The sequence below is a fragment of the Halorarius halobius genome (genome assembly GCF_024298865.1).
Taxonomy (GTDB): Archaea; Halobacteriota; Halobacteria; order Halobacteriales; family Haloarculaceae; genus Halorarius; species Halorarius halobius.
In genome coordinates, this window is sequence record NZ_CP101164.1 from 115,343 (window position 1) to 167,501 (window position 52,159).

A 52,159-nucleotide genomic window follows, 5' to 3' on the forward strand; every position below is an offset into this window, starting at 1 on the left:
ACCGACGTCGTCACTGGCCCGCCGCGGCAGTTCCAGGCTGCCATCCCGGGCGGTGACATCAAGGAGTTCGTCGGTACGCTTCGCGCCATCGTCGACGAGGCGAAGTTCAACATCAGACCTGACGGCATCCGGGTCCGAGCGGTCGATCCCGCCAACGTCGCGATGGACGACGGTGTGCTGTCCGCAGGGGCTTTCGAGTCATACGACGCCTCCGAGGGTGTCCTGGGCCTCAACCTCGAACGTCTCGAGGAAGTCCTGAAACTCGCCAAAAAGGATGATCTCGTCGAATTCTTATTCGACACGAATACGTTCAAACTCGTCATCCACATCGACGGCGTCGAGTTTACGATGGCGTGTATCGACCCCGACAGCATCAGAATGGAACCTGAGATCCCCGACATGGATCTCCCCGCGTCCTTCACTGTCGATGAATCACAGATCAGCCGGGGTGTCAAGGCCGCCGATATGGTTTCTGACCACATCCAACTCCGTTGCGACGAGACCGAGCAGGCCGTCTTCATCGAAGCCGAGGGCGACACCGACGACGTGTGCTTGGAACTCACGGAGGATGAGTATACCGAGCTGACCGCCGTTGACGCGGAGGCGCTGTTCTCGCTCGACTACGTGAAGGACATCTCCCGGAAATTTCCGAAGAAAACTGAAATCAGCATCACCTTCGGCACGGACTTCCCCATGATGATCGAGTACGAGTTCGCTGACGGAGAATGCGAGATTCTCTCGATGGTTGCCCCGCGAATCCGGTCTGACTAACCAACACTCATGACTACGCTAACCACCCTCAGCGACGGTGAGACCTACGCGGATGTCCGGCTTGGCGGGACGTTCATCGTTTCTGTCGATCGTTCCGCCCACGAAGACGCACTCACCGTCCGTGTATTCCACCCGGACGAACCAGAGACCGCCATCGGCGAACACTGCCTCGACCTCAATCTCGACGAGGAGAACAGCGAAACCACCGTCGAGACGCACGTCGAGGCTGACCCCACCACCAGCGGCGAAGGAGTTCTCGGATAGGCACTCGGCCGATGTCTCCTGAACGCTACGCTGCCCCACTTTCGATTATCGAGACGCGAACTGATGCCCAGCAGAAGTGTCCATACTGTCGCTGGGGAACGCACTCGCTCTATCGACTCGACAGTTGGCCCGACGACTACGCTGGTTGCGCGTCCTGCGTCCTTGAGTTGCTCGCCGATGACGACGAGTACCTTATCTACCACACACGTGACTCAGCGTCGGCCCCGACCAACCCAGATGAATACGTACCGACGAGTGAACAGTCACAACCGAGTCCCACACCACCAACCGAGGCACAACCCGCTTCGGAGACGACGCAGACCCGCCAATCCGCTGGCGGGTAACCATCCATCGGACCCACTCTCATGCCAGCCAAAACTGACTATTCAAGAAAAACGAAATGGAAGCACAAACCGTACCGAGGCGAACGAGGCGTTGGCGGAAACTTCGTCTACGCCGGTGACAACCTGCTCGACAAGCATTTGTTCGTCCATCGAGTTGCCCCCGGCGGATTCGACTGGGGGCCTGACGCCTCCGACGAGAGAGCCAGTCAACTCGCCCTCGCACTCCTCGCCCCGCTCAAGGGCGTAGACTACGCTGTCGAACACTACCACCTTTTCGCGGAGAACTTCGTCCGGCGCGAACTGACCGACGATACCTGGGAAATCAAAAGTCAGGACTACCGCTCAAAGGAGTACGTCGAGGCTATCGACGGTCGCGACTACCCCGAAAACACGGCCCCCGGCCCCGAGGACGTCCCCGATCTCGAGGATGCCGACCTCGAATCCATCACGTACGCCGAGGAGATCGCCCTCGCCGAGAAGTACGAGGAAGTCCTGTGGCAGTCGGGGAACCGCCGCGAGAACCTCCAACGGCTCAAAGCCATCTGGAGCGGTGAGAAAGGTCCTGCCAGCGACGCCGTCGCTTCGGGGACACTCTACCGGATTCAAGGTCTCGCCATGCCCTCGAACGCCCGCGGAACGCTCGTCAAACAGTTTGGCTCGATGGGCGAACTCGCAGCCTGGGTCTGCTACGGACGTGACCACTCCCAACTCACGGGCATCAGCGAAGCATCCGCGAAGAAACTTCGTGACGCTCGGCCTGGCTTCGTCCAGTACTTCGGCGGTGAAGAGTACATTCCCGAGCACGACAGCCGTGAAATGTCTCTCTCAGAGATGCCCACCTCCTGGGGTGACACCGCCCAGCAGACGTTCAAAACCGCCCTCGGTGGCGGGGATGAGTAATCCACAGTGGCCTTCGAGACCGCCAATCTAACTTTCGTGCTTTGCCGAGGCTGGCTCACTCGTTGTCTGACCGGCCCGGCTTTACTCTCGCCTGTTTGTTCCCCCCTGTTCGGTGGGGGGTCGGATGTCCGAACAGAACACTCCAACCGTTCCGTGTGTCGATCTGCGACAACCGGGACGGGTTCTGTCCGGGCTCTCCACCACTCCCCATCTCTCACCTCATCCCTCTAGCATCTCCTCTCTCGTCAGGGGTTCTCCACTCCTCACTCCCTCTTCGCAACCGTAGCATCGTGCGTCAAACTCCACCTCATATGGCATCGTTCGTCTCGTCTCATCTCTGCGTGTTCTCCGTTCTCTCCCCAGCCGTGCGCGTTCTCCCGCTCACGGCACTTTCAATACCGAGGACTTACCCATGTCAGCACAATCAAACTCCAGCTCCAATCAGCCTCGCTCCCCCGACTCCGACTCGAACGAGAACGAGACCGAGAACACCAGCGGGGACGAGAAGGACACGAACGCCAGTCGCACCGACACCGACCGCCCAGCCCTTCCGCTTGCTGATCTCTTAACCCGAGAGACAGACCGCAAATTCGTCGGCCTCACTGAGAACGACCCCCAAGAGTATCCCGACGAAGTTCCACCGGAAACCCGGTGTTCGCCAGAGAACTCCCGCTCGTTCAAAGACGCCATCCGGGTACTCCCGAAGGCGAGCTCCGGTGAACTCTGGGCGACCAACGACTTCGTCGAGACATCCGGGAGCGTCGACACCGCCGCCATCCGCCGTGTGCATGGCCTCGACGTTGACGCACTCGAATCTCAGACCGGGCACTCACTCGAAGACCTCGCCGCCGCGAGTGAAGCCGACGCCGTCGTGCGTGTCCATGACCACCAGGATATCGTCGACGACCGCCGAAAGGCGTTGAACGCGCTCGGCTACGATGTTAAGTTCCGGTGGCAGATCGCCTCGGATTCGTACTCCATCATCAACCCACAGGAGGCATATCTCCCCATCATCAGTGCGCTCCAGCAGCGTGGCGAAAACAATCCCTTCGGGTGGGTATCTTACCGTGATTGGGGTGGCTTGCTCAAGATGGTCGTCATCTGCCCGAGTCTCCGTCACGCCGTCTCCGGCGACAAGGAGGACATCGAAGACGACGTCGACGAAGACGGCATCTCCATCGCCGTCAGCAACGACAGCGACTCCGATGATGATGCTGACGAGGAAGGTTCGGAGACCATCATCTACGGCGGCTTCCAGACCGGGTACGACTTCCGGGGCACACAAACACTCTGGGCGCGACCAATCCTCTTCTTCCCCGACAGCGGGACCGTCCTTCCCGATATGGGCGAGCGGTACACACGACGGCACTACGGGAAAGCCACGAATGCCGACCACGAACGCAGTCAGGGCCGCGTCCCGATCAGCGAGTGGTGGCGCTCCATCTACGACGACATCGACACCCGGATGGTCGAGGTCGATACCGCTATCCGTCGAACGCGGGCCATCGCGTACGACTTCGAGGACCTCCCTTTCTCCGTCGAAGACTGCTACACCTACTGGGGGATTGCGTTCAAATACGCAGAGCGGGCCGCCGACCGAGCGACCTCGATCGCCAAGCCCTCATCGCGACCAACTGTGTTCAACCTTCAGCTCTCCTTGCTCATCGCGGTACTGCAGCAATACGAGGGGTCGATGGCCTCGGATACCTATCAGGAGTACCTCGAGGCCGCTGGCGAGTTGTTCAGAAAGCCAGCGATGATGATCCAACTCGCCATGCAAGAGCACGACCGGCGGACGGACGACGACTCTCAGCATGTCCGTCCCGAGAATCAGCAGACGCTCAGTGACTCTCTCGAAGACATCGTCGATATCCCGGGCATCAGCGTCGATACAGAGGCCGACCTCTCGGATCAGCAAGCACACCGAATGCAGGATCAGCTTCAGCGACGACTTGGCGACATCTCATGACCCACTAAGAACGAAGTGGTCTGTCAACTGTGGACTCCTGAGTTCAGAGTCCTACACTCAGACATCAGATAGTAGACAGTGTTCTCACCGCATACAAGATGGAGGGCGCGTATCTTGCACAAGGTACTGTCTGGCCCCTGTACGCCTGCGTATGGCTGCGTTAATTATCCTTCGCTCTTATGAAGTATATTGTTGGTGGAGAGCTATCTTGCGATTTGTCGGCTACTGAGAATCAGATGTGACCGAGTCAAATCGGGGTTGCCACCAGCTGAACGCGGGGTTCTACTACCCCGGAACGAGTTTCGCCAGTGCTACCAACAGTCTGCTTCCCAAGAGCGATTATCCTTTTAGCAGCGATACTGAGTTTCACTTTCACCCCGGCCACGAAAGGTTATTCATCCTCGCCTGAATTGACAGTCATATGTCTAACCGATTGATGAGTGAGCTAGCTCTCAACGATCAGGACATTAAACCAATCATTGAGGGTTCCCAGCTCATCGGGGGGGTCTACTACATGCAGTACGACACGTGTACCATCGTGAGTAACGACCGTTGGAAAGACGAAGCCGACGGCGTTCCTCGACATTGCTACCTTCTCGCAACAGCCGCAGACTGGGAAGACCCAGACAATTTCAACGAGGAAGACGCGTATGCGATGCTTCTTCGCGCCGAAGGCCCAGCGAAACTCCCCGCAGAGGACGACCTAATGAAAGTCCGGGAAGAAGCGATGCGAAAGAAAATCACAGGCGACTCCAGCATCGAATCAGACCGAGTCGTCCCCGGTTCCAGCGAAGATATCATGGACGTTCTCACCCGAGACCGAATCCAATTCTCCGGGATCGAAGCCAAAATCCTCGGCACAATCTATCAAGAAAACAATGAACTGCAATTCGGAAGCGACGTGGAAACATTCTATTCCAGTGCTCGCTACAAAGTCTACAAACCCGGGCCAGAAGCACTCGCGCGAATCTTTTCGGAAGTCCAGATTGGTCAAGACGACGAAGACGAGGACGAAGTAGACCGGGAGGGGATTCGATTGGGGCGCGTTCGATATACCTCGACCGAGCGACGATCTGACCTCGAAGATGCGACCGTTCCTATCGATATTAACGATATCATTGGCAACAAAACCGCGCTGTTCGGGATGACTCGAACCGGGAAATCGAACTCCATGAAAGTGTTTGCGACTGCGTCCTTCATGGAAGCAGTTGAAACCGGGGAAACACTCGGGCAGTTACTTTTCGACCCTACTGGTGAGTACGCTAACGTAAATACTCAAGACGACGAAACCGCACTCGCAGACATTCACGACGACGCCGTCACAGTCTACAGCTGGGCAAGCGACGACGACAACGTCGAATCGCTCGAAATGAATTTCTTCGACTACGAACAAATCGAAGAAGTCTGGCAAACCACCCGAACCCTTCTCACCCAAGATGCGACATACATTGACAGCTTCAAATCCGCAAACGTAGTCGGGCCAGGTGAAGATGGGGATTGGGGAGACCGTAACACAGCAGTTCGCTGTCGCTCTGCCTTCTACGCAACGCTAATTCAGGCCGGATTCAGACCCCCCCAGGGCTGGACAACACCCATCCCTACAAACCAGGCCGTGCGTGACGAAGTCAACAATATCCTCGGGGAGGACGACTACTTCGAAGAGTCTGACGGAGGCGCACCCGGGTGGATGTTCGTTGATGCAGATGATCTTGTGACGTTCTGGGAAATTGTCGCCAACAACCGAGGAGACATAAATGCCGCCAATAACGGCGGTGACTGGATCGATAACGATCTGGATGCCATCCTTGTTGTATTCAATCAGGAACGAGGCGCTGGATATCGACACCTCCAGCCGTTACAGAGGTTCCACGGAACTGGGGCCGCAGGGTATTACCCTCGACGCATCTACGAGAGCCTTGTCGAAGGCGACATCGTGATTGTCGATCTTACTACCGGAACAGACGAGATCAATCAGCGAATCTCGAAAAACATCATCGACTATATCGTTAACCGACAAGTCGGAATCTTCACCGATGGGGATAATCCACACAACATCCAGATTTACGTGGAGGAAGCACACCGGCTATTCGGAAGCGACTACCTAGATGAAGCCGAAGACAGCGACCCTTACGTTCGGCTCGCAAAAGAGGCTGCAAAGTATAACATTGGGTTAGTGTACGCAACGCAGGAAGTGAGCGGTGTAGACGACCGCGTACTCGCGAACACCGCGAACTGGATCGTGACGCACCTCAACAGCAAAAACGAAACCAAAGAGCTGTCGAATTACTATAACTTCGAAGCGTTCGAACGGCAGACTCGCGAAGCAGAGGACAAAGGATTCGCACGAGTGAAAACACGCAGTGGAGAGTTTATCATCCCTACCCAGATCGACCTCTTCGATACCGATCTCATCGACCAAGCGGGCCAACTGTACGAGAACTACCACGGAGACGACGGAGGAGAATAAAATGCCGTATGAGAGTGGGAATACGTATGAGACAGCACAACGGCTAGGGCACGTTCCAATCATCGAAAACAAATTAGTTCAGGAGGAACTCGACGGGTTCAGCACAAAGGAGGTAGACCCGGACGAAGCCCCGATCGAAGACAATAGCTATGCATTGGAGGATCTTCCGAACGAGGGTATTGACCCGAGTTACTTCCTCTCGATAGATGGGTCACTCCAGGAGGTTCCAACGAATGATGACTACCCGAGCAATCGTATTGGATTCGTTCAAATCGCAGCCGTTCTCACCAAGCTCGACCTGCTCGACGAACAGGAAGCTGAGCGATTCGTTGATCCGGCGCGCGTCGAAGAGATCGATGACAGTTCGCTCCAGGATATCGTTCTCCCGAGCAGTAACTACATTCGAGACGATGCGGAAACAACCGTTGAGAGTTGGCGGAAACACATTTACGACACGTTCAAAACACGCGAAATCGAGGGAAGATCCCTCCTAGATATCTACCTTGACGTGATTCAGGCCGATCCACGCCTGATCGATGAGAATACGGTGGACGTGTATCGATGCCCCAATCCAGACTGTCCGGCTAACACCGGTGAGCGTCGTTCTGAACTTCATATTCACACCAGCGTTGACGACTTCGGGCATTGCCCCAAATGCGACACTGAAGTTTACCCGACTGATGCCCTTCGAACCCATGAACGAGTGAGCGAGAGTCAGTCGAATAGAACCGCGATATCAGATATTATGCAGGTATTTGAGCACCTAACGCTGTGCGCATACCTGTTGTATCTTTCCGAGGAGAACCCGGAGCGTCTCTCTCGTGTAGGGTTTATTATCGATGGGCCACTGGCCATTTACGGGACAGGATCGTTCTTACATAAACCCATTCTGCAAACGATTGCACGAGTGTCGAACAGACAGAAGGAACTGGGGTACGCACCCCCGATAATCGTCGGGATCGAGAAAAGCGGTCAGCTCAAAGATCATGCAGATCAGATCAGGGATAAGATGGAACCGGGAACGGTACTCAAAATGGATAATGAGTACATCTACAAGTACGTGAAAACAGGGACAACCGATGATGAATATGGTGTGAGGGAACACTACGGGTGGCCGTTCATTTACCGGACGAGATCGGGGCGAGTGTTCATGTTGAAGGTTCCCAAGCTCCCAAACGGCGAGGAGAAGTATGATCCGATGAACTACCCATTGATGCGGAAGACGCTAGAGTCCATATCAAAGGTTGAAACGGCACTATACGATGATGCGACAATCCCAGTGACGCTCGCTCATCAACGTGCTTCGATCCCCCTGAAAACTGGATCGAAAGTACTTGAATTGTTCTCCAAAGGGGTACTTAATAACGGATCATCGTAGCGGCGCAGTCTTGCGGTTCTTGCAATCCCGTCGCGATGCGCAAGATTAACACGACTCGCGAATATTTGTCCTGATAAGAATACCTTTTTCATGTCAAAAACAACTGAGGGCGCTTCGATAAGTACGGATGATCTAATTGCAGAAAATACAATAGGACTCCAATCAACGTGGAAAGAGGCCCCTCGAGGCTGGGGTCACAGTCTCCACCGACTCTCACCCTATATTGGAGGATTCCCGCCCGCTCTCGCCCACTACTTTATTCGCCGGTTTAGTGACGTTGGAGATACCGTTCTTGACCCATTCTCTGGAGGTGGAACGACTCCGCTGGAAGCAGCTCTTCATAATCGAAAAGGATACGGGAACGACATATTTAGCTACGCTTATACACTGTCAAAAGCCAAATGTAACCCGGTCAACCCTGAGAATTTTGAGGAGTATCTCGACGAGAAACTAGACGAAGCAGCATCGGTTGATAACACCGGGATGCGACTACTGGACAACGACGATCTACAGGTGTTCTATTCGGACTATACGCTGGATCAAATTCTTCGGTTGCGAGAAGTGCTGTATGACGATGATAGCCCGAAAGCGATGTATCTCAAAGCAGTGATGTGCGGCATCCTTCACGGCCCGAGTCAAATGTTCCTCTCGCTTCAAACAAAGGATACGTACTCGGGAACCGCGAACTATGTTCGCGAGTATGCCGAGGAACACGATCTTGAACTTCCAGAGCGTGATATTCGCCCCAAGGCCATACAAAAACATGAATTAGCACAAGAAGACTTCATTCCACCGTGGGTCAATTCACAAACAAAGATTACGCAATCAAACGCCACCGATCTCCCTTTTGAATCAGAGACAGCGGATCTCATCGTTACGTCACCACCATATATGCAGACGCTGAACTACGATTGGAATAATTGGATTCGACTTTGGTGGCTGAATACCCCACGTGAGGATGAACGGGATAACCTTGTCAGTACCCAAGATACGGATAAGTATCGGGAGTTCATGCGTGAGTGTCTCTGGGAGATGTATAATGTACTCGCGCCAGACAGCGTCGCGGTATTAATTGTCGGTGACGTTCGAAAGCACTTGTCCAATCGAAAACAGATACTCAACACGGCAGCGATTATCGCGGAAGAAGCCCAACAGTACACGGATTTTGACGTTCATGGGATTATTGATGATGCCTACGACGTGGATAACCGCAGCTATGTTGTTTTCAACCGATTGAAATACGATCATGATGAGGATGACGAAGAGCGAGAAACAATTGACCGGTGTCTGATCTTGAAGAAGGGCTCACCGGAGATGTCTACCGAGCCCGAGATTGATTGGGAAAAAGAATTGTACAAAAGTGCCTAAGTCTTCTCTGGTCATCGCAGCTTGTTGTTCAATGTGTAATGACTCGCTACGGGCGGCGTACACTCGGTATGCTGGATGAATTACTTGAGGAGTACCGATTCGATATCCTGTTAGGAAAGAAATTCCGCGAGCATAGCGAGCGGTAGTGCTTTGTCGGCTTTCAGCGGCATCAATTTAATAAAACAAATTCCGATCTGCTGTATGTAACCTCTACGTCTCGCACTGCGGCTCTATCAGATAACGAGTCTCTCCTCCAGTTTGAGGCATAACAAACGCATCAATCACCGATTGAAGCATCACAAAACTCACCGACACAACTTTATGTATTCCGCGGAAATTAAAATATATGGCCGAATCAGCTATCTCGGATTCGCACCCGTTGGATACGATGCTGGCAGTTTCTGACGTGATCCAGAACGAACGGTTGGCACGTCTGTACGCTCGGGTACTCGAACTCGACACCCCAACTGTAGAGGAACTCGCAAGCCGTTCTGCGAGTTCTCAAACCACGGTCTACGAGGATGTCAAGCATCTCGTGGAAATCGGTGTCCTTGAGCGCGTGACGGACTCTCAGCCGCACCGATATAGCGCTCGACGGGTCGATATGACCATTCAGACCGGGGAAGAGACGTTTCAAATCACCCCGACACTCCTCGTCGCCTTGGCTCAACGCGACTCGAACGACAATATCGAACTCTACATCGAACGCCACGGAGTCAGTGGTCTGGCGACGGTAATCGAATACGCTCGGGCCTACACGAAATCGGAGATGACTGCCCGGATCATGGCTCGAGAGCAGGAGATTCCCGTCCTCGAAGCCGAAACAATCCTCCAGGAGCTCCAGGAAATCCTCCTTGATGTAGAGGACGAGATTTCGACTGAAATCGATATCGAGGCGTTGGATGCAGACGTCGACGAGCAAATTGGCGAGTAGTACCCGTGCCGGAACAACTCTTTCCCGATGTCGAGAGTCACCTCATCGACACGAATCTCTTCATTCGCTTCGAGCGCCACGAGACGATTGACCTGCTCGAGCGAGCAGTGACCGAACACGATCTCGTTCTCTTGGTCCCGCAGCGAGTATACGATGAACTCACGCCAGAGTCCTATCCCTACGACCAACCTCCAATTGACGATGCGATAGAATCCGGCTGGGTGCAGGTCTTGGAGGAAGTTGATTACTCGAATCCCGTCGTTTCAGCCACGATGGATATGGTTCGACAGTATATCTCCGTCGCCACCGATCGTCCCGAGCACACGATAGAGCAAGCCGATGCAGAAGTGGGTGGGGCAGCAGCGACGCTCTTGGAAGATGGACGCACAAACTCGATCGCGATCTACACGAACGACAGGGCCGCATTCCGGGGGATCGAGCGAGCGCTCTCTCAACACAACTACGAGAACCACGTTCAATTGATCAAGGCGTTCGATTTCGCGGATACCGTCGAGAACAGATATCAATTCTCTGGATAACCACTCTTTCAACAATTAGACGAATGGAGTAATAATCGAGAGCCGTGCCTCGTCTCTCTATTCGGAATTCGATTCTAGAAACCGACCGTTGCACGCTCTCTGACGGTGGAACGCCATTTTTGTCGCCCCCCGACAGGTGAAGGGGCTGGAAAGACCCAGACAGAACGCCTCGACCACCAGAACTCATGTCCTCAGCATCCACCGCGAGTGGCGACACCACTCCCGAAGGCCAGGTTGTCCTCTCACACCTCGTGAACCGACTCCTCCAGCGTGAAGGAGGCAACGTCCCTGTCGAGCGAGTGGCGCTACGAGTGTCCGACTACGTCGACCTCTCCGACCAGGACGCCGCCGACCTCATCGACGAGGGGGAAGACGCCGGTATTTACACGCTAGATCGCTCTTCGGGCGGGAACGCCACCATCACCGGCGTTTCACCACAGGGGACGGAACCCGAGGTCATCACCGATGCCTTCGGCGAACTCCAACAAGACACCGACGTTGACTTCCGCGTGATCGAAGTCGTGACCGACACGATTAATGACGCCCTCCAAGACGCCGGGTACGACGCCTTCGAGTCGCTCGCGGACGCCAACGTTGACGACATCGCCGGCCTCACCAGCACGCTCACCGAGAGCCGCGCCGAGAACCTCCTCAAAGAGGCTGCCACGCACGTCCCCGTTGGACTCCGCCTCGCGAAGAACGCCGCCACCTACTACGACCAGCGGATCGACCCCGACACCGAACGGGCCGCCGCTCGCGTCACCGACCTCTCGCTCGTCACCGATTCTGTCGGTGAACCCCAGTACCGCTCGGAGGGGTGGGAGCCCGACGACGAGCGCGGGATGTACGTTTCCGACATCGGCCGCAACGCCGGGAGTCCTGTCCCCACTGGCCTGCACATCCTTGACGATCCCGACTACCCGAGCGTCCCGAAGGCTGCGACTCACCCCGACGCAGCCTATGACGCGCTCCCGGTCGACGACAACGGCGAGGTCGTCCCACCTGCCGTCCCCATCGACCCACGCTTCCAGCTCCCCCTCGATGAGCTCATCGCGAAGAAACTCGCCCGTGGCCTCATCCCGATTCGGGTGGTCGGGCCGCGCGGGTCGGGAAAGAACTATCTCATCAAGTATCTGTGCCACAAGACGAACCGGGGCTACCAGTCTATCGACGTCGATCGTGCGACCGAACCCGAGGACCTCTTCGGCCCGCTCGTCCCGGATGGCGACGTCATCGTTCCTCGCAACGGCGCCGTGAAACAGGGTCTCCTGAACGGCGATACGATTGTGATCAACGAGTTCCCCGTCATGCAGGCCGGCGCTGCCATCGCGTTACATCGACTCTTGAACGAAGGGACGCTCCTGGTCAAAAGCCACGGTGAACTCGTAGAGCCGCACCCGTCGGCCCGCCTCGTCATCACCATGAACCCGCCGACCCGCGAGTACCGGGATTCGGAGCCGATGAACTCGGCAACGAGAGGTCGCTTCCGCTCGTTCGAGCAGCCCTATATCCAGGATGTCGAGGAAGAAGTGGATACGCTCGACAGGCAGGTGAACAGCGGTGAACCCGTCGTGGACCGACCGACGCTCAAGAAGATCGTCCAGTTCGCCCATCAAACCCGGGAAAACGAGTCCTGGCCCACGCTCTCGACGCGGAATCTCACCATCCTCTGTGAACACATCGAAGACGGAGTCTATCCAAAGGCCGCCGTCAAGGGAGTGCTCTGGGGGGTTGCCGAACCAAACCAGTATCCCGAGGACGCCTACGAAACGCTGAACGACTACCTGTAGAGGAACCAGCAGCGCCTGTTTGTGCGCCCCCGTGACGGTGAGGGGCAGCACGCTCTGTCCAGTACTCGTCCGTCCCGCATCGGTCCTGTTCCAACCATGTCAGTTCAACGCCACCAGGTCGCAGACGACCTCAAACCAGACGCTGCTGTGAGATCGCGGATTTCTACACAGCGGGCCGACCGTCTCCGAGAGTTCATCTTCGGTCACTTACCCAGGGATGTGACCGTCGACGTCGTTATTTCCTCCAGCGTCCAAACTGCTGCCGTTCTCCCCGTCGATGTCGATGCTATCGTTTCTTCAGATGCGACGGAACTCGAACGCGCTCAGGCCGAACAGTTGCTCGCCGGTGTCGACGCCGACTACTTGGTACTGGTGACCGGGAATGAAGCCGACCTCACGCGAATCCCACTCAACGACCAGCTCACCGCTGACCATGCCCACCAGTTCGGATTGGCTTTTCACGAACTTCTCCATATACTTAAGACCGCCATCACAGCCATCTCGGAACTCCTCGAGGTCGAGATCGATCCCGAGTACCACACTCAGGTTCACGACCTTATCAACATCGTCGAGGATGGCGCAATCGAGTCCGAAGCTATCCACGGCAAGAATTTCAGCGATAACGCCGGTATCCGACTCGAACTCACCCGGCGACTCCACTCGCAGACCCCCGGGGACATCCCTGATGGAGAGGAAATCCGCTACTCTTTCTGGGATGCCGTAACGAGTTGTCTATACGACGAGGCCATCTATCCGACGGGGACGACCGACGTTCTCCTCGACGGAGATGACCTTCGCATACAGTTCAAGAGTGACGCGGATCGGGACGCATTCGAGGCGATTCATTCGGAACTGTGTACGCTGTCTGACGACGCGCACGCGATTCGGAGCGCTGACCGATCAGACATTACTCACAACCACGACAAGACCGCCTCGATCCGTCGAGCACGACGGGTTATCCAGACATGGACCGCCCACATTCAGCCCGTCCTCGAGGCCGACGAAGAGGACGAAGAAGAGCAGGAACAGGACGCCCAGACCAATAAACAGGGGGCTGGTGACAGAAACGAAAGCGGGCAGCAAGATCAATCCAGTGGGGATGGGAGTGACGAGGCCGTAGGACAGCCCGAGACGCCATCTGGCGACGACATCTCCAGTGGAAACGAAGGCCCACAGGACGACGAGGGGGACGCTGGTACAGATGGGGATTCACAGGGACCGTCACAACCCCAGTCACCGATACAACTCCCCGAAGACTTTGATCCGACTGACGTCTCACTGTCGCGGGAAGCAACGAGTGACCCCCGCCAAAACGTCTTCGAGCAACCGCAGGTCACGGACGATCCCAACCCCACCGATGTCGACGAGATCGACAATCAGAGAGAAGAGGGTCAAGGGGAAGAGGACGAACAGAACGACGAGCAGGCCCCCAGCAGCGGCGAGGGCGTACAGGACCACCACGGGGATGGTGAAGACACAGGTGACGCAGAAGCCGACGAGGAGAGAACTGAGGACGCTCAGGACACGGGAAACGATACCGACGGTGAGGGTGATGTCAGAGACGAGGCTGGGAGCGGGGGTAATGAGGGACAGTCCGAGTTAGAATCCGAACCGTCGAGTCGGGCCCAAGCCATCGCGCAGGCCACCGATCGCGCCCGACAACGTGAGCAGGAACAACAGGGTGGTAACCCAGGTCAAGAGACCAGCTTTCCCGAGACAGAAGCGCCGTCGAAGTCACCATCGCCCGAGGAGGACACGGATAACGTCCCGAAATCCGCCGCGTCGAGTTCCATCAACACTCAGCAACAGAACCAAGACCAGCTCACTCTCGGGGAATTTGGCGGCGATACCCAGGACGATCGCGAGAGCGAAAGTCCCGATACGAGCGAAGACGAGATCGACGATACTCCGGGTACAGGCGAGGGCGACGACGAGCGTTCTTCGGACGGGTTAGATGAGGCAGGGCAGTCGGATCAAGCGGAGACCCCGACGCCCGAGCTGGCAAACAATAGCGCGGCGGCGGGGGACATGGACACCGACGCACGTTCGGAATCGGAGTCCGGTTCAGAGCCCGAAGCCGAATCAGACGCTGACTCGGGGCAAGACATCCCGGAGGGACCTGCCCATGCCGAGAGTTCGACGAGGTCGCCCGACGAAGACAAAGCCACCTACGAGAAAGCCCTCGCGGGAGACGAATGCGCCGCCCACGGCGAATCCGAGCGCGAAGGCATCGACGAACAGGCCCTCGAGGAAGAACTCTCCGCGCTCGCTGACCACCTCGAACGCTCCGCTCGCCAGCAAGCACAGAACGGGGAAGAACAGGACAGTGAAGGAGGTGGGAAACAGGGTGGGCCTGGAAGCCTGGACGACCTCGATATCCTCCCCATCAGCGACGATCTCGCCCCTCCTCGTGAGTGGGGCGCTATCGAAGAAGGGGCGGATCAAGTCGCAGACACCCTCGAGATGTACCTCCGGCTCGACCGCCGCAAAAGCGTGCGGCGTGGCCTCTCTGCCGGGGCTTACGATTCGCGAGCCGGTCATCGCCTCGCCATCGGCGACCCCCGCGTGTGCAAATCCCGAACCCTTGGGAACGAAAAGCAGTACGCGCTCGTTCTCGTCCTCGACCGTTCTACGTCGATGCGCCGGGGGTCACCACCGAAGATCGAGGTCGCGACGCAAGCCCTCGCCCGATTCGCACTCGCTGCCGAGAACCTCGGAATTCGCGTCGCCATCACCGACTTCTACGACGGCGATGCCCGCCTCGTGAAACCATTTAGTATAGACACTCGCCATGTCCAGGCAAACCTCCTCGATACGACGTGTAGTGGCGGGACGCCCCTCGCTGATGCGATTGGTCTCGCCCGTGACCTCGTCGAAGCACAGCACGACGAGCCATTAATAATTACCGTGACAGACGACAATCCCTCCTCGGCGGACGACGTCATCGACCAGATCCGGCGGTCACACGCACCCGTGTGTTCGCTCACGATCGCGACCGATTGCCAGCACGGGTCGCTCTCTGACAGTGCCTCCGAACTCTCGCAGTACTACGAACGCCAGGAGGCCGTTTACACGCCCGAGCGTCTCGACGACAGACTTGACCAGTTCGCGAGCCTACTAGCCGGGCTGTGATAATTAGCAGAAGTTTCCATACATTCTATCGACATACACCTCTGTGGCTGATAGATCCAACTTGCTGAATACCTCGCGCGGGCCTTGTTTAGACGCTCCTGAATTGGTAGGTTAGTGGCTCTATTGGGTGAACAGCATCTGTCGATGAGTCCCTCTCACCCCGATTTCGCTGTTCGGACAAAGGCCGGAGATGGCGGTATCCACCGCGTCTACACAAGGCCTATCGCGCGTATCGGTCATGAACTCGATTTTGGTTTTGCAAATCGATTAGAAATGAAAGTCACTACGAAATCTGGAGTTGCGTATTCTCCTCCAAGTCTCTGAGCCTTGAATTCAGATCACGGCAGAGATCATGTAGCTTGACCTGTGTCACGCGATTCAACTCTCCATAGCCGTCATAGGAGACGCGGCTGATGTTTCGGCAACCTTCGTCGAACGTACGTTTCGTTGAGCTGATCTCATCCAAAACCCCCATTACTTCGACGGCGATATCTTGGACATCCTCATTGCTGAATAGGTGTGTATTCCGTCGGAATGCCTCTCGCAACGATTGTTCGTCAACAGCCTCTAGAGGCGGGAGTTCGCCCGAAGTCGGGACCTCATCGACTTCCTTATCAAATGAATTGATAAAACGCGAGATTTCCAGCTCCAGTTGCCGGACTGCCTGCTGTCGCCGGTCTTCTTCAACGAACATGGATTGCAGCTGTTCCCGCGTCATCGGATCCTTGTGATCCGCGACACGGACATAGTACGACGAATCAGAGGTTTTCACGGGCTTCCGCTCTGCTTTAAAGATACGGACAGCGACCAGAATCCGGTCAGTATCCTCACTGGGGATTTCGATCGGGTCCGAGGTCTGTATATTGAGAGCCGGCGTCGTATCCTTGATGAATTGGAATACCGTGAGTGATATTTCATGATCGGGCGGTTCGACGCCTCTCGGCTGTGCACTGTCGCCCATGCCGAAGACTATGATTCCACCGGCGCTATTAGCAAAGGCAACAAATTCCCGTTCGATATCGTGCCGCCACTCCCGCTCCGACGGTTCTATACCCGCGTCGTCGGGGTATGAGATGTGCCGCTTGTATTCGAGGTATGCGCTTTCTAAGACACCGTTGTCTTTCAGGCGTTGGATCGTTTCCCAAGACCATTCATTGACATCAGTTGGGAACGGCTGTTCCTCCATGTGTAGATATTGGTACGCCATTCAATAAGTTCCGATGGAAAATCCTCTAAGGTGAATCGGCAGCAGAAGCCGTAGCTCGCTGAATTATGATTCATAATTCAACCTTTTGAGCAACTAACTGTAGCTTCAAGCGCCAAGTTGTCATCAAATAGATAGCATAGAACGACTCAACACTCCGAGAGTGAGACTTGAAGCTGGACTAACCCTCTATATGGGTCAACGTGATTTCATTCAGTTGAGAATCTGCTATGTTGGAAGCTACGAGGACTTCTGCGAATCACGATGATATCGTCCTACGCTACGACGACACTCAGTTCGTTGCGTAGGACGTCTTCCGAGCCAATTTGTCGCCCCCCGCGTCGGTAGCGGGGCGTCCAGCAGACGACCGGCGTCCGCACTCCGTCCTTCGTCAATCATGTCCTGTCGAACCATCCACTCAGCCGACGGCAGTGTGCCCCATCTGGCGTTGCCACCAGGCGCACTCGCCCACATGGACCGTGACTACGATTACGATGTCGACCGCGATCCACCGAACGTCGAGCCCATCGAGCACCAGATTCGCCTCGATTTCATGCGTGGCGGGCCTGTTCGTCGCGACCAACTCCTTGGGGACTACAATCCGTGGGAATACAAGGCCGAGACCCCCGCGACACACCCCTGGCGAGGAGCGAACCAGAAACCGGTGGGCCTCAACTACGCCGAGGCATCGTGCGAAGCACGAATCCACGAAGAGGAGAAATTCTACGAATACGCAGACGACGATACTGTTCTGGTCGACGCACCTGCCTACCTCGCGGCACGTATCCGCGAAGCCCACGAGCAATCTGACGCCAGTGACGCCGTCCGTGAGGTGCGTACGGATCGAGAAAAGTGGTATCAGGAACTCATCCCCGGCGCGAATCTCCGACAGATCCTCAAGGAGTCGTCCTATGGGTCGCTGATCGAGAAGTGTATCGGACCCATCCCCGACGCCAACAGCCTCCTCGAGCACAACGCCTTCGTCGGAATGGTCCTCGTCGACGACGACACCGACCCCGACGCAGTCGCCCGAGAACACGACCTCGACTCGACGTACGTCCTCCGCGAATCCGCTCTCTCACACGCGAACGCCGACGAACCCGTGGCCCTCGCTGACTACGGCATCGAACTCCCCGCGCCCATCCTTGTCGGGGAATACGACAGCGGAAGCCAATACCCGTTCATCCCGTGGGGGGACGCCCTCACCTGTTCGTGCCCGTACAAGCAATCCGCACCCTTCCGCGTCATGTGCAAACACGAACTCCTCACGAGCATCATCTGTGGCGACCACGACTCGATTTTCATCCCGCTCACCCGGGGGATCGACGTCCCTCATCGCGCTCGTCGATTCGTCAGTCCCGAGATCGCCGTTTCCTACCAGCCGGGACCAGCGGGAGGTCGCCAATAGCCATGACGACACTCCTAGAACCCGAACACTGCGAACACGTCACCGACCCGCTCGACGACATCAGTCAGCAGACGGGCGACTCTCCCTACCAGGTCTTCTCGGATTGGATCAACATGGCAGTCGCCAGCTTCTCCGGCGACGAAGACGCCTACCAGAAGCCCCTCGACCGGTATCGGGCGGATGGTCGCGACGAGGAGACGGTTCGAAAGTTCGCGACGCTGCACGCCAACGCCCTCGGGGGTCTCGTCCTCGCGATGGAGGAGACACAAGAAGACGTCCTCGGCGGCGTCTACGAACACTATGGCCTCACCAGCGAGCACTTCGCTCAGTACTTCACGCCCGGTGCGTTGAGCCGAACGATGGCCCACATGGAACTCCCTGACGCCGACAGTCTCCGTGAGGCCACGCCCGAAGACCCGCTTGTGATCGGTGATATCTCCGGGTGTGGAAGCGGCCGACTCATCGTCGACAGTGCCCGCCGACTCCGGGACATCGCACCAGAGACTCCAGCCGTCTATCTCGGATACGACAAAGATCCTCTCTGCGCGAAGATGGCCGTACTCAACTTCGTGCTCAACGATATGACCGGATATGTCCTCCTCGGTGACGCCCTGAAACTCGACGCCCGCCGGGTTTGGTTCATCAGCACCAGCCAGCTCGTCCGAGGCGACCACCCCGTACGAGAACTCGACTCCCGCGAGCGTGACCGTGTTCTCTCCCGGTTCTTCGGTGTGCCCCTCGCCGATGACCTGGACGACGACACCGACGCCGGCGCCGCACAAGAAGAGACGGATACCAAGCCCGAGCCGGAGGTCGACCCGGAGCCGACACCCGAAGAACCAACACCCGCCCCGAACCTTGACGTCGCGCTCGATCCGAATGAGACCTCCCAGGCTGGTTTTGACGAGTTTGCATGACTATTTCCTGCAATCGCGACGGTTGTGACCGAACGTGGCCCCGCGACCCCGTCCTCGAAGTGGAGTGCCCGTCGTGTGGCGCTTCCATCGGTACGAAGTGTAAGCGCCCGTCGGGCCACGGTGGTAATTTCGTCCATCCGCACGGAAAGCGCGACCGCTTCGCTGTCGACGAAGGCCACTACGGAACGTGTCCACTCGACATCTGCGCCGAAACGCTCGTGGACATGGACGGCCCGGATGCGCTCACTGAGGGGCGCGAGGATACCACCGAACAGGTCTCGATCGGAGCGTTTTGAATCGCTATTCCGGCGCTCGGCGTCCTACGTTACAGCACGGACGCGAGTGTAGCGTAGGGCCAGTTTGTCGTCCCCCGTGCCGATGAGGGACATACAAACATGACCTTTGAAATCGCAGAAAATGCGCCTGAACGCACCCGTAGTGAAGTCGAGCAGCTGCACGAACTCGCGGTCAACGAGTTTGGCTACGCCACCGAACACGTACTCTTCACCGCCCACGGCGACGGGACGATCTCCGGCCGAATCGCCTTCCATACCGGTCGCTCATCCGATGACCCGGACGACGAGCGAGAGCGCACCACACTCCACGGTCGAATCGCTCGTCGCTTTCAGGACAACGACGACACCGATCCGGACCCGCCCGCTGTCAGCGCACCCATTACCCCGGATACACCGAGCGCGAACACCCCGGACGAAGCGCGAGCCAGTGCATGACCGGCGACTCCACCACCAACGGCGTCTGCGAGGAGTACCCCGATGCCACGCATGTCCGAGTAACGTTTTATCCACAAGTCTGGGTGGACGACCGCGCGGTGACAAGCACGGATACCGAGACGTATCTCGTCTCTCTCGAGAAGGCTCTGACCGACGATGGTGAACTCCTCGTCGACGACACCGACGCCTCAGACCGGCTCGCGTGGGTCGAGGAAGCCCCTGACCGTGCCCGCAACTGGGACGGTCCCTTCTACGTCACCCTCGACGAGATCGTGACCAGCCCGGACAGCGAGCGTGAAGATGAGAGGGGAAACAGGGACGAGAAAACACAGCAGGACTCTACCTGAGCCGCTATGTATCGCCACAACGACGTGCCTCGCTGGGAGGACATCGACCTCGATGCCATCGACTACGAGGCGCGTGACGGCCTCCCATCCGGTCACGAGCGCACGCTTCGAGCACTCCGGTCGAAAATCGACTCTACGGAGGCGCTGCTCCGACGCCATCTCCGGGAACTCGGTGTCTCATCCGGGGGTGACCTCGCCAAAGTGAGCATCCCGACGCACCTGCAGTATCGCAACCCATTCGCGTTCGACCGGGCTCGCCGAGCACGGAGCGCCCAGACGACTCTTGAGAGCCAGCGCAAACGCTTCTGTCAGGTTTACGCCGACCACTGTGCCGAGAAAACCCGTCTCCGTGAGGAAGCCGAGGTCGAAGACGACGATGACATCGACGACGGGGAGGAAGTCTCTGAATGACTCGATGGGTCGACGCCCACTCCGTCACGTGTGCAATCTGTGGCGGCCTCGCCGACGAACGCGAGACGATCGGGTGGTCAGAGTTCGACCTCGACGACCTCGAACTGGATACGTCCACGACGATGCTCGAAACCGCACAGGCACTCCTCGAAGAAGTCGGGAGCGGCGAAGCCCACGACTCCTGCTTCCAGTACGCCGAACGAAACGGCGTCCCCGTCGCCCTCGAAGAACTCTCCAACCAGATTACCCACGTCCAATCCCATGACTGACCAGCTCACACCTGCTCGGACGTTTATTCCAACTCCGGTCCCCGAACCGTTACCGCTCGTCGAATCTCTCGTCGACGACGTCCTCGATGAACTCGATGAGATGGGAACCTCACTTGGAACCGCGAGTTCCGACGAACTGTTTGAGGCCCGCTACTCGGCGCTCGCCGATCTCCTCCATACCGACCGCGATCCCTTTGGAAGCGATCTCGTCGCCATCGCCTACACGCTCCAGACCCTCGCTCGGGTGTACGAACTCCACGACGTCCAAGAGCCCGCCCAATTCCCTGATTGCGCGACGACCCTTACTGAGACATTCCGTTCTGGCCTATTGTGGCATCATCTCGAGGCGGCCGTCACCGCCGAGCTCTCGGGCGAAGCACACGGGTAAGACTTCGACCCTGGTTCAGTCCCGCGAAGAACCGTGCATCTCGTTTAACCCCGTATTGGTCGGTCGCTAAGGCAACCGCCTGCTCCTGTTTGTCGCTCGCTGAGAAGTGCGCGCGATCACAGACGATGTTCTCAGAAGCCCCCATCAATCCCGGTCAGCAATCGCCTTCTCGCGGCGAATCGCTACCGACCGGGGCACAGCGGAGTGAGGGGTTCAGGTTCCACTACACGGTCGGGTCCGGATCTTCGCGAAAAGCCATCGGGACAGCTGCACTCGCAGCCACGAATCCCGACGCACTCGATCCCGACGACTTGGAGACGCTGCTCGCTGCTGACGTCGACCCCGACACCATCCCACACCCCGGATGCGCGATGATTTCCTACGCTCGCCGGGACAACCACCTATTCGAGGGGCCGAACTGGTTCATTGACTCTGGCGGGTACAGCGTCCAGAAGAAATTTCACCACTACCCGACAAGCATCGACGACTATATCGCCTATCTGAGCGAGTACGACGACCAAATCGAAAAGTACACGCTCCGAGATTGGGTGTGCGATCTTGCTCTCCTTCGCGAGGCCGATCGGGATGTCCGCACCCACCAAGAGTGGTCGATACGCGACCACGTCTACTGCCTGGAAGCCGCGGAGGACGCCGACCTCACCGCAGAACCCGTCGCCGTCCTGCAGGGGCACGACCTCGAAGAGTATCTGTGGTCGTTCGACTACCTCGAAGAGCACGGCCTCGCCTCACCGACGCTCGGTATCGGGTCGATCCTTCGCCCGAACAAAACGAGCGAAGTCCGTGCGATCATCCAGGAGTTGCGCGACGCCATCCCCTCAAAGTACGCGCTCCACGGCTTCGGGATCTCGAAAACCGTCCTTGAGGACGCCGAGACCCTCCGGGCACTCGATTCGGCCGATACGACGTCGTGGCACTCGAAGGCCGCTCACGCTCGGGTGACTGATCCCGAGTGGGCCGAGCGCGTCCCCGCGTGGATTCGCACCCTCCAGGCGTACATGGACTACGGCGATGCCGTCGACGCACTCATCGCAGCTGCCTACGCCGACGAGTCGGCAGGCGCAGCGACCGAACCAGGGCGCTCTCGAGTCGTCCCCCTCAGCGCGTTCGCCGCCGGGCAGTCGAGCCGTCCCGACGTTGCCGATCCGTTGGTCGAGTGTATCTGTGGAAACCTAGTCGATCCGAATCGGCATCCTTACAAGGAAAACACCGCCTGGTGTCGATTCTGCGAGCAACTTCAGTTCGACTTGTGGAACCGGCAGTTCTGTGTGGACGACACCGATGGCGTCGATACAGACAGGTAATGCCCCTCGCAAGAACTGTAGCCGCCACATTAGATGTGATTCGGTCTCACTTATTAGCCGACCACTCCTACTGTACCTGTGGATATCACCGCCAAATATCCGACCCTCAGCCTCGAATCGGAGTTCGAGGCGGACTCCTTCACCATGATTACGATCATGGATGGTCCGGGGGTGAACGGCCTTGAGCGATACTTTCTCGGGTACTATGATGAGGACCTTCGCGACGACGATGGCTCCTTCCTCGCCCGTCCCGTCGGGCATCACGAACTTCCTCATCCGATGACACTGCCTGAGATCGAAGAGTGGGCGCTCGACTATCTCAGTGTCCCAGAAGAGGCCCTCACCGAATGTGAGGCTCGACAGCTCCGAGCGAAACGAGCACGGGAAGCAGAACAGTCCGACGACGAACGCGAACAGGAGTAGAAGCGGGACCGCCCTCCACGATGAATTCTCAAGATCCGCCCTCCCAATCGAAAGCAGCCACTCCCAGCAGCACTCGACGACTAACCCGTCGGGCTGCTCTCGGTGGTATTGGGACACTCGGCCTCGCCAGCCTCGCCGGATGTCTCGGCGTCTTCGGTGCAGAACCCGTCAACAGTGAGCAGAACGCGACCGACGGAGACGGGACCAGGAGTGGTGGTGGGCAGATCCCTGCTAGAACTCCCACAGCGACGGACCCCGACACCAGCGACGAAACTTCCGAATCTACGCTCGAGCCTGACCCTGACGACGGTGGACCTAGTGGACCGCCGAAAGGTCCCGGCGTGATGCCTGGCGACATCCCCCCTTCGTACACCAAATATCCCGAACGCTTCAACCCACTTGACCGTGTCTACGTCGGGCCGATAACCTCGCCCGCCACGAACGACTGGAATCCGCATTACGACGACCCCGAGCCTGGGACGAAACTTGCTGATGTTACCGTCCACAATTCGACCATCGAGGACTGGGTCGTGAGCCCGCCCCACACGATGCACCGGGTGGACGGCCTCGAGCTCGCCGTCGCCAGCGACGGTAGGTTCACGGCGGAGGGCGGCTTCCACTACAGAAACAAGTGCGGATACTTTGGCGTCAATCATCTCTATGTTAGGGGCCCCACCGCGACGATCTACCTCGCGTACAGCCACGACCCTGCCTGCTCCGAGAGTGAGGTTCGCGACGGAGAGGGGTATTGGTACGGGCCTGTTTCGGTGACGGGAAGCCTCGAGGGAAACTTCGACACGCTTCGTATCATCCTCCTCAACGGGAACGAGAACCTCGGCGAGTTCGATTCTACTGACACGATGGAATTCGAGGTCTAGTGGTCCGTCAACCGAGACTGATCAGTACGAAATCTTACGCTCGGACGTCCAATATCAAATAGTTCTATCATAAAGATACAACGCGCATATCTCGCATCCAAGCAACAACTCAGCTTTTCACATTGGGAATATGCCATATTAGCATCACAAACAGACACGAGAGACGGTCTGCTGGCGGATTCTCGAAGCTAACGGAACGTAGATCGGTCCTCACCGGGGTAGCGTAACCGGCGGTCTGGTGTCAGTTGTGACTCCAACCTGAGAGTCATCGGTGACTCGACTGCCTGAATACCGGTTCAAAATCGCTTCTACTGTCCATTTCGACCAACTATATGTGAGATATCCAACGTGCAAAGCCGAGCAACAAATGGCATCATAGATGAGTTTTCAAACATTGTCGAATCTAGAATAGACCTTTGATGGGTTCGTTTAGATTTTCCAATCATCGATAACAATATGACGATGAAGAATGTACGTCATTTTTAATGCCAACAGGTGACTCCATCGCTCTTGAAGAGTTAGAGAGCGACTTCGCCCTGCCTCCCATCTACGTTGATCATCTTAAAGAGGATCGTGATCCAGAACATCTGTGGAAAACACAGATTGATGCCCTGGACGCCGGATTGCTTGGATCAGATCACTTTCTGATGGTTGCTGAACCGGGAACCGGGAAGACTCTCGCAGCTGAGTTTGCCATCGTTGATAACGCCACCGCCATCTCCCGTGAGACCAGTGTCTACTTGGTTCCCTATCGCCCACTCGCTGAAGAAAAAGCAAGGTCATTTGGAAGTACAATTGGCGATGAACTTGATCTAAAAATCGAAAGTTCCCTTGGGGGAGATCGACATGATCCGGATGAGCTGTTCAAAGCTGACGTCATCGTGATGACGTATGAGAAGTTCGACTATCATCTACGTAACCATCCAACCTATCTCAATGAAGTCGGGCTCGTTGTCATTGACGAATTCCACACTCTGGGAAATGAAACGCGAGGACCGAACCTAGAGATCGCAACGACGAAACTACTAACCGACTTTCCCGATACCAGAATTGTCGGTCTCAGTGCAACTACACCGAACGCTAACGAAGTCGCAGACTGGCTCGATGCCAGTTGGAGCGACTCCGGTGATTGGAGACAAACGGAACTCTGGGAAGGGACACATGTTCTGGAAAGCGATGATATCACCTTCCATATACCTACTAGTGCGGATTCAGAATCGCTTGAAGTACCAGCAGTTCCCCAAGAAATCGCGCCAATTTTAGATCATCTCAAGCGCTCAGATACAAATCAAGCGCTCGTCTTCGCACCTACTCGCAATGATACCCAGAAGATCGCCAAACTTCTCAAACGATATCTGGAAAAACATCCTCGAAGTTCAGAGATCAGTACGAATGATGTCCGCTCTGAGCAAACAGCTGAAACGATTGACCAGTATGCTGGGCAGGAGGGAGAGACCGTTGCCAAGTTAAAGAAATACGTCAACTTTGGAATCGGGTTCCACCATGCAGGACTTCCTGATCAAATCAAACATGCTGTGGTAGATGGACTAGAGAACGAGGCACTCCGGTGTGTCATCGCAACGACGAGCCTTGGAGCTGGGATTAACCTTCCAGTCGATAGAGTATTCATTACGAAACCATGGATTGGGGGGCGTGGAGAGTATGGGAGAAGTATGACTGTGGGGGAATACAAGAATCTCGCCGGACGAGCGGGTAGACCTCAATACGGAGACGATAAGGGTGCGGTTGTAACATATGCTAGCAATCCCATACAAGCGTCATCAATTCAATCCGAATTTATTGATGGGACAATCGAAGCAGTTTCCTCGGAAATCGACCCAAGCGACCCCGAGCTTGTATTAAATCTACTTCGTGACCACGATACAACCAGAGAGGTATGGGAGTTTTTGGAAGACTCGTTCGGAGGCTACCGGTCGGATTTCCCACAAAAAGACTCACTTGACGCGATTGAGGATGCCGTCACGGAGTTGATTGAATATCAGATGGTCGAAAAAGGGAACGGGGGAGTGCTTTCTCTCACTGACCTAGGGGAAGCGACGTCGAAACAGTTGATTTCACCACGCACTGTGCACGCGGCCTTTGAACACCTTCAGGGCACAGTCATCGATGAATTCGATGAACTCGAATTCCTCAAAGTTCTTTGTGCTTCCCCCTTGATGGAGATGAATCGACTGTATCGCCGAGGTGGTGAACGTGGACTCGATATTGAATCACAACGGTCTTCACTCCCCTCAACGGTCAGTTCGAGAATTGACGACGAGACCCTCGCGAATGCCCTCGTCACTGCTCGCGTAATTAACCAATGGATCGGCGGTGATTCGGTTAATGATTGTTACGAAGACAACCGGATTTCCGCAAGTCGAACTCCTAGTGACCTCCGTGATAGAGCAGCTCCCATGTGTGCTCGCGGTATCAAGACCATCACCGAGATCTTGGAGGAAAGCCGACCTGAGGCCGATGAAGGGCTCAGAAATCGTTTAGGACTCCTCGAAGTCCAGGTAAAGCAAGGTCTCTCTGAAGAGGAGGCACCATTCGCTGAGCATGGAATTGCTACCAGCAGACGCTGGATTCAGCATATGCAGACTCAGATTGGAGTCTCACATCCCCGTGAGATCATTGACGAAATCACCGTACTCTTCGGTGACATGGACGGCAGTCGTGCTTATCGTTATACGCGGAAAGCAATCAACGAGTTCTCGGATCCGCCGGAGAAAGAGAAACTCCACACCCAACTTGATGCAAAAAGTGAGGGGTACGGAATATCAGAAGTGAAGACCTTGTTCGAAACGATCGAAACAGAGTTTGAGCGAGCGGTTGAAGATGCACTTGGCTCCTGTAACGGTCTCCAATATTACTCTCGTGACGAGTCCGGACAAGATCGAGTTCCCGAGGGAATACTTACTGTTCTGGATTCTACCGGCAGAGACGCCTACCAGTCCGGGGGTGAAGAATATCGAATTGCTTTAGAATGCAAATCGAAACAAGATCTGACCGATGGGGAAGTCTCGGCCGACAAAGCGACAGACATTGTCCGCAAAGCGAGTGAGTGTGAACTTTACCTAACAATCGGCACGCCGTCATTCGAAGCCTCAGCAGATGATGATGCCCGACGACAGGGGGTGCTCCTAATGCCAGTGGCAACCTTCGCAACCCTGGCCGTGTATGCTTCAACCAAATCCTACGATCTAGGCACGCTTGCGAAGGTCTTCAATCGAACGGGTGAGTTGCACCGCCAGACACTACTTGAGATTCTTGGAGAGAAGTAAAATATACTCGAAGGGCCTGGGGTCCGAATCACATAAGCATTCAAATCAAACTCAACCTCTTGCAGATCGCGGAGGAGGTAACCCACCTCACCACTAGCAGAGCACCAGTTCAGGACGGGCCCGTCACCCCTCACTCGTTTTATTTCCCCCCGGCGCGGTGCGGGGATCGCCTGCCCCATCAACCCTACCAGTCCGCACGACGTGAGATATCCCACCAGGCGAATCCGCCCGTTCCTGCAGGAACTAGGATCATGACTACCGATACCGACACCAGCGCCAGCTCGGCGAACCGCCCCCGCGCTCTCAGTGTGCATCACCAATCTGTTTTCGTAACGACTGAACACGAAGACGAAGACCAGGACGAACCCGAAGACACCGAGACGGAAACCGTCGACGAGGCCGGCTTGCTTACCCTCGACGACGAACCCTTCGAGACCACGCTCTCTCACCACGGGGTCGACGTTGATACCCGGGACCGAGCCTCACGAATCGAGACCGGCGGCTCTGACGAGTTCGTTGACGACCGTCCCCTCTCTGCAATCCGCGCTCAAAACGGTGAGAAGACGGTTCCCGAGGACGCGCCCGGTCTCCAAGGGACGCTGTTTGCGGATACCGCCGTTGATCAGCGAACCCTCGGTGGGGACAAAGCCAACGCCCGCTTCATGTTCGAGGCCGACCAACGCCGCCAACAGGCCGACTCTCGCGAACAGGACGCGTCTCGCGAAGCCTCTCGGTGAACTCCCCTTTTGCTACAATATCGTCGCTGGTGCTCGCGCTCGTTTATATGGGTGGACAGTCTATAGAGGAGTAAGGAACCCCTCCATGACTGCCGAAAGCCCTTGGGACAACAACCGCAAATTCTACGGCGAAAACGACTTCGGAGACGCGTCTTTTGAAGACGAGCACTACGGCCCCAACGACGTCGGTGAATCCTCCGTCGACGAAGCCCCGCGATGTACCCAGTGTGACCGCCCCGTCGACCCCGATCAGGACCTCTGCGAGGCGTGTGAGCGCGACAAGGAACTCGAATCGGAGAATCCCTATGAACTCATCCACGACGACGTCTCCGTGACCTACGAGAAACGCATCGACGATCTCGCGTTCGCTGTCGTACCCGCGAAATCGCGCTTCGAGGCGATCGTCAAGGCCACCCTCGCGTTCGACGCTCGAGAGAACGCCCCCAAGACGCCCGCCGGCTACGACGGTGTAACTTTCGAGCTCCTCCACGAAGCCGACGAATCAGATATCCGTCCCTTCAACATCGGCTGGGGCGCACTCCCTGAAGCCGTCCCCGTCGCGAGTGAGCGCGGCCTCGAACTCTTCAACAAAGCCCACAACCGCACCGACTGGTGCGATCGCCTCCCCGAAGGCGCTGAAGTTGACCTCGAACCCGAACCTGACATCTACCTCTACGACGAGGACGGAATCGCGATCTGCCGTGCTGGGCAGTTCATGGGTCTCATCGACGGATACAACGTCCCTGATGACTCCCGCGACTATACCCGGCCCGAGTACGGCAGCACCGACGAGGAACTGTGGATCGTCCCGGCGTTCTCCCTTGATGTGCATCCCACTATCTCCAACTGATTACGAGAACGGATTTTTTCGCCTGTTTGTGGCCTCCCGAGACGGCGGAGGAATCCAAACAGCATGACAACCACCAGCCGCAGTACCCGCCGTAGTACCAACCAGCGAATCTACGAGGTCGTTAAATGAATTCTCAGAAGGGTAGCTCTGGATCGGAGTTACTGGCCTGTCCTGAATGTGGTAACGGGCGGTTCTCATGGATCATCCATCAGGTTCAGTTCGGAGAGGTGCATCGTTTCGCGAACGGACATATCGACGTCGAAGCAACGAAGAATGGCCCCATCACCGACTCCGATATCGGTGAGAACGGAGTCTTTTGCGTCGATTGTCAGGAATCTCGAACCTACGACGAACTCGTGCCTGCCGACGCCGGCAACGACGTCGAGACGGAGGGTCGTTGATGCCGGCGTGTCTTTCCTGTGGGAATCAAGTCGCGTTCGTCCACCAAGTCAGGGGGACTGAAACCAGGCTCTATAACGCGAACGGTGAGTACGACGGCTCCGAATACCGGCAATTCGAGACCACCACCTGCTGGTGTGATGAGTGCGGGAGCCACAACGTGGAGTTCGACAGATGATGGGCCGCGAGAGCCATGTCTTCGACGACGACGAGCCACTCTGCGAGCAGGTTCACGCCGGGATGGTCTTCGTCACCAGGAACGGCGGCCACATCGTCCGCGTCACCCGGGTTAACGAGGAGGCTGACGAAATCACCCTGACCTACGACTCAAACGGGGAGACAGAGGTCCGTTCTGCCGATGGGATGTGGAGGTTCTGGGATCAAGAAGCATTCGCCGTTCCCAGCAAGGTCCTCCGTGACCCCGAGGCCGTCGTCACCGAATATGCCTTGTTCCACCTCGGTCGCGACCTCGAAACCATCGGTCGCAGTCACCAACACCACATCGCCGGGAGTGAGCGTGTCTCAGATATCGAGTTCGCGGTCTGGGCCGTCAGCGAAGCCCGTCGCGACAACTGGCCGCCCGATGACGCCGCTGGCGTTTACCTCGGAGGCGACCGGTAATGGGGGCACGTACGTTTTTCACGCGAGCGAGGGGGACGGACGCCGAGAGCGCGTTCCACAGCGCCGTCGAGGAGGCTCAGTACCACCACGGATACGCTGGGCGCACGGGAACAATCGCCGAGAAGAACTCGTTCACGCAAATTCCCGATGACGAAGTAGGCGACGCCGAGCCCCGGGAGTATGCCAACCAACTCATCGACGAGCAGGATTCTCGAATCAGCCGTAAATGGGGGCCTGCTGGGTGTATCCACGTCGAAGATGACGTGTATCTCTTCTTTGGATGGGCGAACACTTGACCCTCAGCACTTTCCCCAGCTCATGAGTACCTGTGAGCACCCCCAGTCCAGAGTGATACGCCCCTTACTCGAGGGCGACATCGTTGCGTTTCCCTATCGCAACGCGATCGGCCGCTATACCGGCGATAACTCCGATCCCTTCGAGTGGTACGCCAACCGGGGAGCCTCCTTCATCGACGGTCGACTGCCCGCCCCCGACCGAGACGATCTCGATGTGATGATAGAGTCGGGGGAGGTCCTCATCCTCAAGACCGGATTCGGCTCTCTCGCTGCTTATGACGCCTACCGGACGTACCCGGATTGCGACCCGCGCCTCGTCTCTCCCGGTAGTGCGCCCTCGACGAGCCATCTATCACTCCGTTCCGAACGTGGGTCTGGCGCTCGCGAGCGCGTCAACGGCTTCCTCAAACATCCAGCCGTCAGGTATCAGCACGACCCCGTGACTACGCCCTTTCGAATCGCGCTCACTGCCACCTACCAAGAGCGAGAGGTGGCGATGGCGGTCCTCGGACGTCCGCGGGGGCGACACAACGCCGACGGTCGGACGGTCGAACTGTATCGCTTCGCTGCCCATCCCGACCGGCCCGCGAATACCGGATCGTGGCTCCTCTCACGCTGCTGTGCGTGGAGTCGCCTCGAAGGATACGATCGCCTGCTCACGTACGCCGGTGTCCAGAACGGCAACGAGGGAACCATGTATCAGGCCGCTGGGTTCGAGCTCCTCGGGACGACGATAGCTGACCGGAGTGAATGGCACTCTCGTGAGGGCCGCGCCGGGGGTGGAACGTACCGGAAGTGTCGCTACAGATACGTCCTCGCCAGTCATTCGATCGAGGCCCGAAGGCCCGCTGGTCGCGTCAGTCCCGATCAGGCCCGCCTCATCGACCAGGGCACACCAGTCAGACCCGCGTGTGCCTCTCCCCGCACGGTCGCCCAGGGTGAACTTGTCCAGACCCGCGAGGAGCACCCGGCTCGTCGAGGGGCCACCCTCACCACCGACGCCCAGGCGTTCCTCGATGAGTACGACTGTGGCGAACCTGACGACACCGCACCGCTCGTCGCGTGCTTCGCCTACCGAACTCCAGAAGACGCCTTGGTTGCCGCGCTCTGCCTTCGAGACCACTCCGGGGAGCAGAACCCTCGGGACAACACCGAAGCCGTCACGCTGTCCACAGCGGGCGTCCAGACCGACGCCCTCGCCTACCCGGTGAACGTTCTCCGGGGACTCATTGCCGACGCCTGTGAGTGGTCGCGGCTCCACGGCTACGCGACTGTCGAGAACTGCCTCACCGGAAACGTCGCGACCGCCGCAGCCGAGGGGGTCGCCGGCCTCGATATCGACCACGACTGCGATTGTAACCCATACGTGGAGGCAGCCGAACGAGCCTCCTCGTCGTCGCGATCCCCCTCTGTGTCCTCCGCGTAGGTGAAGTTTCGTACGCCAGTTTTGTCGGCGGCGGAGCGGTGCGCCGCCAGCTGACCATCCAGACATCCACTTCCTATGGCGAGTTCAAATACCAGTTCAGCCGAGAGCATCGGCCACGGCCAACTCGACCTCGCCTCGTACCTCTCGCCGGCGACTCCCGACACACTTGAGGACCGATACCAGGGCTCGGGAGACAAGCACTCCGACCCCGGGACCGAGATCGAGATCGAGACCGACACCGAAAGAGAACGCGAGGGTGACGCGCTCCCTATCGAAGTCGCCCGTCGTGCCGAGTACATCGGGTTCCTTCATCGAGCCCCGTTTGCGACTGAGGCATACGCCCTCGGGTTCGTCACCGGCGCTCGCGAAGACTGTCGGATTCAGGATAGCAACCTCCGCAACGTCGACGTCCCGGTCCTCATGCTCGACAATGATTTCAATCGACCTGACCTTGAGCGGTATCTCAACCGCTTCCGTGAGGTTGAGCCCGAAATCGGTGTCGTTGGAGATGCCCATACTCCCGAGGAAGCCCACACGTTCGTCGACGCCGCCCGGGACCTCAAATCCGACTACTCCGACGCGACTCTCATCATCGTCCCGAAGTGTCGCGAGGCCATCGACATCGTCGCCAACGCCGATGTCTCCGGGGAATCGCTCGTCCTCGGATACGCGATGGGGGGTTCAGACATCAAGGCGTGGCACTTCTCGGACATTGCCAACTGGCGCGGTCACCGTGTACATCTTCTCGGAGCCAGCCCGACGAAGCAATGGCGCGTCATCCAGGAGCTCACCCAACCGAATCTCACAGAGGATCCGCCTGCGGACATCATCGGCCTCGATTGGAACGGTCCGCAGGGTATCGCCTACAAGGGTGAATCCTGGTCTCGTGAGGGGTGGCAAGACGCTGACTTCCTCACCATCCGCGAGACCGTCCGTCGAAGTCTCCGCGAGATGCGAGCATTCTGGGAGGAACGTGGAGTATGGCCCGCTGAAGGTACGACGCCGATCGAACGCCTTGGGCACGCCGTCAAAGAACCGGACGACCCGATCTGGGCTGCCAACGGCGGTGACCTCAGCGACCCCGATCCACTCGGGTCACCCGACGAGTGGGCCGAACTCGTCGACTACGAGGACGAGGACGGGCCCTATCCCATCGAGCAGGCCATCGTCGTCACCTACGAAGACGGTCGAACACTCGCGTATCGAACTCAGACCGAGCGCGACTACGTCGAATACCACGAAGGACTCTGGGCGAAGGTCGTGGATGAACGGGCGTGACGGTCGCCGCGGCCCTACGTTACAGTCCGAATTGTCGGTGTCCGCGTGTAGCGTAGGACTCGATTTGTCTGGCCCCCGCGCAGCGGAGGCCCACAGAATGTCCTCACCACCACCAACCGACGCTAGTAGCAACAACGACATGACGAACCCAATCGAGGAGTTCCAGGACGACAGACCCCAGCAGGATCAGCTCGTCGAGAGCAGCGCCCGGGCGTCGGCTAACACTGACAGCCGGATCGACGAAGGCGGGAGTAACGAGTTCGTCGACGACCGAACCAACGTGTGCAACTCGACAGAAGACACCGGCAAGCAGGCCACTCTCGGTTCCGAGGTGATCGAAGACGAGGCCGATCGCACCGGCAGCCAGCCGACTGAGGATCCGGAGTACCTTGACGGCGGGACCCAGGAGAGCGCACTCGACGCGCTGGCTGATGGCTCTTGGAACCCCTCCACGATTTCCCGAGCTTTCGATGTCACCGGGAACGTCGCCAACTCAATCATGGAGATGGGGTCAGACGCCAGCCATGTCCTGAAAGTCGAGGACAACACGGGCGACCTGACGGAGTGGCCGGGGATCGGGGACGCTTCGGCCAGCTCGATCCGGTCGACGATCCCGCTGTTGAAGTCCGGGGGAATCACCCGCTACGGTCTCCCCCTCAGCGACGACGATGACCAGGCGACCGAGCACACCGGCGGCGACATCAGCCTTGACGACGACCTCCAGGAGAGCTACGGCCGCCACGATCGGATCGCTCCCGAGACTGGAGAGCTTGCCCGCTGGGAGAACTCCGACGGCCACGCCCTCTGGGTCACCTACGACACGACCGTCCCTGAGCACCGGGCCTACTCCGTTGAGTCCGACCGGGGCGCCGTGAAGATCGATATCGGTCCTGACGAGGTCGATGGGTGGGTCGCCAACCTTGCCGATCGAGCCGACACTATGGCCGACGACGACTCGAGCGGCGGTCGGGACGAGTGGGCCGACGCCGTCGAGTACCTCCGGGAGTTCTACGGTGACACCTACGACGAACGAATCACTCTTTCAAATGACCTGATGGACCACGGGACCGAGGAAGAGCTCGATGTCCCGCAATCGGTCGGGGGCGAAGCGGTGACGCAACCGCTGATACGCTATCAGGACATCCCGCCGAAAGACGCCTGGACCCAGATTATGAACAGCGTCGGTCAGCGCGAGGCCGATCAAATCCGCGAGCTGCTCGTCTCCTTTGCGGCGGCCGAGAGAGAGACCGGCGCCGATGTCGACGAAGATGCCGACGACTTGGAAGGCGTCGAGAGTGTGACCGAACAGACGGTCATGGAGGGGATCGTCGGGTCTCTGGACGTTCCTGAGCCCTGGATGATCGTCGACGAGCATGAGGACGCCGAGCAGGAGCCCTCGATCCTGGTCGAGCACCCGGACGGCTATCTGGCCGAAATGTGGCTCCGGGGCGAAGACGTCTCCTCCGGCGTCGGCAAGTGGGACGTCGAGTACGTCGACCCGGTGGGGACCCGGCGGGACGGGAGCGGGCAGTTCCACGAGAGCGCCCAAGACGCGCTTGACGAACTCGTGCCGCACATCAAGGAGGTCCGGGCCGAGGAGCGCGACCGGGCCGAACAGCAGGCCGAGCAGGAAGACGTCGACTGGCCTGAAACGATCAGGCGCTTCCGCCTCCGAGAGCAGACCGCGAGTGGTACCCATGCCGAGTACCGGACTGACTACCTCTCAGGCTACGGCATACTGGGGACCAAACGGCAGGAGCGGTCGGAGGACATCCGGCTCTACGACGACACCCGGAAGTATCACTTCATGGATGAGAGCTACGCCCGGAAGGAGACCGCGATCGAGGCAGCCGAGGAGAAGCTCACGGACCTGACGGAGACACTCAATGGTCGGGAGAACGAGGTGATCGAGCAGAACGATATCCCCGACCATGTTCTCCCCCACCGCTACCGGGACGATCTCGACGACGACCAAGATGATGGCGGTGACGACGTCCCGGACAGCAAAACCCGTCAGATGGGTATCTCACCTGACGACACCGACCAGCTCACCGTCGATATTCGCTTCGCCACCGAAGGCATAAGCGCCTCAGTCTACGCTATCTCCGAGATACCCAACCGAGCCGATCTCCTCGAGGAAGCCTGGTACACTTGGGCCGAGGTCGACGAACTCACCACGGACACGGAGAGTCACGTCACATTCGAGATTCCCGTGCAGCACTCCGAAAACGGGAACGAGGACGCGACGGACTAACTCCTGTCCGTTTGTCGGGCCCCGCACGGCGGAGGCCTATCAAAATGGAATCCGCTGAAGACGACAGTATCGCAAGACAACGAATCGTCGCTATTCGTGAAACGACCAACGAAGAATTACTGGCCTGATCCTCAATGCACATGCTCATTCGCGTCGTCTCCGAAGCCCACGGCGCCGAAGAAGCGACCGGTATTGCCCGGAGCCTTTTCGAGGGTGAGTACGCACAGCTTTGCCCCGAATTCGACTACGGCAAGCTCATGACCGAAGGTGGTCGCTGGAGTCAGTCATTCCCCGAATCTATCCAGAATGAAGGGTCGATTCGCGCAGACTCCGAGATCGGGAACGAACTCATCGAGAACGCCTGGGTATCGACCACTCGCGAACTCACTCGAAGGATGGCCGTCATCCGCAAAGGATTCGAGCAGTTCACCGACAAAGAACTCCTTGAAGGCCGTCGTGTCGAAGCCGAGGTCGAACCGTGGAATCCACTCGGTCTCGCCCAAAACGAAGAGGAGTTCTACGACTCCTACACAACCGACGTCCGGTATGCGATGTACTGTGTCGGTGACTACGCCGGCACGGTCTACTATCTCTACAACGGCTACGGAACCGCGATTCGGAACCACTCCGAGTACGAACAACTCCTTGAGGAGATCGCGACCGACGACACAGACAACGAGGATCACTCGTTCTTCGTGACGCCCATTGACGTCCACTACTGAACCTACCCCCATATCCAACAACACATGTTTTTAGACGAGGGGTCGGTTTCCTAACAATATGAGTGAGATTCCGTCTCTCGGACACTTAGCGGTTCCACTAATCCACATTCCTTCGAACCAGATGGTGATTCGTCGGTACCGCAAACTGAACAAGCGGAACATTCGGACCTTTTTCGATGAAGGACTGTTCAGCCGACATATCCCTACATTCTGGGACAACAATGAAGGACTCATTGAGCAACCGGCTGAAAATCCTGCGCTTCGAGCCGGTGCTGTTGTCATAGCCAATCGGAAGCGGCGGCGGAGAGGGTTACCTGAACTCTCCATCACACAAGAAGAGTTCAAGGAGCAGATGACCGAATTCCATGTAGAGGCCCGAAACAAGTATTTCGCGAACTGCTGGCGCCTCGGGACGCCGGAACTTGATCAGATCTGGAAGGAGTACACGGGGGACGAGGATATGACTGAGGGCTTCGCTTTTGAGACGACGGTGGGACAGTTCATACGCGCACTCCCGACAATCCCGGACGGTGTTGACCCGGACGAGGAGGATTCCGACGGGTTAGATTTCACTGAGACACCGGTCGGGGAGATGTATCCCAGTGATCCTCGGACGGACATGCATGTCGGTGCTGTCCGGTACCAAGTACGAGAACTGCCGAGTGAAGTGCAACCCACAGGATATCAGTCAGCGATTAACTTTTTCAAAGGATCTGGATACGACCATGAGGTTGAATTCCGCTTCCTGTTCAACCCATTTGATTCTGCCAAACTGATTCAGTTTGATAAGGACGCCCGCCCTGTCGGCGCACAACCAGAGGTTGACCAGGAATACCGATACTTTCCGATGGATACGCGTGGAATGGTGAATCGCGTCATTCTCGCTCCGAACGCTGGCGATGAACAACGGGAGCGGATTGAAGACACTCTGGATGAATTGGGTGTCACCTACGGTCAGGGGGAAGAACATGACCTTGAAATCGTCGAGGCAAATGCAGAGGGGCACCCCCTCCATGAGACGCATCCCTACGCGTCTGAACTAGACGGTACAGACAACTACGAAGGTACCGCCGAGAACCTCAATCAGGCACGTGAAGATTTCGTAGACGAGTCGGACCCAGACGTCTGGCCCGTTCTAGACCTCGTCGAACTCACCAGAGAACGGGCAGGAACGATCATCGAAGGGTATCGACACCCGACTGAGAACCCCCGCATCGATATGACTGAATATGGTCACGACGGGTATCAGGCAGTCGTCGTCAACCGGATCTGTGCGAACGGTGGAACGGACGAATACCTGAATGAGTGTGCAGAGGAACGGTTTGGAACCTCCGACCCGGACAAGGAGGAATGACCGATTGACTCCATCTATGCTGCTGATTAAGAATGAGGTACGAAATAACCATGTTAGAGTGGGAGGATTGGGTACGACACACTCACCACGAAAACAATCGTCACAATTACTGGGTTGAACAGGGGGTCGCCTGGCAGGTCACCATCAACCGCACGTGCCCGGTATTCTTCTGGGTCTCGGACTGCGAGGGCGTCGCTCTCCGTCGCTATCGCAAACACTACCAAGAACGGTGTCAGGGAGACGAGCACTGTCCAGGGGGTGATATCCGCCGCCAGGTATCCGAGTGAGAGAATCCACGGCGGGAGCCAGAGAAAGATCGAGAACCCGGAGAGACGGATGAGCTGAGCATCTATCGTTGCAATCTCACCGTGTCGCACCGCTTCTGGCCACACAAAGCGCGTGATTTTCCAGTCGACGGTGGGGTCGGTGCCGCCGAATTTACCGACAGCCCAGTGGCTCCCCTCGTGGAGGTACGGTGAGACCACGATGGTGACGATGTAGGCAGCGATGTAGGCGAAGGGGGTTGCGATATGATCCATGACTGGTGGAAGGGAGTTGAGAAGGTTACTGGCCGGGGTGGTATTCGATGTAGCAGTCACCGCCGTCATCGTAGAAATGTGCCGTCCAACCAGTCGAACCGAGCGCGTCAGCCATCTCCTTAATCTCCGTGTCGTCAACAGCGGTGCCGCCGCTGATCTTCCACTGCACCGAATCGTCCAAGAACTTGAGTGACGCCTTGTGCTGGGTGGCAAGGTTGACTAATGCTCCAGTCATGTCCGTGTGTATAGAAGCGAGGCGTATCAAGTCCCTGGAGAGAAACTGGTAAGACCCGAGTTTCCGTCACATCTCGTATTATTGTGAAGAGTCGGGATGATCTCGCGGCGCTGCGACCCGGGCGAGACACCGTTTGACTACCCAGCAGTACACAGCTGCGACCGGTGTGATAGGGATGTCATCCTCTTGGAAGCGGCCCAGCGAAAGAAATCGACCTGTATTCCATTGCGATTAAGCACGTCGTGCTGACTGGTCATGTGCGAAAGAAGCCGAGTCAAGGGCGATGGATGTGGAGGTTGCGGATGCTGTCCTCGCGTGGCTGGCCATCCGGTCCGAACGTTCGGACCCAGTATAGCCTAACAGAGAAAACACTCAGTTCAACGGTAAATCTGATTCATCAAGCGGGCGTTTCCGTATTGATCGGTGACCGAGGGTTGGGAATACAGACGTATCAGGGTCGTGGGGGAGCGCAATAGCGTCGATACGCCGGTCCGGGTGGTACGGGGAGGTATAGAACAGGATAGCTGGTTCGCCCGGCGCGGCCAAGTTCGAGGCGTTCGCCAACTGCCGAGGCAGGGCAAAGAAGTCGTGGCCGAAGAGGTTGGCCATGGCAGTGAGTTCGAACCCTGGTGTGCGACCGGTGATATCGACGGCGACGATATCGGGTGGCGACGCTCCGCGGTCTTTCTTGTACTCAATGCTGTACCGGGCGTGTTGTAGTGCCGATGCGAGGGTTTGTGGAAGCGTGACCACTGTATTACCCACGTCGATTTGTGGCACGTCCTGCCCGTTGACTGTGATTGTCGTGGTATCGTAACTCGGGCGTTTCCGCGTGACCTCAATACTGTCTTCCCCATTCATGACGAGATCACGGTTCGCATCGGTCGAAAACTCTACTGCATGCCTGAGTTCGAATACGTTCTGGGCAAACCACAACTCGGACGAGAAGTCGCCTGTCGAGAGTAGCAGTTCAGCCCCGTGTTGGTTGCCGAGTTGCTCGGTTAGAATCTCCTCGAACTTTTCGTGTGCACCGGAGGGAACTGGGTGCTGGTCGACGAAATACCGCATATAGCCAGCTACCTCAACAGCGGCGGTGATTGCTGGGACGCCTCCCATCATCCCGTTTGAGATATATTTCTTGGCCTGCACAGCAAGGGCGGTCGTCACGATATAGCTGAACAGCGACTCGTAGTGCTGGTCGAGGTACTGCCAGAACGAGGCGAGCTTCTGTGCCGACACCTCAACACCGATCATGCTCAAGGGAATGAGATTCCCTTCAATCGCAACACTCTGGGAACCGACCGGTCGAAGACGGTATTTACCGCGGAGGTTGACGTGTAGCGTATCGTCTACTCTGTTCGTATATGAGGAAAGACTCGTCACCCAGGTGTGACCATTAAGGGTCGTCTCCAATTCGTACATAGCTCATCTTAGAGAGCGCTAATCGATTCGAATTGATAAGTATTGAGGCCTGAACACCGAACTTCCGGATAAATTGAGCTTCGGATGGTGGATCAGAGCGTGATGTCGTCGAAGAAGTTGGGTACACGATCCAGTACACGTCCCTAAAGCAGGAGGACGCTCAATCCAACGAATCGTTCGACAACTCCTCGATTTTCATCGAAGCTGGGATGTCACACGATACACATACATGGCGTGCGTTCATGAGAAGCTGCACAACCTTGGAATCCCAGACACTGGCCATGCCTGGATATACCGGAAGCATGACGGGATAGTCGACGAGACCTGTCTCAAACTACTGTACATCATCGGCCCAAATCTGAAATCCCCCGGAGCAGCGTTGAAAAACTAACCGTCATTCCCGCTGCATCTCCCCCGCTTGCGGAACTATTTAAACAGCCCTCTTCGTCGGGTTAAGTATGCCAGAGGACTTTCTTGGGAGTATAGAGTTCTCGTCAGAATCAGACGACCGAACTCCCGAGGAATTCATCGATCTAGCCCACGACCCCGACATACTGTATTACCATATCCAGGACTCCAAGCAGAAACTCGACCGAGGGGTCGAGGTAGATACTGATGGGAAAGACGATGAAGTCATCGTCCACTCGAAGGTCGAGGTTTTCCAGTCTGTGATGCAGTATGTGGAAGCGTTCAGTATCTACTATCTCGCCTACATCAAGGGTCGGGAGGACTTAGTAAAGTACCTCATATCCACCTACCCAAGAGAGGTGAAGTCGTTCTACACCAAACTCAATGATGGAGAAGTTGCGGAGTACCTAGACAAACACGATATCGAGGCTGATTACCGGGACCTCTTAGAATCACTGTTTGGCTACCGATTCATCACAGAGGACGTAGACGATGAGCAGTTAGAACAGATAGATCTCGACGAGTTATCGGCAGATTCGATTGATGACCTCGTTGAGCAGTCGGCCGAGATTCTGGATGGCCAGATTCAGGATATCGGGGACTTCTATCTCGAATTCGGGAATGCGTATAACGCAGTCAAACACGGGAATCGGATAATCCCCCAGACAGACAACGAGTTCCAGATATCGAGAGAAAGGGAGGAGGATGTAGATGTCGCGATTGACCTTGATTTCGCGCTCTTTCTTTGCAAGCACGAGGATAAGGCCTACTTGACCGGAATCCCGGTTGACCACCTCCTTGAGCACTCGCTGGACATAGCTGAACGTGTTCACGACCTCTTCACGTATCTCAGGCGAATAGCAAAGGCGGCGATTGAGGAGGAATGTGAGTTCAGCGTTCCGTTCTACGGTCCTTCAGACGGTGAGGACTCACCGCTGAGATGGGTGAAAGTCTGGAATGAGCATAGTGTGCTTATTCTTCCGCGGACAGAGGAGATTGCGGAGCTTCTGGCAGAATCCACATCTGAACGTACCGTTGCCGGTCGTCTCCGTTTGGACGGGAGGACCCTCCAGATAATCACTGAAAACGAAGATTCCGTATCTCCAGAGTATCCTGTAATGGTAACGCTGGAACAGCAGGGGGTTCAGGGGCTGACCCCTCAGCCGCTCTTTGGTCTCAACTTCACGTTCACTCTGAACGTGATCGATGTCGAGCAGTACTACGACCTTCTCGAGCTGGAGGATATCCAGGAGGGGGAGGGTGTCGACAACACAGAGCTCCACGATAAGGATCGAGGGGAAGAGTTCGAGGTAGGCTCGCCAACCTCGTTCAACATTCCCTCCATCTATGATCCGTTTGAACGGGAGGTCATTGAACAGCTGTACTATCTGCAGTTGGTCACAGACACGAAAATCCCGGTCCCTCTCGAAATGGCTGAGTCTCACGCCGAGGTTATCCGGGAGGCGATTGAGGCGGATCTCGAACGGGATGATGCAATAGAAGCTGTTGAAAGTCTCCGCGAAATCGGGGAGGATGCCGTGGTCACTGGAGTCTATGTTGACCGTGTTACTCGAGCGGCGGACAGGTTAGAGTCCGAGCTAGTAGGGAGTATCTGGGGTGCGTTCGATTTCGGGTTTGAGTTCGAGAGCGACGAGATGGCTGAAGAGTTCGAACAGGAATGGGGTGAAGAAGGCGATGAGTTCACCATTGGCCTCGAAGGGTATTCAGGGTCCTTCGACGAGTTAGTTCAGGAGTTGCAGAAGGATGTAGACGATGTCGAACCCTTCATTGACGCTCTATCAATCAGAAACGACAGAACTCAGCCACCGGACATCCTGGTCAATTACTCTATTGGAGAGTGCAGATTCTGGTATACCGAGCACTCCCTTCGTGTCCAGGTCATTGATGAAGAGGCTGGCCACGGCCCCATCGAGTGCGAGCTTTGTGGCGAAGTGACAATGGACGTTCAGACTCATCTATCCGAGGACTGTGAAGCAGACCCGTTCGCTTGAATCCTGTCCAGACTACAAGGGCTAGTCGTCCAGGTCCAGTCCTGCGGTAGGCTTCTCTTCGCCCGCGAACGTCTCCAACAAGTACAGGACGCTGAACCCGAGGTTCTCATGGATCCACTCTTGGTTCGAGTAGATGTCCGTGAAGTCGCCAGTCACGAAATGGCTGATACCAATCTCCTTCTTCAGGAACACGGCATCACAGATCAACGCGATATCCGCCGTGTTCTTCATACGGACCGGCCACTCTTTCAACCGGCGCTCCACATCAGGGTACTCTCGGTCCCGAACCGGTTCCAGATAGACACGGGCCTCAATCTGGTCCTTGTGCTTAATCGACCGCTCCATCAAGACGTCCTTCAGCTTCCGAGCAGCCTCACGTGCCGTCCGCCGAGTGAGCTCGCCCTCCTTCTCGAAATACCACTCAAAGTACTTCTGGAGCCGTGGCCGCACCTCCTTCTCCTCGGACTCTCTCATGTCGAACCGGTCGACGTACTCATCCATCACCGTCTCAATATCCAGCTCCTCGTCCCGGTAGGTTTGCAGCCGCTTCCCGAACTGCCTCAGCTTCAACCGGAGCTTCGCCCGCTTTTCCCCGTACAGGCCTTCGTCCCGGTCTAACCGGATGTCGGCGGAACGCCGACTGTTGTCCCCGGTACTGGAGCAGTACTCGTAGACGGCGTTCTTCCCGGTGTAGATCGTATTGTCGGTGTCGAACAATCGTTTGGCGTCAGGGTACCACCGGTCGTTGATGAAGGTGAGTCCGATAAGGCAGTTGGTGTCTACGAAGTACCGGGTCATGGAGGAAAGGCGGTTAAGAGGTGGGTGAAAGACCGAGGAGGGCGATTGCAGCTCCGTCAGCGGCTTCGGACACTACCTGGTTCCTTTCCAAGTCTGTGTGTAGGCGGGAGCGTTCTCGCTCGATCAGTTCGAGTTCCTTCCGGATGTCCTCTTGGCGGCCTTCGAGGTCCTGCGTGTCCAGTTCCTCAGCGATCTCTTCCGGGGTCAACCCGGTGTTTTCGCGTTGGGCAAGGTCGATGCAGAAGATAGTCCAGAACAATTCGGAGACTTTCAATGCTTTCTGAGGCCTGTATTCCTCGGCGTCAAGTTCTGCGATGACGACCGAATACCAGAGATCTAGGTCCTCCTCCAGCCACGGATAGTCGTCGACCGGGAACGAATCGACGATATCGAAGACTGTGTCGATGACTGCTTCCCAGCTTGAGTCTACTTCAGGGTAATCTGGTTTATCGTCGATAGCGTCACTGAGCTGTTTGTCGAGTCGCCGATAGTGGCGCTGGACGTTGTAAGGCGCGTCCTCATACATGTCATCGGTCAGCCCCTCTGTATTTTGTTCGTACAGACGGTTGAGTGCTCGAGAGAGTGCGAGACGAGCCTTTGTTTCCTCCTCCTGGGGAAGGCTGACCTGGGCAGCTGAACGGCCGCAACGGACTTCTCGGCCACCGTCACTCCAGTCAACTGTAACCGGGGACCCACCGATCTTCGCCATGGTTCCGAACTTGTACCAGAAGTGCTGGATATCCGTGTCCAACCCGACATCATCGAGTTCCTTGTCAGCGAAGTAGAGCAGTTTGTAGAAGGTCTTGGGGCGTAACGGATTCGAGTAGAATCTCTCATCCAAGAGAAGGGCCGTTACCTCCCCTACGCTCAGTGTAGAGGTCATGCTTATTCGAGGCTAACAGCACCCTATCTAATGACTGTATTGAAAACAGTGAATCTGAATCTTGAGTCTCCAAAACCTGGCCAGGCATCCAATTCTTGGCCTGAATCTGGTCACTGCGACGAAATGATTTAGGTACTCCATTGTGTCCCCAGAGCATAGTGGTGCTCACCAATCTCCTCGGGGAACGCGAGGCCCTTGCTAAGAACTCGGAAATCTACGGCGACAAAGTCCAGGAGTACATGGAGGCGATGGGATACTACATCACAGAAACCTCACCCACCCATGGCGGACTAGTCGACCAGAAATACGAGCTTCCAGAGATCCGGGGAGATCGAGAGGTTTGGGTCGAACTCAAGTGGACCGACCAGCGCCGTCACGGGAAGAAATTCCTTGAAGAGATGGGGAAGTACTTCCTTCACTACATGGACCGGCCTCCTGAGAAACGGTTCGACGTGGCCATCTTCGGGCGGAACCTCGAGAACTTCAACGAGTGGCGGAAGATCTTCGACGTCACCAAGCAGACCGACGAGGCAATCCAGGAGTTCTATGACCGGGTCTGCGAGAACGACAAGCTCTCGGACGATCACCGCAGGAAGATTAAGAGCTATCCGATGGACGATTTCGAGGAGTTCTTGAGTGATACCCACGTCTATCAGGCCGACTACGACTCGCTCTTGATGAAGATCGAGGAGTTCGAGAAGGATGACCGGTTCAAACCGGACTTCTTCCAGCGTGAGGCTGAACCCATCACCGGGAACGAGGAGCTGACCACGAACCTCGTCGAGATAACAGAGTACCCTGAAACCTTGTATATCGGCGATCAGGTAGAGGGTGCGACTCAGCAGGTTGCATTCAAGCTACGTCCCTTCACGGTACCGACGTGGTTCAAGTCGAACAAGGTGTACAGCCTGTTACCGCCGGAGGAAATGTCGAGAGCGGTCAAACAGTTCATCGCTCCAGAGACCGTTGAGGAGACCGGGTTCCGGTCGTGGGTGGAAGTCGACCAGGCGAACGCCGATATCGGGAAACGACTGATCCGAGCCGTTGTCCTCTCCAAGGGTGAAAACCGTGGCTGCATCGCGATAAACTACCGAGGTGACTACCACCTCTACTTCCCTCACGAAGACTCCGAGGAGGAAGTCCGGGAAGAGGAAGGTCGACAGGTCACTAGGTACTTCGGTGACGGAGACTCCCCGTTCTTCCGTCACCACTCACTCCGCATCGACGCCCTCGAATACTCGGGTCAGTACTTCCTTACGCTGAAACCAGCGATCCTGTTCACCTCCAACGGGAAGGAGAACCGTATAACCGGTGAACAAGCCAAACCGTTGCACGACAGGTTCAGCCCCAGTCGACACGGGAACAACCGGAAAACACGGAGCCGGATCAACCACTGGTGGAAAATCCTAGACTATGGGGACTCGAAACAGGACGAGCTGGATATCGGGACTGAACCCGTGATGCTTGATGTCAACAAAAGACCGCCCAGAGACACCGATGAACGGGATGACACCATGCAGAACAAGTGGTTAGGGGAGTTCCAATGAACGAATTCACTGCTGAAGTCCTCGACGAACCTGGCTTGATGTTCGCCAACGGTGAGGAGGCCATCGACCCGCGAGTCGGGTTAATGGAATACGGGCCGAGAACACCCTCTGGTAAGTCCGAGCATCAGGTCATCAACATCGGGTACATCGGGTCTGGCCGATCTCTCGGCGCAATCGAGAAACTGTTCAAGGACATGGAGCTGGCGATCACCGCGGACGAAGACAAATCGAAGCGGTGGAAGCCGCCTTTCCCGGGACTGGGTGAGCGGTCACCGTTGAACATCACGTTCAACACCCAGAAGCGGTGGCGGCAGACGATTACACGAGGGGAGATCCGGGATCTGAAACAGATCCGCAGCCAGAAGGACCGTTTGGAAGAGGCCGTCGAGATCATCAAAATCAATCTCGAAGTCCTATACTCGAAAGAGACGCCGCCTGACGTTGTTTTCATTGCGATTCCTGAAGCGATGTGGGATGCGTGTACTCCGTCGCACCAGGATCATGCGCGGATGCAGTCAGAGACCAGCGACTTCCACAACCGCATCAAGCTGTTAGGGATGGAGGTCGGGGTACCGACGCAATTGATGCAGCCGAAGACCCTCCGCGGTGAGGACGTCCAGGACAAATCCGAGATCGCCTGGAACATCGCGGTCGGAACACTGTACAAGGCACAGCGCGGCCATCCCTGGAAACTAACCGAGCTGGAGGACGGGACGTGCTTCGCCGGGATCTCCTTCTACAAAGAGCGAGGCGGAGACCAATCCCGGACACGGACAGCGATGGCCCAAGTCTTCCTGGAGACAGGAGAGAACTTCATCCTCCGAGGCGACCCCGTCGAAGGAGAGAAGCATGGCCCTGGGAACAACCATCTCGCGGAGGACGACGCCGAGCGGCTGGTCAAGAAGATTCTCAGGCACTACCGTAACCACAAGAAGACCGAGCCGCGACGGCTGGTGCTTCACAAGCGGTCAGAGTTCAGGGAAGAGGAGCGAGAGGGATTCATCAAAGGTGCGGGGAACATTGAGTTGATGGACTTCGTCAAGGTCCGCGAACGGCACCCTGTCCGGGCGTTGAGTTCCGGGATCTATCCGGCGCTTCGAGGAACGATGGTCTCCGCACCGAACAACGAGGAGCATTACCTGTACACAAAGGGGTACATCCCGGCCTTGTCGACGTATCCAGCCTCGAATATTCCCGAGCCTATCGTGGTCAAGCCGGATCCAGAAGTCAGTGATTCTTCGCCACAGAAACTGTGCCGTGAAATGCTGGCGTTCACGAAACTGGACTGGAACACTTCGGACTTCTGTACGAAGCTCCCGGTCACGATCGGGATCTCGGATGCTGTGGGGAACATCCTGGCTGAGGCTGAAGCCCAGAACACGAGTCTCGATATCCATTATTATCACTACATGTAGCAAACCGGGCGAGTTACCCTACCCCAACGAAGACAGTAGGCCGGTATAGAACTCACAGACAGTTATACAGCCTTTTAATGGTCCCACCCCCGGCAATTAGTAGGGTCAGGCCACCGAAGATCCAGATAAACTAGGCGATGTAAATCACAGGCTCCGGTGCCAACCCGATTTGAGTGAAGTACGTGTACAATCAACCGGCTTCCACGATATGGATCGCTGAGTGAACTCTGCACATCGCAGCGATCGTCATCGGGAACACTAGAATCGATATCAACCCGAGGTCCGACCCGATGAGCAGGTGACTTTCACCATCCAAATACTGGTGCCGTATCTCCCCAGGTATTGGCAAACCTAGCTCTGTGATCGATGAGCGGCTAGGGCACCATTATTCTGAAAATCACGACTACAACGACTACAGACGGGCATATTGTTGGTAGCCCTGTCTTGGTATTTAAGACTCCGTATCCCTACCCTTCGCTGGCTTTCCCGGCGTACTTCGAGGTCACTTTCCCCCGGCTATCTCGATATATAATGTAAGTGTACGGACCATGTGGGCAACCCTTGCATCCTGGTCCACACGGGAGCTTCCGTATCTGGACGTGCCCATATCGAGTCAATTCGCCCTCTGAGAGTTCCTTCAACTCGTCCGTACTCATCTCTTCGAGTTCTTCTTTCGCCGCACGCCGCTTCTTGCGGGAGAGGTTCTGCGGTGGCTTCTCGTCTGCGACCTCACCCTCTCCGGCCGTTTCATTCGGAGACACCGGCCGTTCCTTGTGCTCGATGAGTTCCTCGCAGTAGTCGGTGACTCGCTCTAGATCGTACACGGTCTGTGCCTGCAGGGGCTCCCACACGCGCTTTGCCAGCCCTTCCGGGGGTGCAGGCATCTCTTCGCCCCTCTCTTCGGGACTGGCGGGAGCGCCAGCGTCGGGGTCAGGTTCGGGCATGCGTTATCCTACGCTACCTTCATACTAATAACGTAACGTAGGGTCGGCAAACCACACCCAGTTTGTCGTCTCCCGCTTCGGTGGAGGGACTCATCCTGATGGATACTACCACGACCGCACAACATACCCCCGCCACCAGCGACGTCGACGCCAGTATCGCCGCCACCCGCCGTGTGCAACATCTCACCGCCGTCGCCCGAGACGCTATCGACGACCCCAGAACCCTCGATGGGGACGCACTTGCGAAGGCCGTCGTCCGAGCACTCCACGACGCACACCCTCACATCCGATTCGAGGACGCCCTCGAGCTCGCTGTGATCGTCGAGACGCCTCCCGCCGACTCGTCGACGGTGGAAGCCATCGAATATATTGTCGCAGACATCTGTTCTCATCTCGACGAGTGGAACCGCTTCGAGCCACCGGCAATCCCAGGACAAGCATGAGTGGCGACAAATCGCTCCTCGAACAGCTCCCGCCCGAGAAACTCCTCGATACACGGAATACGCGGGTTATCACACCTGCAATCGAGATGATGGAAGAGGTCGCGACCGTTGAACTATACATTGAGCACGAGCGGGCGAACCGTGACCGAGCGGGTATCATTCACCACCTTACCGAGCAAATCGACGCCATCTACGAGGAAAACGGCGAGATCCCGCTTGGAGAACAGGACCAGGAACAAGAGCCGGAAGGCGAACATGGAGGAGCCAACGTATCCACCGACGATGTCGAGACGGTTTCATCGATGTCGCCACCGGAAGAGCTGCTTGCGTACATCCACGACCTCGAGAGTGAGTCAGACGAAGAGATCGCCTCATCGCCCGCGCCACCCACGTGGGATGAGCTTTAACACTCATTTTGTTAACCCCCGAAATCCCGCGGAGATACGTACATAGAACTGTCATACCCGGTGATTTCTCCGTATGTTCTTAACCTCATCCCGCCCGTATCTCTACCTAGTCGAACGGCGAGATATGTCGACTGTCGTCACAGCGGAACATCGCCAGACGACCTACAACAAAAAACAGGATTCAACCCATGAAACACAACCAGGTTGACACCACAGAACCAACCGAAACCGACTCCAAATCCCCTGAACAACTGGCTGTGAAGCAACCACGTCCAGACGTCCTCACCGGCGTCACGCAGCGCGTCCAGACCGGCTACGGCAAACTCTATGTCACTATCAACGAGGACGCCGATGGCCGGCTCTTTGAACTCTTCGCGAATATTGGGACCTCCGGCGGATTCACCGCCTCCTTCACCGAGGCGCTCGCAAAGACTGTTTCCACCGGACTCCGTTCCGGTGTCGACCCCGAGGAGATCGCTAGCGAACTCCGAGGCATTCGCTCACCGAAGGTTGGGTGGGACAAGGGCGATAAGACGCAGTCCATCCCAGACGCCATCGGCCTCGCGATGGCGCGCTATCTCCAGGGCGATCCCGACCTCGACTATCCCCACCAGCAGAACCTCGTGGAAGCGGTCGGAGAAGACGCCACGGCCGCACACAAAGCCGACGGCGGCACGGTCACCGGCCAGGAGGCGAACTCGAACACGGACGGCAACAGCCACGATGGTGACTGGGGAGACGGCAAGCAAGAAGACGCGACTGCTGCACTCCTCGAAGCCGGCGCATCTCCCGAGTGTCCAGATTGCGGGTCGATGTCCCTGTACTACTCGGAGGGCTGCAAAACCTGCCGAGCTTGTGGCTGGTCAGAATGTTAATGACGTAGTCCAAACAGTTCGTCCCGCTAGTCCCACACCATCTCGGGTGGGTTGCTCGTCGCCCGCTTGCTGTCCGAAGACGGCTTCGTTGCCTCTGCTTCCATCTCAGGTTCGCCGAAAAGCTGTCGAATCGGGTGGCGCAGCGTCGCCAGTCGTCCGAGGTCTCCCTTTCGGTAGTCCACTGCCCACGTCCGCGTGTTTCTCTTCTTGTCGCGTCGAGCGACCACAATTTTCACTGGACCATACGGCACTTTGGCGATGGAGATCCAGCTCTCACACAGCTCCGTGCCTCGGAAACTCAGGGATGCTCCGCCGACCCAGTGTGCAACCTGTTGGTCTGCACTCCCCGAGTCAAACCACTCCTTTGTGTCCTCCATAAACGCCTCAAATCGCTCGGGAAACTCGCTCCCGATGTGGACGATCATGTACTCGGGATTACCCCGCTCGGTATCCTTCTTCCACCACTCAAGGAAGATGTGGTTCGACGGCGAGCGGAGGATGTTGATCCACGCCCGCTCACGTCCCTTCCCATGGAGGGAGACTGCGTCGATTTTCTCCCATCCCTCGGGGGATACGCCCTTATCGTAGTATCCCCGAAGCGGCGGGATCACTTCGAGCGCGTGAGCTCGCAAGTACTTCGCAGGGAACGGAATCTCCACCATCACCTCGGGCTGTTCCAGCGGGTCCATCAATCGCTGCACGCTCTCTGGGTAGCCATCGACACCCTCTACGATGGGCACAGCATGGGGCCACGGCTTCTTCACGCGGTGTTCCACGAACTTCATATCCTGCCCCTCAAAGTCCGACTGATACGCCCAGAACACCGAGTACCCCGCTTTCAGGTAGTCCCACGAAATCGAGTCGATCTCCTTGTCGTCGTGCTTGTGCTGAATCTCGACGATGAATCCTTTCCCGAATGGATAGAACTCCTCAGAGAACGTCGCGACCACGTCCGCAATCCGGTCGGTCCCCGGAATGGTGCGCTCGTGATCGACGGTTGCTGACTCGAAAATCTCACGGAGTTTCATCGCCGCGATGGTCTTGAGTTTGGCGCGGAGGTTCGATTCGCCAGCACACTCTGACCCAGAAGGGTGGACAAAGTGCTTCGAGACGAATCGCCCACGGTTGTAGTGCGATCGTCGGAGGAACAGAGGTTCTTCACAAAGTGGACAGAGAATGTCGTCATCGTCCTTGACGTCTAGGGAGAGTACCCGGTCACCGTTCGGCCGCATCGCGAGGTATGGCATGGAGGAGGGTTGTTGGAGGGAGTGTTTTCGTGGTAGTCGCTCATATTCTAGTACGCGCCGTGCGGTAAAATAGCGCTCGGGGTGTCAAACTACCAACCCCCGAAAAACCGCCCGTTTGTCGCAGAGGCCAACTGTCCTACGTAACAGTTCTAACAGCATAACCGATGTCGTAACGTAGGGCAAATCCTCCTGCCAATCGAACCGACCAGCACCTCCCGCCGATTTTGTCTCCCCCGGGAGCGCAGAGGGGCGACACCAGAGGCACACATCCGCCTGCCGTGTGCAGCATCTCGACGAGCCGTTGCCCCGTGGAGATCGAGATCCCAATGGCTACAGCAGCATCTGATTCTAACCCAGCAGAAGACTCGACACCATCTATTGAGAACGCCGCAATCCGGCGTGAGGGCCGGGCGCAGACACAGAAGATGTCCGTCGCGTTGCTCCGACAGGGCGGCATCTACGAGGTCAGATCAGCGTCCGGGGGCATCTACGAAGTTGACGTACTCCAAAGAACCTGTACGTGCCTCGATGAACCACCGGAAGGTGGTGGGTGCAAACACTACAGGCGCGTTCGTACTGACATTCAAGCCGGCCTCGTCCCGCGACCCGATGGGAAGCTCCCAGACACCACTCAATTAGCGTTGACCGACGAAGAGATACATGCGATTCGGTCGGCGGAGGCCACCATCGTCAAACAGTATCTTCTTGATGCTCTCCTAGCTCGCGAACTCGAACGCGCCCAGCTCGACCAAGAGATTCACGATCTCGAATTCCTCGTCGAAGTTCTCTTGGAGGTCGGCGTTTCGGAAGGATACGATCTCAATGAGAGTCGGACACCCTTACCAGACACCTCTTAATTCATGTCAAATAAATCAATACTACGGCACTTACCGGAGACGTCTGCTGCGTAGTGGCCCGTACTCCTCCAAAAGTACCGGCCACGGGGAACACCCTCCAAGAAGTGCCTGAGTGACAGAATCCACTTCCTTTCGAGGGGAGCGAACCTGTCACTCATCCGCGCAGACGTTCCTGACCGGGCGTCGTAGTCTTGTAAGATGTGAATGTACACACTTACCTGATATAACCTTTGGCTCTAAACCGGCATCCTCGAGGCTATTCGTCTCCTTCCGCCCCGGAGGCGTTTGCATCAGACGCGAACTCATGGGATTATCTCGATAAATATACGTTTCGGCGAGATTCTCCTCGTCATCCAGAATCGAGACGGCGGAGACACCCTCGAAGCCTTCCTTCGCGCTCCCGGAGGCGTGTTCAATCTATTACTTGCGTACGAGGCATCCCCGAACGAGCCTGCCGACGCCGAGAAGATCATAAAGCGCCTGCTCACCTCCGGCTGGCTGTACGAAGTCGACAGCGAGCTCCGGATCACCGATCCAGCGACCTAACTCGCCCACATCTGATTAGTTCCTTTTGTCGTTTCTATTTCCCAAGATGGGTACGGGACCATTCACACTCTGGGGGGTATACAGTTCTAATTCAGATTTTATCCCTCTGTGTCCCGCGACCGCGGATCGATCTAATTCATATACCTAATTCACCTACCTAATCTGTTTCTCAAGATGATTGATTCCATTACCTCCACTCAACC

General features: G+C 56.9%; 48 protein-coding genes and 1 pseudogene (1 of these 49 only partly in view). 41 read left to right on the plus strand and 8 right to left on the minus strand.

The window, feature by feature from the left end; translation table 11 throughout:
* From NL112_RS22300 to NL112_RS22350, 11 genes are all read left to right on the plus strand, one after another.
* Nucleotides 1–771 carry the 3' portion of a DNA polymerase sliding clamp gene (locus NL112_RS22300; RefSeq protein ID WP_255152991.1) on the plus strand. 258 nt of this gene lie to the left of the window's left edge, so 771 of the gene's 1,029 nt are visible here — the last part of the coding sequence; its start codon lies beyond the left edge, outside the window; the stop codon is at nt 769–771.
* Between the two features lie 9 nt (nt 772–780).
* Entirely contained in the window at nt 781–1,035 is a 255-nt protein-coding gene (locus tag NL112_RS22305) for a hypothetical protein (protein ID WP_255152992.1), read from the plus strand.
* A gap of 365 nt (nt 1,036–1,400) precedes the next feature.
* Nucleotides 1,401–2,279: a DUF6166 domain-containing protein gene (locus NL112_RS22310; RefSeq protein WP_255152993.1), complete on the plus strand. Its 879-nt coding sequence runs from the start codon at nt 1,401–1,403 to the stop codon at nt 2,277–2,279.
* 412 nt (nt 2,280–2,691) lie between these two features.
* The gene (locus NL112_RS22315) at nt 2,692–4,248 is read left to right on the plus strand and encodes a hypothetical protein (RefSeq protein WP_255152994.1); all 1,557 of its coding nucleotides are present in this window, start codon (nt 2,692–2,694) and stop codon (nt 4,246–4,248) included.
* Between the two features lie 436 nt (nt 4,249–4,684).
* Complete coding sequence (locus NL112_RS22320; protein WP_255152995.1) at nt 4,685–6,715, plus strand: helicase HerA domain-containing protein; 2,031 nt, start codon at nt 4,685–4,687, stop codon at nt 6,713–6,715.
* Nucleotide 6,716: 1 nt separating this feature from the next.
* A complete protein-coding gene (locus NL112_RS22325; protein WP_255152996.1) occupies nt 6,717–8,093 on the plus strand; it encodes a hypothetical protein in 1,377 nt (458 codons plus the stop codon).
* A gap of 90 nt (nt 8,094–8,183) precedes the next feature.
* Entirely contained in the window at nt 8,184–9,461 is a 1,278-nt protein-coding gene (locus NL112_RS22330; RefSeq protein ID WP_255152997.1) for a DNA methyltransferase, read from the plus strand.
* Between the two features lie 346 nt (nt 9,462–9,807).
* A complete protein-coding gene (locus tag NL112_RS22335; RefSeq protein ID WP_255152998.1) occupies nt 9,808–10,395 on the plus strand; it encodes a helix-turn-helix domain-containing protein in 588 nt (195 codons plus the stop codon).
* A 5-nt stretch (nt 10,396–10,400) separates the two neighbouring features.
* Nucleotides 10,401–10,934 carry a PIN domain-containing protein gene (locus NL112_RS22340; protein ID WP_255152999.1) on the plus strand — a complete coding sequence of 178 codons (534 nt, stop codon included), beginning with the start codon at nt 10,401–10,403 and terminating at the stop codon, nt 10,932–10,934.
* 311 nt (nt 10,935–11,245) lie between these two features.
* Nucleotides 11,246–12,724 (plus strand): AAA family ATPase, encoded by a 1,479-nt coding sequence (locus tag NL112_RS22345; RefSeq protein ID WP_255153000.1) that lies wholly within the window; start codon nt 11,246–11,248, stop codon nt 12,722–12,724.
* A 219-nt stretch (nt 12,725–12,943) separates the two neighbouring features.
* Complete coding sequence (locus NL112_RS22350; protein ID WP_255153001.1) at nt 12,944–15,856, plus strand: VWA domain-containing protein; 2,913 nt, start codon at nt 12,944–12,946, stop codon at nt 15,854–15,856.
* Between the two features lie 283 nt (nt 15,857–16,139).
* Here NL112_RS22350 and NL112_RS22355 read toward each other — a convergent pair whose 3' ends face one another.
* A complete protein-coding gene (locus tag NL112_RS22355; protein WP_255153002.1) occupies nt 16,140–17,042 on the minus strand; it encodes an ATP-binding protein in 903 nt (300 codons plus the stop codon).
* A gap of 490 nt (nt 17,043–17,532) precedes the next feature.
* On the opposite strand from NL112_RS22355, the gene NL112_RS22360 reads away from it, so the two are divergent.
* From NL112_RS22360 to NL112_RS22460, 22 genes are all read left to right on the plus strand, one after another.
* Nucleotides 17,533–18,468, plus strand: coding sequence for a hypothetical protein (locus NL112_RS22360; RefSeq protein ID WP_255153003.1), 936 nt, complete (start codon nt 17,533–17,535; stop codon nt 18,466–18,468).
* A 2-nt stretch (nt 18,469–18,470) separates the two neighbouring features.
* A complete protein-coding gene (locus NL112_RS22365; protein WP_255153004.1) occupies nt 18,471–19,385 on the plus strand; it encodes an N-6 DNA methylase in 915 nt (304 codons plus the stop codon).
* Nucleotides 19,382–19,681 carry a zinc finger domain-containing protein gene (locus NL112_RS23010; protein ID WP_434084214.1) on the plus strand — a complete coding sequence of 100 codons (300 nt, stop codon included), beginning with the start codon at nt 19,382–19,384 and terminating at the stop codon, nt 19,679–19,681. Before NL112_RS22365 ends, NL112_RS23010 begins: the two co-directional genes overlap by 4 nt.
* Nucleotides 19,682–19,780: 99 nt before the next feature.
* Nucleotides 19,781–20,116, plus strand: a complete 336-nt coding sequence (locus tag NL112_RS22370) for a hypothetical protein (protein ID WP_255153005.1) — start codon at nt 19,781–19,783, stop codon at nt 20,114–20,116.
* Nucleotides 20,113–20,463: a hypothetical protein gene (locus tag NL112_RS22375; protein ID WP_255153006.1), complete on the plus strand. Its 351-nt coding sequence runs from the start codon at nt 20,113–20,115 to the stop codon at nt 20,461–20,463. Before NL112_RS22370 ends, NL112_RS22375 begins: the two co-directional genes overlap by 4 nt.
* A 6-nt stretch (nt 20,464–20,469) precedes the next feature.
* Nucleotides 20,470–20,874, plus strand: a complete 405-nt coding sequence (locus tag NL112_RS22380; protein ID WP_255153007.1) for a hypothetical protein — start codon at nt 20,470–20,472, stop codon at nt 20,872–20,874.
* Complete coding sequence (locus tag NL112_RS22385; protein WP_255153008.1) at nt 20,871–21,143, plus strand: hypothetical protein; 273 nt, start codon at nt 20,871–20,873, stop codon at nt 21,141–21,143. Before NL112_RS22380 ends, NL112_RS22385 begins: the two co-directional genes overlap by 4 nt.
* The gene (locus NL112_RS22390; protein WP_255153009.1) at nt 21,136–21,531 is read left to right on the plus strand and encodes a hypothetical protein; all 396 of its coding nucleotides are present in this window, start codon (nt 21,136–21,138) and stop codon (nt 21,529–21,531) included. The genes NL112_RS22385 and NL112_RS22390 overlap by 8 nt, the downstream gene beginning before the upstream one ends.
* A gap of 125 nt (nt 21,532–21,656) precedes the next feature.
* Entirely contained in the window at nt 21,657–22,853 is a 1,197-nt protein-coding gene (locus NL112_RS22395; protein ID WP_255153010.1) for a deazapurine DNA modification protein DpdA family protein, read from the plus strand.
* A 78-nt stretch (nt 22,854–22,931) separates the two neighbouring features.
* The gene (locus NL112_RS22400) at nt 22,932–23,276 is read left to right on the plus strand and encodes a hypothetical protein (RefSeq protein WP_255153011.1); all 345 of its coding nucleotides are present in this window, start codon (nt 22,932–22,934) and stop codon (nt 23,274–23,276) included.
* Nucleotides 23,277–23,620: 344 nt separating this feature from the next.
* Nucleotides 23,621–24,154 (plus strand): hypothetical protein, encoded by a 534-nt coding sequence (locus tag NL112_RS22405; RefSeq protein ID WP_255153012.1) that lies wholly within the window; start codon nt 23,621–23,623, stop codon nt 24,152–24,154.
* Nucleotides 24,155–24,639: 485 nt separating this feature from the next.
* On the plus strand, nt 24,640–27,441 hold the full coding sequence (locus NL112_RS22410; RefSeq protein ID WP_255153013.1) for a DEAD/DEAH box helicase: 2,802 nt from the start codon (nt 24,640–24,642) through the stop codon (nt 27,439–27,441).
* Nucleotides 27,442–27,692: 251 nt separating this feature from the next.
* Nucleotides 27,693–28,178 carry a hypothetical protein gene (locus tag NL112_RS22415; protein ID WP_255153014.1) on the plus strand — a complete coding sequence of 162 codons (486 nt, stop codon included), beginning with the start codon at nt 27,693–27,695 and terminating at the stop codon, nt 28,176–28,178.
* Between the two features lie 85 nt (nt 28,179–28,263).
* Nucleotides 28,264–29,028: a hypothetical protein gene (locus tag NL112_RS22420; RefSeq protein ID WP_255153015.1), complete on the plus strand. Its 765-nt coding sequence runs from the start codon at nt 28,264–28,266 to the stop codon at nt 29,026–29,028.
* A 125-nt stretch (nt 29,029–29,153) separates the two neighbouring features.
* Entirely contained in the window at nt 29,154–29,429 is a 276-nt protein-coding gene (locus tag NL112_RS22425; protein WP_255153016.1) for a hypothetical protein, read from the plus strand.
* Between the two features lie 172 nt (nt 29,430–29,601).
* Nucleotides 29,602–30,048, plus strand: a complete 447-nt coding sequence (locus NL112_RS22430; RefSeq protein WP_255153017.1) for a hypothetical protein — start codon at nt 29,602–29,604, stop codon at nt 30,046–30,048.
* Entirely contained in the window at nt 30,048–30,344 is a 297-nt protein-coding gene (locus NL112_RS22435) for a hypothetical protein (RefSeq protein WP_255153018.1), read from the plus strand. The genes NL112_RS22430 and NL112_RS22435 overlap by 1 nt, the downstream gene beginning before the upstream one ends.
* Nucleotides 30,345–30,366: 22 nt before the next feature.
* Nucleotides 30,367–31,770, plus strand: a complete 1,404-nt coding sequence (locus tag NL112_RS22440) for an XF1762 family protein (protein ID WP_255153019.1) — start codon at nt 30,367–30,369, stop codon at nt 31,768–31,770.
* 75 nt (nt 31,771–31,845) lie between these two features.
* Nucleotides 31,846–33,048: a DUF6610 family protein gene (locus NL112_RS22445; protein WP_255153020.1), complete on the plus strand. Its 1,203-nt coding sequence runs from the start codon at nt 31,846–31,848 to the stop codon at nt 33,046–33,048.
* 97 nt (nt 33,049–33,145) lie between these two features.
* Nucleotides 33,146–35,302, plus strand: a complete 2,157-nt coding sequence (locus NL112_RS22450; protein ID WP_255153021.1) for a putative sodium/potassium/calcium exchanger — start codon at nt 33,146–33,148, stop codon at nt 35,300–35,302.
* 140 nt (nt 35,303–35,442) lie between these two features.
* A complete protein-coding gene (locus NL112_RS22455) occupies nt 35,443–36,024 on the plus strand; it encodes a DUF7995 family protein (RefSeq protein ID WP_255153022.1) in 582 nt (193 codons plus the stop codon).
* Between the two features lie 58 nt (nt 36,025–36,082).
* Complete coding sequence (locus NL112_RS22460; RefSeq protein ID WP_255153023.1) at nt 36,083–37,378, plus strand: hypothetical protein; 1,296 nt, start codon at nt 36,083–36,085, stop codon at nt 37,376–37,378.
* Between the two features lie 53 nt (nt 37,379–37,431).
* On the opposite strand, the gene NL112_RS22465 is transcribed toward NL112_RS22460, so the two are convergent.
* From NL112_RS22465 to NL112_RS22475, 3 genes are all read right to left on the minus strand, one after another.
* Nucleotides 37,432–37,917: a hypothetical protein gene (locus tag NL112_RS22465; RefSeq protein WP_255153024.1), complete on the minus strand. Its 486-nt coding sequence runs from the start codon at nt 37,915–37,917 to the stop codon at nt 37,432–37,434.
* Between the two features lie 25 nt (nt 37,918–37,942).
* Nucleotides 37,943–38,152: a hypothetical protein gene (locus NL112_RS22470; RefSeq protein ID WP_255153025.1), complete on the minus strand. Its 210-nt coding sequence runs from the start codon at nt 38,150–38,152 to the stop codon at nt 37,943–37,945.
* A gap of 372 nt (nt 38,153–38,524) precedes the next feature.
* Nucleotides 38,525–39,574 carry a hypothetical protein gene (locus tag NL112_RS22475; protein ID WP_255153026.1) on the minus strand — a complete coding sequence of 350 codons (1,050 nt, stop codon included), beginning with the start codon at nt 39,572–39,574 and terminating at the stop codon, nt 38,525–38,527.
* Nucleotides 39,575–40,032: 458 nt separating this feature from the next.
* Here NL112_RS22475 and NL112_RS22480 point away from each other — a divergent pair, with 458 nt between their 5' ends.
* On the plus strand, nt 40,033–41,994 hold the full coding sequence (locus tag NL112_RS22480) for a hypothetical protein (protein WP_255153027.1): 1,962 nt from the start codon (nt 40,033–40,035) through the stop codon (nt 41,992–41,994).
* 21 nt (nt 41,995–42,015) lie between these two features.
* On the opposite strand, the gene NL112_RS22485 is transcribed toward NL112_RS22480, so the two are convergent.
* The gene (locus tag NL112_RS22485; protein ID WP_255153028.1) at nt 42,016–42,792 is read right to left on the minus strand and encodes a hypothetical protein; all 777 of its coding nucleotides are present in this window, start codon (nt 42,790–42,792) and stop codon (nt 42,016–42,018) included.
* 13 nt (nt 42,793–42,805) lie between these two features.
* The gene (locus NL112_RS22490) at nt 42,806–43,675 is read right to left on the minus strand and encodes a hypothetical protein (protein WP_255153029.1); all 870 of its coding nucleotides are present in this window, start codon (nt 43,673–43,675) and stop codon (nt 42,806–42,808) included.
* A gap of 158 nt (nt 43,676–43,833) precedes the next feature.
* Between NL112_RS22490 and NL112_RS22495 the strand changes: the two genes are divergently transcribed.
* Together NL112_RS22495 and NL112_RS22500 are read left to right on the plus strand one after the other, a co-directional pair.
* Nucleotides 43,834–45,222 carry a hypothetical protein gene (locus tag NL112_RS22495; protein WP_255153030.1) on the plus strand — a complete coding sequence of 463 codons (1,389 nt, stop codon included), beginning with the start codon at nt 43,834–43,836 and terminating at the stop codon, nt 45,220–45,222.
* The gene (locus tag NL112_RS22500) at nt 45,219–46,637 is read left to right on the plus strand and encodes an argonaute/piwi family protein (RefSeq protein ID WP_255153031.1); all 1,419 of its coding nucleotides are present in this window, start codon (nt 45,219–45,221) and stop codon (nt 46,635–46,637) included. The genes NL112_RS22495 and NL112_RS22500 overlap by 4 nt, the downstream gene beginning before the upstream one ends.
* A 467-nt stretch (nt 46,638–47,104) precedes the next feature.
* Here NL112_RS22500 and NL112_RS22505 read toward each other — a convergent pair whose 3' ends face one another.
* Complete coding sequence (locus tag NL112_RS22505) at nt 47,105–47,581, minus strand: DUF6788 family protein (RefSeq protein ID WP_255153032.1); 477 nt, start codon at nt 47,579–47,581, stop codon at nt 47,105–47,107.
* A 98-nt stretch (nt 47,582–47,679) separates the two neighbouring features.
* On the opposite strand from NL112_RS22505, the gene NL112_RS22510 reads away from it, so the two are divergent.
* The 3 genes and pseudogenes from NL112_RS22510 to NL112_RS22520 all read left to right on the plus strand — a co-directional run.
* On the plus strand, nt 47,680–48,024 hold the full coding sequence (locus NL112_RS22510; RefSeq protein WP_255153033.1) for a hypothetical protein: 345 nt from the start codon (nt 47,680–47,682) through the stop codon (nt 48,022–48,024).
* Nucleotides 48,021–48,431, plus strand: a complete 411-nt coding sequence (locus NL112_RS22515) for a DUF8129 domain-containing protein (protein ID WP_255153034.1) — start codon at nt 48,021–48,023, stop codon at nt 48,429–48,431. The genes NL112_RS22510 and NL112_RS22515 overlap by 4 nt, the downstream gene beginning before the upstream one ends.
* A 239-nt stretch (nt 48,432–48,670) precedes the next feature.
* Nucleotides 48,671–49,306, plus strand: a pseudogene (locus NL112_RS22520) (TSCPD domain-containing protein); the annotation flags it as partial.
* 26 nt (nt 49,307–49,332) lie between these two features.
* Here the strand turns inward: NL112_RS22520 and NL112_RS22525 are convergent.
* Nucleotides 49,333–50,553 carry a hypothetical protein gene (locus NL112_RS22525; protein ID WP_255153035.1) on the minus strand — a complete coding sequence of 407 codons (1,221 nt, stop codon included), beginning with the start codon at nt 50,551–50,553 and terminating at the stop codon, nt 49,333–49,335.
* Between the two features lie 308 nt (nt 50,554–50,861).
* Between NL112_RS22525 and NL112_RS22530 the strand changes: the two genes are divergently transcribed.
* Nucleotides 50,862–51,410, plus strand: coding sequence for a hypothetical protein (locus tag NL112_RS22530; protein WP_255153036.1), 549 nt, complete (start codon nt 50,862–50,864; stop codon nt 51,408–51,410).
* Nucleotides 51,411–51,695: 285 nt separating this feature from the next.
* Complete coding sequence (locus NL112_RS22535) at nt 51,696–51,956, plus strand: hypothetical protein (RefSeq protein WP_255153037.1); 261 nt, start codon at nt 51,696–51,698, stop codon at nt 51,954–51,956.
* The last annotated feature ends 203 nt before the right edge of the window (nt 51,957–52,159 follow it).

Excerpts from the sequence above, each read along its gene's own strand:
- NL112_RS22485 (WP_255153028.1), bottom strand. The coding sequence starts at position 42,792 with ATGACCCGGTACTTCGTAGACACCAACTGCCTTATCGGACTCACCTTC.
- NL112_RS22320 (WP_255152995.1), top strand. The coding sequence starts at position 4,685 with ATGAGTGAGCTAGCTCTCAACGATCAGGACATTAAACCAATCATTGAG.
- NL112_RS22465 (WP_255153024.1), bottom strand. The coding sequence starts at position 37,917 with ATGGATCATATCGCAACCCCCTTCGCCTACATCGCTGCCTACATCGTC.
- NL112_RS22455 (WP_255153022.1), top strand. The coding sequence starts at position 35,443 with ATGCTCATTCGCGTCGTCTCCGAAGCCCACGGCGCCGAAGAAGCGACC.
- NL112_RS23010 (WP_434084214.1), top strand. The coding sequence starts at position 19,382 with ATGACTATTTCCTGCAATCGCGACGGTTGTGACCGAACGTGGCCCCGC.
- NL112_RS22505 (WP_255153032.1), bottom strand. The coding sequence starts at position 47,581 with ATGCCCGAACCTGACCCCGACGCTGGCGCTCCCGCCAGTCCCGAAGAG.
- NL112_RS22425 (WP_255153016.1), top strand. The coding sequence starts at position 29,154 with ATGAATTCTCAGAAGGGTAGCTCTGGATCGGAGTTACTGGCCTGTCCT.
- NL112_RS22515 (WP_255153034.1), top strand. The coding sequence starts at position 48,021 with ATGAGTGGCGACAAATCGCTCCTCGAACAGCTCCCGCCCGAGAAACTC.
- NL112_RS22390 (WP_255153009.1), top strand. The coding sequence starts at position 21,136 with ATGACTGACCAGCTCACACCTGCTCGGACGTTTATTCCAACTCCGGTC.
- NL112_RS22395 (WP_255153010.1), top strand. The coding sequence starts at position 21,657 with ATGTTCTCAGAAGCCCCCATCAATCCCGGTCAGCAATCGCCTTCTCGC.
- NL112_RS22415 (WP_255153014.1), top strand. The coding sequence starts at position 27,693 with ATGACTACCGATACCGACACCAGCGCCAGCTCGGCGAACCGCCCCCGC.
- NL112_RS22480 (WP_255153027.1), top strand. The coding sequence starts at position 40,033 with ATGCCAGAGGACTTTCTTGGGAGTATAGAGTTCTCGTCAGAATCAGAC.
- NL112_RS22355 (WP_255153002.1), bottom strand. The coding sequence starts at position 17,042 with ATGGAGGAACAGCCGTTCCCAACTGATGTCAATGAATGGTCTTGGGAA.
- NL112_RS22450 (WP_255153021.1), top strand. The coding sequence starts at position 33,146 with ATGTCCTCACCACCACCAACCGACGCTAGTAGCAACAACGACATGACG.
- NL112_RS22490 (WP_255153029.1), bottom strand. The coding sequence starts at position 43,675 with ATGACCTCTACACTGAGCGTAGGGGAGGTAACGGCCCTTCTCTTGGAT.
- NL112_RS22375 (WP_255153006.1), top strand. The coding sequence starts at position 20,113 with ATGACCGGCGACTCCACCACCAACGGCGTCTGCGAGGAGTACCCCGAT.
- NL112_RS22470 (WP_255153025.1), bottom strand. The coding sequence starts at position 38,152 with ATGACTGGAGCATTAGTCAACCTTGCCACCCAGCACAAGGCGTCACTC.
- NL112_RS22360 (WP_255153003.1), top strand. The coding sequence starts at position 17,533 with ATGGACCGTGACTACGATTACGATGTCGACCGCGATCCACCGAACGTC.
- NL112_RS22435 (WP_255153018.1), top strand. The coding sequence starts at position 30,048 with ATGGGGGCACGTACGTTTTTCACGCGAGCGAGGGGGACGGACGCCGAG.
- NL112_RS22500 (WP_255153031.1), top strand. The coding sequence starts at position 45,219 with ATGAACGAATTCACTGCTGAAGTCCTCGACGAACCTGGCTTGATGTTC.
- NL112_RS22335 (WP_255152998.1), top strand. The coding sequence starts at position 9,808 with ATGGCCGAATCAGCTATCTCGGATTCGCACCCGTTGGATACGATGCTG.
- NL112_RS22380 (WP_255153007.1), top strand. The coding sequence starts at position 20,470 with ATGTATCGCCACAACGACGTGCCTCGCTGGGAGGACATCGACCTCGAT.
- NL112_RS22410 (WP_255153013.1), top strand. The coding sequence starts at position 24,640 with ATGCCAACAGGTGACTCCATCGCTCTTGAAGAGTTAGAGAGCGACTTC.
- NL112_RS22440 (WP_255153019.1), top strand. The coding sequence starts at position 30,367 with ATGAGTACCTGTGAGCACCCCCAGTCCAGAGTGATACGCCCCTTACTC.
- NL112_RS22315 (WP_255152994.1), top strand. The coding sequence starts at position 2,692 with ATGTCAGCACAATCAAACTCCAGCTCCAATCAGCCTCGCTCCCCCGAC.
- NL112_RS22330 (WP_255152997.1), top strand. The coding sequence starts at position 8,184 with ATGTCAAAAACAACTGAGGGCGCTTCGATAAGTACGGATGATCTAATT.
- NL112_RS22310 (WP_255152993.1), top strand. The coding sequence starts at position 1,401 with ATGCCAGCCAAAACTGACTATTCAAGAAAAACGAAATGGAAGCACAAA.
- NL112_RS22385 (WP_255153008.1), top strand. The coding sequence starts at position 20,871 with ATGACTCGATGGGTCGACGCCCACTCCGTCACGTGTGCAATCTGTGGC.
- NL112_RS22405 (WP_255153012.1), top strand. The coding sequence starts at position 23,621 with ATGCCTGGCGACATCCCCCCTTCGTACACCAAATATCCCGAACGCTTC.
- NL112_RS22445 (WP_255153020.1), top strand. The coding sequence starts at position 31,846 with ATGGCGAGTTCAAATACCAGTTCAGCCGAGAGCATCGGCCACGGCCAA.
- NL112_RS22430 (WP_255153017.1), top strand. The coding sequence starts at position 29,602 with ATGATGGGCCGCGAGAGCCATGTCTTCGACGACGACGAGCCACTCTGC.
- NL112_RS22325 (WP_255152996.1), top strand. The coding sequence starts at position 6,717 with ATGCCGTATGAGAGTGGGAATACGTATGAGACAGCACAACGGCTAGGG.
- NL112_RS22460 (WP_255153023.1), top strand. The coding sequence starts at position 36,083 with ATGAGTGAGATTCCGTCTCTCGGACACTTAGCGGTTCCACTAATCCAC.
- NL112_RS22305 (WP_255152992.1), top strand. The coding sequence starts at position 781 with ATGACTACGCTAACCACCCTCAGCGACGGTGAGACCTACGCGGATGTC.
- NL112_RS22365 (WP_255153004.1), top strand. The coding sequence starts at position 18,471 with ATGACGACACTCCTAGAACCCGAACACTGCGAACACGTCACCGACCCG.
- NL112_RS22510 (WP_255153033.1), top strand. The coding sequence starts at position 47,680 with ATGGATACTACCACGACCGCACAACATACCCCCGCCACCAGCGACGTC.
- NL112_RS22370 (WP_255153005.1), top strand. The coding sequence starts at position 19,781 with ATGACCTTTGAAATCGCAGAAAATGCGCCTGAACGCACCCGTAGTGAA.
- NL112_RS22475 (WP_255153026.1), bottom strand. The coding sequence starts at position 39,574 with ATGTACGAATTGGAGACGACCCTTAATGGTCACACCTGGGTGACGAGT.
- NL112_RS22525 (WP_255153035.1), bottom strand. The coding sequence starts at position 50,553 with ATGCCATACCTCGCGATGCGGCCGAACGGTGACCGGGTACTCTCCCTA.
- NL112_RS22420 (WP_255153015.1), top strand. The coding sequence starts at position 28,264 with ATGACTGCCGAAAGCCCTTGGGACAACAACCGCAAATTCTACGGCGAA.